The organism is Candidatus Omnitrophota bacterium (genome assembly GCA_028707125.1).
Classification (GTDB): domain Bacteria; phylum Omnitrophota; class Gorgyraeia; order Gygaellales; family JAQTUX01; genus JAQTUX01.
In genome coordinates, this window is the sequence record JAQTUX010000001.1 from 426,478 (window position 1) to 484,148 (window position 57,671).

General features: G+C 51.5%; 48 protein-coding genes (2 of these 48 only partly in view). 45 read left to right on the forward strand and 3 right to left on the reverse strand.

What is annotated here, in order from left to right; genetic code table 11:
* From PHR44_01950 to PHR44_01995, 10 genes are all read left to right on the forward strand, one after another.
* Positions 1-2,388 carry the 3' portion of a type II secretion system protein GspK gene (locus tag PHR44_01950; protein MDD4909434.1) on the forward strand. 657 nt of this gene lie to the left of the window's left edge, so only the last 2,388 of its 3,045 coding nucleotides appear in the window; its start codon lies beyond the left edge, outside the window; it ends in the stop codon at positions 2,386-2,388.
* A 167-nt stretch (positions 2,389-2,555) separates the two neighbouring features.
* Positions 2,556-3,068, forward strand: a complete 513-nt coding sequence (locus PHR44_01955) for a sigma-70 family RNA polymerase sigma factor (protein MDD4909435.1) — start codon at positions 2,556-2,558, stop codon at positions 3,066-3,068.
* Positions 3,069-3,209: 141 nt separating this feature from the next.
* Positions 3,210-4,001, forward strand: a complete 792-nt coding sequence (locus tag PHR44_01960) for a hypothetical protein (protein MDD4909436.1) — start codon at positions 3,210-3,212, stop codon at positions 3,999-4,001.
* 20 nt (positions 4,002-4,021) lie between these two features.
* On the forward strand, positions 4,022-5,263 hold the full coding sequence (locus tag PHR44_01965; GenBank protein MDD4909437.1) for an ammonium transporter: 1,242 nt from the start codon (positions 4,022-4,024) through the stop codon (positions 5,261-5,263).
* A gap of 14 nt (positions 5,264-5,277) precedes the next feature.
* Positions 5,278-5,619, forward strand: a complete 342-nt coding sequence (locus PHR44_01970; protein MDD4909438.1) for a P-II family nitrogen regulator — start codon at positions 5,278-5,280, stop codon at positions 5,617-5,619.
* A gap of 178 nt (positions 5,620-5,797) precedes the next feature.
* Positions 5,798-7,309, forward strand: coding sequence for a type I glutamate--ammonia ligase (gene glnA / locus PHR44_01975; GenBank protein MDD4909439.1), 1,512 nt, complete (start codon positions 5,798-5,800; stop codon positions 7,307-7,309).
* A 69-nt stretch (positions 7,310-7,378) separates the two neighbouring features.
* Positions 7,379-7,612, forward strand: coding sequence for a helix-turn-helix domain-containing protein (locus PHR44_01980; GenBank protein ID MDD4909440.1), 234 nt, complete (start codon positions 7,379-7,381; stop codon positions 7,610-7,612).
* Positions 7,600-12,144, forward strand: a complete 4,545-nt coding sequence (gene gltB / locus PHR44_01985) for a glutamate synthase large subunit (GenBank protein ID MDD4909441.1) — start codon at positions 7,600-7,602, stop codon at positions 12,142-12,144. The genes PHR44_01980 and gltB overlap by 13 nt, the downstream gene beginning before the upstream one ends.
* On the forward strand, positions 12,137-13,564 hold the full coding sequence (locus PHR44_01990; GenBank protein MDD4909442.1) for a glutamate synthase subunit beta: 1,428 nt from the start codon (positions 12,137-12,139) through the stop codon (positions 13,562-13,564). The genes gltB and PHR44_01990 overlap by 8 nt, the downstream gene beginning before the upstream one ends.
* Positions 13,565-13,673: 109 nt before the next feature.
* Entirely contained in the window at positions 13,674-15,275 is a 1,602-nt protein-coding gene (locus PHR44_01995) for a CTP synthase (GenBank protein ID MDD4909443.1), read from the forward strand.
* Here the strand turns inward: PHR44_01995 and PHR44_02000 are convergent.
* Positions 15,250-16,782, reverse strand: coding sequence for a glutamine synthetase beta-grasp domain-containing protein (locus PHR44_02000; protein MDD4909444.1), 1,533 nt, complete (start codon positions 16,780-16,782; stop codon positions 15,250-15,252). The genes PHR44_01995 and PHR44_02000 overlap by 26 nt on opposite strands.
* Before the next feature lie 157 nt (positions 16,783-16,939).
* On the opposite strand from PHR44_02000, the gene PHR44_02005 reads away from it, so the two are divergent.
* Entirely contained in the window at positions 16,940-17,296 is a 357-nt protein-coding gene (locus PHR44_02005) for a hypothetical protein (protein MDD4909445.1), read from the forward strand.
* A 149-nt stretch (positions 17,297-17,445) separates the two neighbouring features.
* The gene (locus PHR44_02010; GenBank protein MDD4909446.1) at positions 17,446-20,244 is read left to right on the forward strand and encodes an OmpA family protein; all 2,799 of its coding nucleotides are present in this window, start codon (positions 17,446-17,448) and stop codon (positions 20,242-20,244) included.
* A gap of 8 nt (positions 20,245-20,252) precedes the next feature.
* On the opposite strand, the gene PHR44_02015 is transcribed toward PHR44_02010, so the two are convergent.
* On the reverse strand, positions 20,253-22,178 hold the full coding sequence (locus PHR44_02015) for a tetratricopeptide repeat protein (protein ID MDD4909447.1): 1,926 nt from the start codon (positions 22,176-22,178) through the stop codon (positions 20,253-20,255).
* Between the two features lie 14 nt (positions 22,179-22,192).
* Complete coding sequence (locus PHR44_02020; protein MDD4909448.1) at positions 22,193-23,515, reverse strand: diguanylate cyclase; 1,323 nt, start codon at positions 23,513-23,515, stop codon at positions 22,193-22,195.
* 154 nt (positions 23,516-23,669) lie between these two features.
* Between PHR44_02020 and PHR44_02025 the strand changes: the two genes are divergently transcribed.
* The 33 genes from PHR44_02025 to PHR44_02185 all read left to right on the forward strand — a co-directional run.
* Positions 23,670-24,152 (forward strand): hypothetical protein, encoded by a 483-nt coding sequence (locus PHR44_02025; GenBank protein MDD4909449.1) that lies wholly within the window; start codon positions 23,670-23,672, stop codon positions 24,150-24,152.
* Positions 24,153-24,277: 125 nt separating this feature from the next.
* Positions 24,278-25,720: a lysine--tRNA ligase gene (gene lysS, locus PHR44_02030; protein ID MDD4909450.1), complete on the forward strand. Its 1,443-nt coding sequence runs from the start codon at positions 24,278-24,280 to the stop codon at positions 25,718-25,720.
* Positions 25,720-26,910: an ABC transporter permease gene (locus PHR44_02035; protein ID MDD4909451.1), complete on the forward strand. Its 1,191-nt coding sequence runs from the start codon at positions 25,720-25,722 to the stop codon at positions 26,908-26,910. Before lysS ends, PHR44_02035 begins: the two co-directional genes overlap by 1 nt.
* The gene (locus PHR44_02040) at positions 26,910-27,569 is read left to right on the forward strand and encodes an ABC transporter ATP-binding protein (protein MDD4909452.1); all 660 of its coding nucleotides are present in this window, start codon (positions 26,910-26,912) and stop codon (positions 27,567-27,569) included. Before PHR44_02035 ends, PHR44_02040 begins: the two co-directional genes overlap by 1 nt.
* Before the next feature lie 9 nt (positions 27,570-27,578).
* On the forward strand, positions 27,579-28,448 hold the full coding sequence (ilvE, locus tag PHR44_02045; protein MDD4909453.1) for a branched-chain-amino-acid transaminase: 870 nt from the start codon (positions 27,579-27,581) through the stop codon (positions 28,446-28,448).
* Positions 28,449-28,459: 11 nt separating this feature from the next.
* Entirely contained in the window at positions 28,460-29,017 is a 558-nt protein-coding gene (locus PHR44_02050) for a UvrB/UvrC motif-containing protein (protein ID MDD4909454.1), read from the forward strand.
* The gene (locus PHR44_02055; GenBank protein MDD4909455.1) at positions 29,017-30,069 is read left to right on the forward strand and encodes a protein arginine kinase; all 1,053 of its coding nucleotides are present in this window, start codon (positions 29,017-29,019) and stop codon (positions 30,067-30,069) included. The genes PHR44_02050 and PHR44_02055 overlap by 1 nt, the downstream gene beginning before the upstream one ends.
* Before the next feature lie 18 nt (positions 30,070-30,087).
* Entirely contained in the window at positions 30,088-32,532 is a 2,445-nt protein-coding gene (locus tag PHR44_02060) for an ATP-dependent Clp protease ATP-binding subunit (GenBank protein MDD4909456.1), read from the forward strand.
* On the forward strand, positions 32,529-33,311 hold the full coding sequence (locus PHR44_02065; GenBank protein MDD4909457.1) for an ABC transporter permease: 783 nt from the start codon (positions 32,529-32,531) through the stop codon (positions 33,309-33,311). Before PHR44_02060 ends, PHR44_02065 begins: the two co-directional genes overlap by 4 nt.
* A gap of 11 nt (positions 33,312-33,322) precedes the next feature.
* Positions 33,323-34,075, forward strand: a complete 753-nt coding sequence (locus PHR44_02070) for an ABC transporter ATP-binding protein (GenBank protein MDD4909458.1) — start codon at positions 33,323-33,325, stop codon at positions 34,073-34,075.
* A 12-nt stretch (positions 34,076-34,087) separates the two neighbouring features.
* A complete protein-coding gene (locus PHR44_02075; protein ID MDD4909459.1) occupies positions 34,088-34,696 on the forward strand; it encodes an MlaD family protein in 609 nt (202 codons plus the stop codon).
* A 1-nt stretch (position 34,697) separates the two neighbouring features.
* Positions 34,698-36,071 carry a DNA repair protein RadA gene (gene radA / locus PHR44_02080; protein ID MDD4909460.1) on the forward strand — a complete coding sequence of 458 codons (1,374 nt, stop codon included), beginning with the start codon at positions 34,698-34,700 and terminating at the stop codon, positions 36,069-36,071.
* Positions 36,072-36,233: 162 nt separating this feature from the next.
* Entirely contained in the window at positions 36,234-37,229 is a 996-nt protein-coding gene (locus PHR44_02085; protein ID MDD4909461.1) for a hypothetical protein, read from the forward strand.
* 6 nt (positions 37,230-37,235) lie between these two features.
* Positions 37,236-37,910, forward strand: a complete 675-nt coding sequence (ispD, locus tag PHR44_02090) for a 2-C-methyl-D-erythritol 4-phosphate cytidylyltransferase (protein ID MDD4909462.1) — start codon at positions 37,236-37,238, stop codon at positions 37,908-37,910.
* A complete protein-coding gene (ispF, locus tag PHR44_02095; protein ID MDD4909463.1) occupies positions 37,901-38,389 on the forward strand; it encodes a 2-C-methyl-D-erythritol 2,4-cyclodiphosphate synthase in 489 nt (162 codons plus the stop codon). Before ispD ends, ispF begins: the two co-directional genes overlap by 10 nt.
* Positions 38,386-39,072 (forward strand): serine O-acetyltransferase, encoded by a 687-nt coding sequence (gene cysE / locus PHR44_02100; protein ID MDD4909464.1) that lies wholly within the window; start codon positions 38,386-38,388, stop codon positions 39,070-39,072. Before ispF ends, cysE begins: the two co-directional genes overlap by 4 nt.
* A 148-nt stretch (positions 39,073-39,220) precedes the next feature.
* Positions 39,221-40,624, forward strand: coding sequence for a cysteine--tRNA ligase (gene cysS, locus PHR44_02105; protein MDD4909465.1), 1,404 nt, complete (start codon positions 39,221-39,223; stop codon positions 40,622-40,624).
* Between the two features lie 647 nt (positions 40,625-41,271).
* The gene (locus tag PHR44_02110) at positions 41,272-41,847 is read left to right on the forward strand and encodes a hypothetical protein (protein MDD4909466.1); all 576 of its coding nucleotides are present in this window, start codon (positions 41,272-41,274) and stop codon (positions 41,845-41,847) included.
* A gap of 118 nt (positions 41,848-41,965) precedes the next feature.
* Positions 41,966-42,187: a hypothetical protein gene (locus PHR44_02115; GenBank protein MDD4909467.1), complete on the forward strand. Its 222-nt coding sequence runs from the start codon at positions 41,966-41,968 to the stop codon at positions 42,185-42,187.
* 128 nt (positions 42,188-42,315) lie between these two features.
* Entirely contained in the window at positions 42,316-42,861 is a 546-nt protein-coding gene (locus PHR44_02120; GenBank protein MDD4909468.1) for a porin family protein, read from the forward strand.
* 4 nt (positions 42,862-42,865) lie between these two features.
* The gene (tmk, locus tag PHR44_02125; GenBank protein ID MDD4909469.1) at positions 42,866-43,498 is read left to right on the forward strand and encodes a dTMP kinase; all 633 of its coding nucleotides are present in this window, start codon (positions 42,866-42,868) and stop codon (positions 43,496-43,498) included.
* Positions 43,480-44,445, forward strand: a complete 966-nt coding sequence (gene holB / locus PHR44_02130; GenBank protein MDD4909470.1) for a DNA polymerase III subunit delta' — start codon at positions 43,480-43,482, stop codon at positions 44,443-44,445. Before tmk ends, holB begins: the two co-directional genes overlap by 19 nt.
* A complete protein-coding gene (locus tag PHR44_02135; GenBank protein MDD4909471.1) occupies positions 44,433-45,221 on the forward strand; it encodes a stage 0 sporulation family protein in 789 nt (262 codons plus the stop codon). The genes holB and PHR44_02135 overlap by 13 nt, the downstream gene beginning before the upstream one ends.
* On the forward strand, positions 45,221-46,699 hold the full coding sequence (gene metG / locus PHR44_02140) for a methionine--tRNA ligase (protein MDD4909472.1): 1,479 nt from the start codon (positions 45,221-45,223) through the stop codon (positions 46,697-46,699). The genes PHR44_02135 and metG overlap by 1 nt, the downstream gene beginning before the upstream one ends.
* Positions 46,700-46,802: 103 nt before the next feature.
* Positions 46,803-47,624, forward strand: a complete 822-nt coding sequence (locus tag PHR44_02145; protein ID MDD4909473.1) for a TatD family hydrolase — start codon at positions 46,803-46,805, stop codon at positions 47,622-47,624.
* Entirely contained in the window at positions 47,621-48,745 is a 1,125-nt protein-coding gene (locus PHR44_02150) for a DUF362 domain-containing protein (GenBank protein MDD4909474.1), read from the forward strand. The genes PHR44_02145 and PHR44_02150 overlap by 4 nt, the downstream gene beginning before the upstream one ends.
* Positions 48,746-48,782: 37 nt before the next feature.
* On the forward strand, positions 48,783-49,586 hold the full coding sequence (locus tag PHR44_02155; GenBank protein MDD4909475.1) for a hypothetical protein: 804 nt from the start codon (positions 48,783-48,785) through the stop codon (positions 49,584-49,586).
* Between the two features lie 12 nt (positions 49,587-49,598).
* Positions 49,599-50,639 (forward strand): S-methyl-5-thioribose-1-phosphate isomerase, encoded by a 1,041-nt coding sequence (gene mtnA / locus PHR44_02160; GenBank protein ID MDD4909476.1) that lies wholly within the window; start codon positions 49,599-49,601, stop codon positions 50,637-50,639.
* The gene (gene thiL, locus PHR44_02165) at positions 50,636-51,535 is read left to right on the forward strand and encodes a thiamine-phosphate kinase (GenBank protein ID MDD4909477.1); all 900 of its coding nucleotides are present in this window, start codon (positions 50,636-50,638) and stop codon (positions 51,533-51,535) included. Before mtnA ends, thiL begins: the two co-directional genes overlap by 4 nt.
* 124 nt (positions 51,536-51,659) lie before the next feature.
* Positions 51,660-52,076 carry a tRNA (adenosine(37)-N6)-threonylcarbamoyltransferase complex ATPase subunit type 1 TsaE gene (gene tsaE, locus PHR44_02170; protein MDD4909478.1) on the forward strand — a complete coding sequence of 139 codons (417 nt, stop codon included), beginning with the start codon at positions 51,660-51,662 and terminating at the stop codon, positions 52,074-52,076.
* The gene (tsaB, locus tag PHR44_02175) at positions 52,057-52,713 is read left to right on the forward strand and encodes a tRNA (adenosine(37)-N6)-threonylcarbamoyltransferase complex dimerization subunit type 1 TsaB (protein MDD4909479.1); all 657 of its coding nucleotides are present in this window, start codon (positions 52,057-52,059) and stop codon (positions 52,711-52,713) included. The genes tsaE and tsaB overlap by 20 nt, the downstream gene beginning before the upstream one ends.
* Complete coding sequence (alr, locus tag PHR44_02180) at positions 52,710-53,825, forward strand: alanine racemase (GenBank protein ID MDD4909480.1); 1,116 nt, start codon at positions 52,710-52,712, stop codon at positions 53,823-53,825. The genes tsaB and alr overlap by 4 nt, the downstream gene beginning before the upstream one ends.
* A gap of 377 nt (positions 53,826-54,202) precedes the next feature.
* Positions 54,203-57,671 carry the 5' portion of a FlgD immunoglobulin-like domain containing protein gene (locus PHR44_02185; GenBank protein MDD4909481.1) on the forward strand. It continues 272 nt past the right edge of the window, so 3,469 of the gene's 3,741 nt are visible here — the first part of the coding sequence; the start codon lies at positions 54,203-54,205; the stop codon falls past the right edge of the window.

Here is a 57,671-nt window from a genome sequence, read left to right on the forward strand (position 1 = left end):
GACGACAGGGTCTGGGGCATACCTGAGGGGGTTTCCCGCATCGAGCTCGATCCTTTGGCATTGGATTTAGATAAGGCATTGCGCTACGTCACATCTTACTCCAGGGATTATGAGGTCGGCTTGAACGGTTCGCGCCGCCTTTCCTTAAGAGGCGCGAGGGCGCAGGATGTGCTTGAGGCGTTCTTAAGCGCGGGGGTCACTAATGCCTATAAAAGCGCGGCCGATTTTGTGGACGCGTTCGATCCCGACCTTTCCCAGGCCTATATTGATAAATATTATTTTAAGATACAGCCTTCGGGCCTGGTCAATCCGGGCGGATGGGTAAGCGCGGGGGGTTCTTACATGGCCCAGGCCGGTTCGGCGGAAGGGGTGTTCCGCTGGCAGAACCTGCCTTTGGCAGACGGTGAATATTACTGCTCTTTGTACGGCAACCCCTCCTCTGTGTATATCGGCGATGTGGTTTATCCCGACGGTAAGGTTGACGCTGACCTGCGCCATATGGCGGTATTGATAAAGAAGGTAACGGTATCCGGAGGCTCTTTTGAGTTAACAATAAGGCCCCATAAGGAAAAGATCTCTTATCTTTCCACCGCTGAGCTTTCTCTCACGCAGTCAAAACAGGGGCTCAGCCGCGCCAAGATCGCTGGCCGCGAGGCGATAGTCATTAATGAGATCATGCCCAATCTTTCCGTTGAGGCGTCTGTTTCCGCGAATGACGCTCCGGGAGGCGATTGGATATTTGAGGGAGATTATTTCAAGAATGCCGTACACGAGGGCGGCAAAGCAGGGGAAGGCAAATGGGTATTTGAAGAGATAAGGCAGGGTTATTATTATCTGCGGCTTTTGGGCCTGGCGAGTTCGCTTGTGGGAGACGTTTCTTGCGGCGGGGAAAATGCCTCCGGCGTTATTTCCGGCGACTATCTTCCTGAGCCCGTCTATGTGGGAGGAGACGGAGAATTAAACGTATATATACAGAATAATTCTACGAATCAGACCGCCTATTTCAAGGGCATCATGCTTACTCAACAGCCGGACGCCGAATACATAGAGCTGCTTAATCTATCCGGCAAGGAGATCGATCTGAGTAATTTTGTGGTCGAGGTGTATGATAACAAGGGGCAGCTTGCCGTGGGGTATCCCGCGGAGATACCTTCTAATACCGCCATCGGCTCTTACGAATATCTGGTCCTGGCTGTTGACGCCAAAGATACAAGCCCGGAAGGCCTGAAGAATAACGGCCTGAGCTTTAAGTCCGTCTGGGGCTCCGAGGCGGCAGGCCTTGAGTTTGATAAGACGGTCAATGCCGGCTACGACCTTATTCCCGACGGGGGCGGCAGCATAATGCTTAAGACGCCGGAGGGATCGGCGGTTGATTCGGTTGAATATGTTTCCGCGGGCAACTTTGTAGCCCTTGAGCGTTCAGACCCTACCGCCGACTACGACAGCGACGCGGACGGAAAATTTGACGGCTGGTTTAACTGCCTGGATAAAAAAGGCGGCACACCGGGCGCGGAGAACGACAACAGCGATATGTATGATACCGACCCGTCTACGGGAAAGCCGTACAAACACAGCATAGACGAAGTGGGCGTATTCAATCGTTACATCTATAATATAGCCGATTTTGTTAATCTGTCTTCCGGCTCCAGATGGCAGAAAAGGGCGGTTTATGATCTGGCAAAAATAGCGGATAAGTTTTCCGTGAATTCTTTGGATCTGGCGCTTGCGGGCAATTTTGTTGAAGGCGATTGGCGGCTTAAGTCGGGTATGTTTATTCCCAATCAAACAGGTTCAAGAGGGCTCTGGCGATGGGATAAGGTCCCCGCGGGGACATTTGATCTGAGGGTGATGGGCGAAGAACAGGGCCACCCTAATTTTATAAAGGTGGGCATCAAGATCGGCGAGGAAGGCGAATTCATATCTTCCTCTTCGTTATTGATAGAGAACGGCCAGGCATATTACGGCAAGATCGCGGTGCCCGCGGCTACTTCTCTGGAGATGGAGATAACGGACAACTCATCGGAGTTGATAGGGTTTAATTACCTTATTATCGAGCCCCTGTATGAGGTCGGCGGCAGGATAAATATAAATACAGCGCCGGTTGAGGTCCTGGGGGCGCTGTCCCTGTCTTCTTCAGCGATAGACAATATTTTGATCAACAGGCCGTTCGGGGAAGAAGACGCGAGGAAATTAGGTACGGGCGAATTGCTTATATCCGATACTTTAGGTGTAAGCGATGAAGAAAAATTAGAGAGTTTTAGACTGATAAGTAATTTGATAACCGTAAAATCGGATATGTATAAGATAGTAAGCGCGGGTGAGGGCATTAAGGAAGGTAAGGCAAGCGGCATAAGCCAGGTAGTAACCGCGGTGGTGCAGAGGCAGTAACATAAGACAACAAAAAACTTGACAGATACATATTAACAGGGTATACTTTATTAGACAGAGCAGTTAAACAGGCAAAGAAGCCCCAAAGCGATTTGGGGTTTTTTGTTTATTGAGGCGAGGGCGCCCTTTTTAAGCGATGTTACGCTTAGAAAGGGTGTTTTATTTTTATGAACTTCAAGGAACTATACGAAAGAATATCGCCTAAGCTAAGGCGGCTGGCAAGGGCTCGCAGCGCGCACCGCGCGTTGTTGGGAGAGGATGACCTTTATCAGGAGGCCTGCCTTCATCTCTGGAATAATTTCAGGGAAGGCATGCCCGAAGGCGTAAACGAGTCCTATATAGTTAAAAGCTGTGAATTCCATATCCTGAACTATCTTAGGAAGAAGAGGGGGCGTTTTAAGGTCCTGAATCTGGATGAGCCGATCAACGAAGGAGGCGACACATTAGGCGATTTGCTTCCCGACAATAAGGCGCGGGGCGAAGAGCACATAGACAGGGCTATAACTATTGACGACATAAGGAACAACGGCTTTAGCGACAGGGAAAAACAGGTCTTCTCGCTTTTGATCAAGGGCTGCACAGTCAGGGAGGCAGGCAGGGCGCTGGGCATATCGCACGTGATGGTGGTAAGGGCCAGGAAGAGCATAATAAGCAAATGGCGGAGAGAAGAAAATAAATGAGTTACCAGGCAGCCCGGTTCCTTACTTATACAGATAGAAGCAGGCAATAGATTATCAAGGTAGATACGTTTTTGGGCAGTGACGTCCAGTTTGATGCTGAGTAAGGCATAAGAGCTGGGCGTTTTTGTTTAAGGAGGGAATATGGGAAGAATGACTGTGGTGTTGCTGGTAGTTTTTACCGCCGCGCTTGCCTGGTTCTCGTCGGCTTCATTCGCGTTCAACGCGGGAAGCCAGGAGGTGGCGGTTACGCTTTCGGAGAGCTACGTGTCCAGCTATATCTGGCGGGGCCAGGATCTTTACGCCGACAACGACGCGGCGCATCAGCCGAGCATTGATATCGCCCTTCCAGGCCTTTTCCACGGCACGGATGTCTCCGTTAATATCTGGGGCTCTTTTCCTTTGAGCGGGGGCCATGAGGACGCGGAAGAGATGGACTATACCATAACCTTTTCAAGGGATATCGGAAAATTGCTTAATCTATCTTCAGGGTATACATATTTCGATTACCCGAATACCGCTAAGACCGCCGATGTGCAGGAGCCATGGCTGTCCGCGACGCTGAATAAGCTGCCGTTACTTCCGCTTGATGTCTGGCTGTCAGTATTTGCCGGTTATGATTTTCAGGTTGCCTCAGGCGGGCCGGATGAGGGATGGTATTATTCCTGGGGTTTTGGCACGGCCCTTCCGCTGCCGCGGTTATCCTTCTTCCAGGAAGAGCAGACGCTGGAGCTGGGGCTGGTTAATTGGGGCAATGACGGCGTGGCGGATTTAAAGTCGGATTCACTTTACGCGACGGAGTTATCGGCGGCAACTTCCTATGCTTTCAAGGGGTTCAGCGTGACCCCCAACGTTCATTACACATTGAGCCATGAGGACAGCATCAACAGGGATGACGAGCTCTGGGGCGGCGTTCAGATTAGTTATGCGTTTTAGCCAATAAAAGGGAGGTAGGTATGTCTGCCGTAGGTCTTGATACGCTGTGGGTTTTAATTACCGCGTTCCTCGTGTTCTTTATGCAGGCGGGATTCGGCATGGTTGAGGCGGGGTTTATCCGAGCCAAGAACACCTGTAATATCCTCACCAAGAATTTCCTGGATTTCTGTATGGCATCGCTGGGCTTCTTTATTTTCGGGTACGCGATCATGTTCGGCGCCGGAAACGGCTTTATGGGTTTAAGCGGCTGGTTTCTTTCCGGAGCGCAGTCGGGCGCCCCCATACCTCTTTACGCGTTCTGGCTGTTTCAGGCCGCGTTCTGCGGGGCGGCGGCAACCATAGTCGCCGGAGGCATGGCGGAGAGGATGAAGTTTCCCGCCTATCTCATATACTCCTTTCTTATCTCCGCGTTTATTTATCCCATAGTCGGCCATTGGATCTGGGGAGGCGGCTGGCTTTCAAAATTAGGTTTCAGCGATTTCGCCGGCTCAACCGTAGTGCACGCGGTAGGCGGGTTTGCCGCGCTCATAGGAACGCTTATGCTGGGCCCGAGAATAGGAAAATATAACCCGGACGGCACGGCAAACGCGATTGCCGGCCATTCCATACCGCTTGCGTCGCTGGGCGTTTTTATCCTCTGGTTTGGCTGGTTCGGATTTAATCCCGGCTCAACCTTAAGCGTGGGGGACGGCAGCCTGATAGCCAGAGTGGCGATTAATACTAATTTAGCCGCTGCGACAGGAGGCATCTGCGCTATGTTCACGGTCTGGCGGATGTTCGGGAAGCCCGACCTTTCCATGGCCATGAACGGAGCCCTGGCAGGCCTTGTGGCCATCACCGCGCCTTGCGCGTTCGTTGAGCCCTGGGCCGCCATCGCGATAGGGGCTGTGGCGGGAGTTATTGTAGTTCTGGGTGTAGTGCTGCTGGATAAGGCCAGGATAGACGACCCTGTAGGCGCGGTCCCGGTCCATGCCCTTAACGGCATCTGGGGAACGTTGTCCATCGGCATCTTCGGACAGAAGGCGCTGGGCCTTGCCAACAACGGCCTGCTTTACGGCGGCGGCTTGAGGCAGTTAGGTATTCAGGCCTTAGGCGCGGCTTCAGCCGTTGCGTTTGTGCTTTTGACCATGGGGTGCGTATTTAAACTTATAGATATGTTTGTGGGCCTGCGGGTTACACGCGAAGAGGAACTGAAGGGGCTGGACATAGGAGAGCACGGTATGGAGTCATATTCCGGATTCCAGATATTTACCACGCAATAATGGGGAGGTAAAAGATGAAACTTGTGATCGCGATGATACAGCCGCATAAATTACCCGACGTAAAGAAGGCCTTATTTGATGCCGATGTCCATAAGATGACCGTTACCAACGCCCTGGGCTGCGGCCAGCAGAAGGGCTATACCGAGACATACAGAGGCGTTATACACGAGGTAAACCTGCTTAAGAAGGTGCGGCTTGAGATAGCCGTAAATGAAGATTTTGTTGAGCCGACCGTTGACGCTATTATTAAAGGCGCGAGAAACGGCAAGATCGGCGATGGAAAGATATTTATACTGGACCTGCGGGAGTGCGTAAGGATAAGGACCGGGGAGCGCGGCCCAAAGGCCGTAGGTTAATTTATCTGAAAATATGGTTACCAAAACATAAGCATTCTTACTTATATATATGAAGGCTAAAATTTAGGCACATTGTAGTGTAGAATTAAGCAGTATAGCGGTAATGAACATAGGCGTTCATAGCCGGCTGGACACAGCCGGGGATGAACGCTTTTTTGTTTGAGAAAGGAGAAATAAAATGCCCAAGAAGAAGAATATCAGGGAAGTAGCTGAAGTGAAGACGCGCAACCCGCTTGTCAACGGCTCTTTTGATGAGAAGGCGGCCAGAGAGGTGTTGAAGCTGGTAAAGGACAAAAACATTCAGATAATTGACCTTAAGTTTAACGACCTGCCGGGCTTATGGCAGCATTTTTCCATACCTGCTTCAGAATTATTGGAAATGAGCGATATTACCCGTTCGATCTGGGTGGACGGGATAGGTTTTGACGGTTCTTCCATCCGCGGCTTCCAGAAGATCCAGGAGTCGGATATGATACTTATACCTGACCCGGCTACGGCTATAGTGGACCCGGTTTGCGAAGTGCCGACCTTAAGCGTCATCTGCGATATCTATGACCCTTTGACCCGCAAGCCATATACGCGCGACCCGCGCTATATAGCCAAAAAGGCCGAGAAGTATATAAGGGATACGGGGATCGCCGACGCGGTTTATTTCGGCCCCGAAGCGGAGTTTTTTATCTTTAACGATGTGCGTTTTGACCAGACAGAGAATTCGGGGTATTATTTTATCGATTCCAACGAAGGCGACTGGAATACCGGAAGGGCGGAGAACCCGAACCTGGGCTATAAGATACGCTTTAAAGAGGGCTATTTCCCTGTCCCGCCGCATGATTCCCTGCAGGACCTGAGAAGCAGGATCATCTTGAAGATGAAGGAGGCCGGGATCAACGCGGAGGTGCACCACCACGAGGTCGCGACCGCCGGCCAGTGCGAGATAGACATGAAGTTTGACAAGCTCACCAAGATGGGCGACAGCCTCCTGCTTTACAAATACATCATCAAAAACATGGTCAAAAAAGAGGGCATGGTGGCGACCTTTATGCCCAAGCCGTTATTCGCGGATAACGGTTCAGGCATGCACTGCCATCAGAGTTTATGGAAGAACGGCGTTAACCTTTTTTATGACAAAAATGGTTACGCGCTTTTGTCCCAGACGGCCAAATATTACATCGGCGGACTGTTAAAGCACGCCAACAGTTTAATGGCCTTCTGCGCGCCCACGACAAATTCCTATAAACGGCTTGTCCCCGGATATGAGGCGCCGGTGAACCTGGTTTATTCGGCGCGCAACCGCTCGGCCGCGGTGAGGATACCGATGTATTCAGACAACCCCAGGTCCAAGAGGATAGAGTTCCGGCCGCCCGACCCCTCCTGCAACGGCTACCTCGCGTTTTCAGCGATGCTCATGGCCGGCCTGGACGGCATACAGCATAAGATAGACCCGGGCCAGCCGATGGATGTTGACCTTTTTGAATTAGGCGAAGAAGAGATGAGCAGGATCGCCACAGTCCCTTCATCGCTTCGCCGCGCGATAGATGCCCTGGAGGCGGACCACGAATATCTCTTAAAAGGCGGGGTCTTCACCAAAGACGTAATCGATGTCTGGCTTGAATTCAAGCGCAAAAGAGAGATAGACCCGGTAAGGATGCGGCCGCATCCGTATGAGTTTTATCTGTACTTTGATATTTAAGTAAACAGCGGGTAGAGAGCGCCTGCCCGCTGTTTTTTAAGCCGGGCGTGATTAAATTTTAGGCAGAATATGGATGGTTTAGACAAGAAGATCATTGAACTGGACGGCTCTCTCTATAAAGAGAAACAAGGCATTGTATACAAATATGTTCTAGAGGCGATTGAGAAGCCGTTGATCGAACACGCTCTGGAACGCACGTATGGCAATCAGCTAAAGGCAGCCAAGATCCTGGGGATCAATCGTAATACTATGCGTACCAAGATCAGGAAATTAGGGATCGACCCGAATAAATGGAAGATATAGCCATGAGATATGATTATTTGCCTCAAAAACAAGGCCTTTATGACCCGGCCTTTGAGCATGATTCCTGCGGGGTGGGCTTTGTCTGCGATGTCAAAGGCAGGCGCTCCAGGGCCATTGTTAAGCAGGCGCTTGAGGTGCTCAGGCGCCTGTCCCACAGAGGGGCGGTTGGCTCAGACCCTAAAACCGGGGACGGCGCGGGCATACTTATTCAGACACCCCATGAATTTCTTAAGAAGGCCTGTGATAACGCCGGGATCGATCTTCCCCGATACGGAGATTACGCGGCGGGCCTGGTATTTTTACCTGCCGACAGTAAAGAGAGGGATCTCTGCAAGGATACATTTTCAAAGATCGCCGGGGAAGAGGGGCAGTCTATTTTGGGCTGGCGCGGGGTTCCGGTTGACGATTCCGATATAGGCAAAGGCGCGCGGCAGGCCCAGCCGATAATTGAACAGGTTTTTATAGAGAGAAATAAAAACATAAAAGAGCAGTTGGCTTTCGAAAGGAACCTCTATGTTATAAGAAAAAGAATAGAGAATGCCGTGAGAGGATCAGGTCTGAAGCAGAAAAGCTTCTTCTATGTTACCAATCTCTCCAGCAGGACCCTGTCTTATAAAGGGCTCCTTATGCCCCAGCAGCTGGACAGTTTTTTCCCCGACTTAAAGGATGATTCTTTAAGCAGCGGTATTGCCGTGGTCCATTCCCGTTACAGCACGAATACATTCCCTACCTGGGACCTGGCGCAGCCGTTCCGTTTCCTGGCGCACAACGGAGAGATAAACACCTTAAGGGGTAATTTCAATTGGATGAAGGCGCGGGAAGGCCTGCTTAAAAGCGGTTTATTCGGCAAGGATATAGAGAAAATCAAGCCCGTCCTTATTTCTGGACAGAGCGATTCCGCCACTATTGACAATGCCTTTGAATTGCTTGTGCTGGCAGGCAGGCCCCTCGCGCAGGCGATGATGATGCTCATACCGGCTGCCTGGGAGAACAACCCTTTGCTTGATGATAAACTAAAGGACTTTTATAAGTATCACGCCTGTATTATGGAGCCCTGGGACGGCCCCGCGGCGATCGCCTTTAGCGACGGGTTAAGGGTGGGCGCGGTGCTGGACAGGAACGGACTCAGGCCTGCCAGATACATCATCACCAGGCATGACAGCGTAGTGATGGCATCAGAGGCAGGGGTCCTGGATATCAAGCCGCAAGACATCCTGGTTTCAGGGCGGCTGGAGCCGGGCAAGATGTTATACATAGATACCCTGGAGGGCCGCATAGTCAGTGACGATGAGCTGAAACGATCCATCGCCGTAAAAAGGCCTTTTGGCGCGTGGCTTAAAGATAACATAGTTGAGCTCAGGCAGGAGCCGCGAGCGAAGCGGGATAAGCGGGAAAAAGAAGGCACGCTTACCTTGATGAAGGCATTCGCGTATACCCGGGAAGACCTGAAGGTTATTATCAAGCCAATGGCGGAAAAGGGGGATGAGCCGACCGGCTCCATGGGTAACGACACGCCTTTGGCAGTGTTGTCAAAAAGGCCGCAGCCGCTTTACAACTATTTCAAGCAGCTTTTCGCGCAGGTCACTAATCCGGCGATAGACCCTATACGGGAGAAATGCGTAATGAGTTTAGAGGGCCTTATCGGGCCTCAGGGGAATCTATTGGATGAGACGCCCGCGCATTGCCGTAAGCTCAAAGTAGATGAACCGATACTGACCAACGAGGAACTGGAAAAGATAAGGCATATAAAAAATAACGGCTTTAAGACAAAGACAATATCGCTGCTATTTAAGACGGATAAGAAGGGGGATTTCTTGAAGACGCTGGACAGGGTCTGTAAGGACGCCTCCTCCGCCATAAAGGAAGGATATTCGTTTATTATCTTAAGCGACAGGGGGGTAAGTAAAGACAGGGCCGCCCTGCCCGCCTTACTGGCTATGGGGGCGGTGCATCATTATCTGGTGCGCGAAGAGATGCGCGCGCAGATAGGCATTATCGTGGAGAGCGGTTCTGCCAGGGAGGTGCATCATTTTGCCCTGCTGTTCGGCTACGGAGCCGACTGCGTTAATCCCTATCTTGCCTACGATGCCGTTAAATATATTATAGCGGAAGGCGAATTGGATTCAGATCATGTATCAGCCATAGGTAATTACAGAAAGGCGGCGCATAAGGGGATACTTAAGATCCTTTCCAAAATGGGCATATCCACTTTGCAGAGTTACAGGGGCGCCCAGATATTTGAGGTCCTCGGGTTGAACGACGAGGTAGTGGACAGGTGTTTTTGCGGCACCGCCTCCCGTATCGGCGGCGCGGGTTTTGACGTTATCGAGAAAGAGGCCCTGATGGCGCATGAGGACGCCTTTTCAAATAAGCCCATAGAGGCGCCTTTTTTGTCCAGCGGAGGGCTCTACCAATGGAAGAGAGACGGGGAGTTTCACCTCTGGAATCCCGACAGCATCGCCGCCTTACAGGACGCGTCCCGCAAAGGCGACTACGGTAAATACAAGGAATTCGCGCGGCTTATTAATGACCAGTCCGCTGATCCCGCTACTCTGAGAGGCCTGCTCAAATTCAAGAAGCAGAAGCCCGTTCCTGTTGATGAGGTTGAGCCGCTTGAGTCAATAGTCAAACGCTTTGCTACCGGCGCCATGAGCTTTGGCTCTATATCAAGGGCCGCCCACGAGACGCTGGCAATAGCGATGAACGGGCTGGGCGCTAAATCAAATACCGGCGAAGGCGGGGAAGACCCCGCCAGATTCTTGCCGCTGCCAAACGGCGGCTCCAGAAGGAGCGCGATAAAACAGGTCGCCTCAGGCCGCTTCGGCGTCACTACGAATTACCTTGTAAACGCGGATGAGCTTCAGATAAAGATAGCGCAGGGGGCAAAACCCGGAGAAGGAGGGCAGCTGCCCGGGCATAAGGTCAGCGTGTCCATCGCGAAGACAAGATACACCACTCCGGGAGTGACATTGATCTCGCCGCCGCCGCACCACGATATCTATTCTATTGAAGACCTGGCGCAGTTGATATTTGATCTGAAAAACGCGAATCCCCGGGCCAGGATAAGCGTCAAACTTGTGTCCGAGGCGGGGGTGGGCACTGTTGCCGCGGGCGTTGCCAAGGGCCATGCCGATATGATCTTGATCTCAGGCGGCGACGGAGGCACGGGGGCCTCCCCCATAAGTTCCATCAGGCACGCGGGCCTTCCCTGGGAGCTGGGATTGTCGGAGGCGCATCAGACCCTCATTTTGAACGGCCTGCGCTCAAGGGTGCGGCTTCAGGCCGACGGCCAGATGCGCACGGGAAAGGACGCGGCAGTCGCGGCATTATTAGGAGCGGAGGAATTCGGATTCTGCACTTCGGCATTGATCGTGCTGGGCTGCGTAATGCTGCGGCATTGCCACCTTAACAATTGTTCGGTGGGGGTGGCTACCCAGGATGAGGTGTTGGAGAAAAGATTCAGCGGCAGGCCGGAATATATAGTCAACTACTTCCGTTTTGTCGCGCAGGAATTAAGAGAGATCATGGCGCAGTTGGGGCTCAGGCGCGTCGACGATATGATAGGCAGGAGCGATCTATTGCAGGTGGACGCGGGCATTATCCCCTGGAAGGCAAAGCAGATAGATTACGCGAAAATTCTTTACAGGCCGAATGTCTCTGAAAGCGCAGGCATGTATTGCGAGGTTAAGCAAGACCATAAAATAGATAAGGTGTTAGACAGGGAGTTGATCAAGCTGGCAGGGCCCGCGTTAGAGCATCGCCAGCCGGTTAAGCAAGAGCTGGCGATCAGCAATGTCAACCGCGCGACAGGGGCTATGCTGAGCGGAGAGGTCTGCAGGGCCTTCGGAGAACAAGGCCTGCCCGGGGATACCATCCATTTTAAATTCAGAGGGGTCGCCGGCCAGAGCTTCGGCGCCTGGCTCGCGGAGGGCCTGACCTTTGAGCTGGAAGGCATGGCCAACGATTATGTGGGGAAGGGTATATCCGGAGGCAGGATAATCATTTATCCTGATAGAAACAGCAATTACGATCCGCGCGATAGTATCGTTATGGGCAATACGACCTTCTATGGAGCGATAAAAGGCGAGGCGTATATCAAAGGGGCCGCGGGCGAAAGGTTTTGCATAAGAAACTCCGGCCTTTACGCCGTGGTTGAAGGAGTGGGCGACCATGGCTGCGAATATATGACAGGGGGCAGGGTTGTGATCTTAGGCGGGACAGGCAGGAACTTTGCCGCGGGAATGAGCGGCGGCATCGCCTACGTCTATGACGAAGAGGGCGCGTTCAGAAACAAGTGCAATATGAATATGGTAGAATTGGAAAGGACAGGCGATGGGGATAAGGAAACGCTCTACAACCTGATCCACAATCATTACAAATATACGCAGAGCAGGGCCGCCAGGGCGATACTTGATGATTTTGAGGCAAGCTTAGGCAGGTTCGTTAAAGTCATGCCTATTGAGTACAAGCGGATATTGGAAGGCGCGAAGGTCGAAGAGAAGCTGGGCTTAGCGGAGGCATCGGATGGGTGATCCCAAAGGTTTTCTGAAATTAAAGCGGGAGGCAGGGCAATACAGGCCGGTCTGTGAGCGCGCGGCTGATTTTAAAGACGTCACCCTGCTTCGTCCCGACGACAGATCGCAGCAGCAGGCCTCGCGCTGTATGGACTGCGGCACGCCTTTCTGCCACTGGGGCTGCCCCGTAGGCAACTACATCCCGGAATGGAACGACCACATGTTCCACGGCCGCTGGGATAAGGCGTTTCAACTCCTTGACGCGACAAACGGCCTTCCCGAGATCACCGGACGGCTCTGCCCTGCCCCATGCGAGTATGCCTGTGTCTTAGGCATTAACGACGAGGCCGTGACCATAAGGGAGAATGAGCTGGCGATCATTGAATACGCCTTTAATAACGGTTTGATCAAGCCCAGGCCGCCGAAAAAACGCAGCGGCAGCGTGGCTGCCGTAGTCGGCTCAGGCCCTGCCGGCTTAAGCTGCGCCGCAGAACTTAACAGACGCGGGCATAAGGTGACGGTATTTGAGAAGGACGATAAGATCGGCGGCATTATGCGCTACGGCATCCCCGACTTCAAGCTGGAAAAGTGGGTGCTTGACCGCCGCGTCGCTTTATTAAAAAGAGAAGGCATAGAATTTGTAACCGGCGTGGATGTCGGCGTGGATTATCCCGTAAAGAAATTAAGACAGGGCTTTGACGCGGTCTGCCTCTGCGGCGGCTCACGCGTCCCGCGCGATCTGAAGATAGAAGGCAGGGCCCTGAAAGGCATTCATTTTGCCATGGATTACCTTATCCAGTCAAACAGGCGTAATGCCGGGGAAATTATCAGTAAAGAATTGCTTATAGACGCCAGGGATAAAAAGGTCGTGATCATCGGCGGCGGCGATACCGGCAGCGACTGCGTAGGCACCGCCCACAGGCAGGGGGCGAAATGCGTTGTCCAGATAGAGCTTTTGTCTCAGCCGCCCGAATGCAGGGGCGCTGACTTCCCCTGGCCGCGCTATCCGATGATCCTCAAGACATCCTCCAGCCATGAAGAAGGCGGAGAGCGCCGGTGGTCCGTATTGACGAAAAGATTCATCGGAGAACAGGGCAGGGTTAAAAAGATACAGTGCCTGCGCGTTGAATTCGCGAAGGGCCCTGAAGCGGCCTGTCCTGTTATGAAGGAGGTCCCAGGTTCAGAGTTTGAGATAGAAGCAGACCTTGTGATGCTTGCCGTCGGCTTTGCGCATCCTCAACACGCGGGATTGCTCGCGGATCTAAAGATAGATGCCGATCCCAGAGGCAACGTTAAGGCAGGCGGAGATTTCATGACCAATATAAATGGCGTCTTTACTGCCGGCGATATGCGCAGGGGCCAGTCCCTTATCGTCTGGGCGATCGCCGAAGGCAGGGCCTGCGCTTATAGCATTGATAGATTCTTGCGTAACGTGTAATGTGGATCCATATTATTCTTGACTGTTCGGCAAAAATATCGGATAATAATACCCGTAAGGACAAAGGCGTCTTTCTATAAAAGGAAAGGCGCCATTTTCATTTTAGAATATGCCTAAATATATATTCATTACCGGAGGGGTGGTCTCAAGCCTGGGCAAGGGTATTGCCTCCGCCTCAATAGGCAAACTCCTTGAGTCGCGCGGCTTAAAGGTCACCCTGATCAAATGCGACCCCTATATCAACGTTGACCCGGGGACGATGAACCCCTATCAGCACGGAGAGGTATATGTCACCGCTGACGGGGCAGAGACCGACCTTGACCTGGGCCACTACGAAAGATTTACCAACGCGGCCCTGGGCAAAGATAACAATATAACTACGGGCAAGATCTATTACTCCGTTATATCCAGGGAACGCAGGGGCGATTACCTGGGCAAGACCGTGCAGATAATCCCCCATATTACCGACGAGATAAAGAACAGCATCAAGAAGGTCGCCGTAGAACAGCGGGTTGACGCCGTTATAGTGGAGATAGGCGGCACGGTCGGCGATATAGAAGGCCTGCCGTTCCTGGAGGCGATAAGGCAGATGAGGCTTGAGACGGGCAGCGGCTACGCGATCAATGTCCATGTCACGCTGGTGCCGTTCATAAAGTCCGCCGGAGAGATCAAGACCAAGCCCACGCAGCACAGCGTCCAGACATTAAGGGAGATAGGCATCATACCCGACATAATGCTATGCAGGACAGAGAGGCAGCTTAGCAAAGAGACCAGGGAAAAGATAGCCCTGTTCTGCAGCGTGGATAAGGAAGCGGTCATTTCCGCCATAGACGCCAAAAGCATATACGAGGTCCCTGTTTTGCTGCAAAGGGAAGGGTTGGACGCGCTGATCGTCCGGCTGCTTAATTTAAAATGCCAGGACGGGGACTTGAGCGATTGGGAAAACAATGTCCTGAAAAAAATAAAATGCCCCGCGAAGGAAGTAGAAATAGCGGTGGTAGGCAAATATATAACCCTGCAGGACGCCTATAAGTCCATATATGAATCGTTGACCCACGGCGGCATAGCCAACGCGGCCAAGCTGGCCATAAGAAGGGTTGATTCGGAAGACATAGAAAAAGACGGGCCTGCCAGATACCTTGACGGCGTCAGGGGCATCCTTGTGCCGGGAGGGTTTGGCTTCCGCGGGATAGAGGGAAAAATAAGGGCGGCTCAATTCGCCAGAGAAAATCAGATACCGTTCTTCGGCATATGTTTAGGCATGCAGACGGCGGTAATAGAATTTGCCAGGAATGTATGCGGGTTAAAGAACGCGAATTCCACGGAATTCAACCCCAATACAAAATATCCTGTTATAGGCCTGATGGAAGGGCAGAAGAAAATAGACGCCAAGGGCGCTACCATGCGCCTTGGTTCATACGAGTGCGCTTTGGCAAAGGGCGGGCTCAGCCGTTCTGCTTACGGTAAAGACCTCGTCTCTGAAAGGCACAGGCACCGCTACGAGTTTAACAACGATTACCGAGGGATACTTGAGAAGAAGGGGATGTTTTTTTCCGGGATCTACCGAAAGGGGAACCTGGTCGAGATAATTGAGCTTAAAGGCCACCCCTGGTTTGTCGCCTGCCAGTTCCACCCCGAGTTCAGGTCAAAGCCCGATAAATGCCATCCGCTATTCAGGGAGTTTATCAGAGCAGCGATAAGTACCTCTTGATCTCATGCTGCGTTATCTGGATACGGTATTCTTCCCATTCTTTTCTTTTGTTGTAAAGGAACCTGCTGAAGATGTGCTCTCCCAGCGCCTCTTTCACAAAGGCGCTTTTTTCCGTTTCCAGTATCGCCTCGAATAGATTGCCTGGTAAAGATGTAAGCCCCCGCCTCTGCCTTTCCTCCATCGCCATATGGTAGATATTGGGCTCAACCGGAGCGCCGACTTCATACTTTTTTTCAATGCCTTCCAGGCCCGCGGCCAGCATTACCGCGAACGCGAGGTACGGGTTGCAGGCGGGATCAGGGCAGCGCAATTCCGCCCGCGTTGCCTTTTCGTTTCCCGGCCGGTACACAGGCACCCTGATCAGGGCGGTGCGGTTTTTCTGCGCCCAGGAAGCGTAAACCGGCGCTTCATAACCGGCAACCAGCCTTTTGTATGAATTGACCCACTGCGCGGTCAAGGAGCAGATCTCTCTGGCGTGTTTTAGTTCTCCGGCAATGAACTGCCTGGCAATATCAGAGAGGTGATGTTTGTCTTTTTTATCAAAGAACGCGTTCTTTTTGCCCGTGAACAGCGACTGGTGCACGTGCATGCCCGAGCCGTTTACGCCGAACAGGGGCTTGGGCATGAACGTGGCATACACGCCGTTTTGCTGGGCGATCTCTTTGATCACGTATTTAGAGGTAATCACGTTGTCCGCCGCCGTAAGCGCGTCGGTATATTGAGGATCGATTTCGTGCTGGCTGGGAGCGACCTCATGGTGAGACGCCTCCATGGTTATGCCCATTTCTTCAAGCATCCTGACGGTCTTGTTCCTCATGGTATTGGCCAGGTCATTGGGTATTAATTCAAAATACGACCCTTCATCTATGATCTCCGGCTTCTTATCGGATTTAAAATAGAAATATTCTATTTCCGGCCCCACGAAGAAGGTGAAACCCAGTTTTTCAGCCCTTGCCAGCACTCTCTTCAGGGCATACCTTGTGTCTCCGGGGTAGGGGGTATGGTCGGGGTTCAATATGTCGCAGAACATCCGCGCGATCACGCCGTTTTCGCTTGTCCAGGGCAGTATCTTAAAGGTGGCCGGGTCCGGCTGCGCGATTATGTCGCTTTCTTCGGCTTCGGCGAAGCCGGTTACGGAAGAGCCGTCAAAGCCCTTGCCGTGCTCAAGCGCGCCCCTGAGTTCCCCTTCGGTGATCGAAACGCATTTTAAGATGCCGAGTATATCCGTAAACCACAGCTGTATGGTTTTTATATCATTTTCTTCCACCCTGTCCAGGATCTTCTCTATCGCCTGTTTTTTGTTGCTTATGACCGGCGCCCGCTCCCGTTTTTGCCTCGCGGCAGATCCGCCCGCGGACTTCGGCCCTATCTCACCTTTTGGTATGATGTACTGCCTGCCCGCTTTCTCCGCGGAGATCGCGCCGTGTTTTATGCGCTCGATCACTGCCTGGCGCGATATGCCTAACAGCTTTGCCGCCTCAGTAGGGCTTAAGTATTCTTTCTTCATTTTGGCCTCCGTTTTATGGTTATCTCCTTGTCAAATGTAAATATACCATATACTTTACGTTTGTCAAGAAGATTTTGCGGGACTTTTTATCAAATTATTTCTTGCAATTCGCGCTATCCGCCTTATAATAACATAGAGTAATTAAACGGAGGTGAAGATGATCGAAGAAATCAAGCAGGAAAAGGCCGCGGCCAAGCCGGCAGCGGCAAAAAAGAAGATTAGTTTCAGCCCGGTCTTTCTGCTGGCATTGCTCCTCTTGGCGGCGGCGGTGGTATTGGGCCTGGCGCTGAATCAGGAGAAGGTAAACACGCAGGCGCTGCAGGAGCGGCTCAATGCCGCTATTTCTGCCAGGACAAAGGCCGAGCAGGAACTGAAGGGGCTGCGCGACGAGAACGCGCTGATCAAACAGGAATTGGAAGAGACGCAGGTCAAGGTTGACGAATTAGCCAGGCAGCTTACGTCGCTGCAGATCACCCGGCCGCCTGAGCCGGAGACGCAGGCCATACAGAACTAAAGGCGTATTTTTTTTCTTGCGAGATACATCTTCATAGGGTATAATTTCAGCAGTTTATAATAAGATACGGAGGATAAAAAAAGGGGGGGGACCAGAGGGTCCCTCTTTCTGTTCGGGGCGCCTTCAGGCGCCTGAATAATAATGGAAAAATGATTAAAAGGATATTATTTATATTATTGGCCGGCGCGCCGCTGTTTTACGCCTGTGTGTATTCTCAGCCATACGATAATGCGTTAGAGTTTCTTAACAGTTACGCTATCAAGCTGTACAATAAAGGAGACATGCCTTCAGCAAGGCATGAGTTCCAAAAGGTCCTTCTGGTCGATCCGCAAAACCAGCTCGCCAGATATTATCTCTCAATAATCATCCAGAAATACGCTCCGAAACCCGCCCCGGCAAAGCCGGCAGTAAAGCCGGCAGTAAAAGTAAAGAAGGTCGATCTCGGTGCGATTGATTTAAAGCTCGCGGAATCCCGGCAGCGCATAGCCCGGCTGGAACAGGGTTTGTTAAAGAGCGCTATGGAGAATGCCCTGCTTAAGGCGCGGCTTAATGCCGCTCAACAACACAGGGAAGATACAGAGGCCTCTTATATGAACAAGCTGGTTGATAACTTAAGGAGGCAGATAGGCGAGGCAGGCAGCAGGATAAGAAAGCTTAAGGATAAACTGGCGCAGAAGCAGATAGAGGGCGGGCAGTATGCCGGATTAGAAAAGAGGGCCGCGGAGATCGAGGCATTGCTTGAAGCCAGGCAGCGGGAGCTTGAGGGCACGCGTAAGGAGCTGCGGGAAGGCCGTATGTCCGCCGCTTTCGACGCCTCCAGGATCGCTTCTCTTGAGGAGGGCCTCAGCCGTAAGGATGAGATCATAGGGAAACTGGAGAAGGATAGAACGGCGTTGCGGGAAGAGATTATAAGTATCAGACAGGAAAACCTTAAACTGTTGGAGGGCCTGAGGAGCAATAACGAAGATACGCTGAAACACCTTGAGGAATTTGAATCCATGATAGCGCTTAAAGAAGGCGAGATGGCAGCGTTGAGGGATGACCTGCAGAAACGGCTGGCTGAGAAGGAATCCAGGATCAGGGAACTGGCCGAGGCAGCCGGCGCGGCTGATTCGGATATGGAGGCGTTTAAGGAAGAATTGCGGAGCCGGGAAAGCAGGATAGACGCCTTGACGCGGGAGTTAGATGAGAAGGACGGACTGATCAGCGACCTGGAAGATGGGCTTAAGGCGCGGCAGGATGAGATCGCCGCGATAAAGAAAGAACTGCGGGAGCGGCTGCTTCAGAAAGAACGCGATGTCGAGGGCCTGGAAAAGGCGCTTGAGGAAGGCCGGCTCAGAACGGATAGATTTAAGGAGGAAACAGAAGGCCAAAAGCAGAGGATATCCGCGCTGCTTGAAGAAATAGGGCGGAAGGATAATTTGCTGGATAGCGCGGAAGAGGCGTCGCGGTCGCGGCAGGAGGAGATCTCGGATATGCGCGCGGAGTTGGAAGCCGCGCTTGCCGGACAGGACATTCAGAGCCAGGAGTTAAGGGGCGGATATGAAGAGCAGATAAGCCGGCTGCTGGGCGCCCTTGAATTAAAAGACAGCGAGATAGAAGACAGAGATTCCTTAATAGAGGGGCTGCGGGCGGATATCAATGCTAAAGAAGAGGAAGCCTCCGTTCTCAGGGAAGAGCTTGCCCAGGCGTCTTACGCAAAGGATAAAGATATTGAATCGGTGATCAAGGACTACGAAGGCCGGATAGAGATGCTTCTGCGCAACATTGACGGCAAGGCGGAGGAGATCGGCGGCCTGAAAAAGTTGAACGAAGACCTGTCCAGCCGCTTAAACAGGCAGCCGGGAGAGGACCTGGTTTCCCTGACAGAGGCCTTAAGATCGGAGGTATCGGAGAAAGAAGGGATAATCGCCGCCTTGAGTGATGACCTGGAAGAGCAGAGCCGTAAAGTGAGCTCTCTGGAAAAAGAGAAAATAGAGCTTCTCGGTAATCTTAACCGGAATAACGAAGAGGCCTTGAAGCGCGTTGAGGCATTTGAAGGCGCGGTTGACAACAGGCAGAAGGAGCTGTTAAGCAGCATTGAGGAAAAAGACAGCCAGATAGCCGCCCTTAAGGAAGAAATGGATTTGAAAGAGACGCAGATAAAGAGTATCCAGGATTCCAATGCCAAGCTTGTTGAAGAATTCAACAGGGAGTCCGACGGCTACAGAGAACAGATAGAGGGCCTGCAGGATGCCCTGGCTGCCGCCAGAAAGGGCAGGTTGTCCGGGGGAGAATATAAAGAGCGGGTATCCGACAGCCTTCGCCTTGAGAACGACGTCCTGAAAGGAAAATTAGACCAGGGCAAGCTGGAGCTCCTGAAGAGGGACAGGGCTTTGCTTGAGAAGGATGACGGCCTTTTTAAGCTGAAGCAGCGCTACGAGAGCCTGGCCGCGCAGAAACAGGAGCAGGAAGACATCGCGCGCGCGAAAGAAGAAGAGAAAAAACGCCTCCAGGAACAGCTTGAGGATTTAAGAGACAAGGTGTCTTTCTATAAGGGTAAAGAGGTCGAGGGTATAGAAGTATACCTGCGTGATAACCAGTTGATCGTCTATCTGCAGGAGGTCCTTCTATTTGAGCCGGGCGAGGCGGAGATCAAGGAAGGGGGGTCCTCCGCGCTGGGAAGGATAGCGATGGTGTTGAACGAAGATTTCCCCGAAGCCAGGATAATTATCATGGGGCATACTGATGACCAGCCGATAAACGTATCGGGTTGGCAGTCCAACTGGGAACTTTCTTCGGCAAGGGCAGTTTCGGTATTACACTATTTTTCCGCCAACTTCGGCGTGGATGAGAGGCGCCTGTCGGCAGCCGGTTTCGGAGAGTTTAACCCTGTGGCGTCAAATGATACCCCTGAAGGAAGGCAGAGGAACAGGAGGGTGGAGATCGCCATAGCGCCGCAGAAATGACTGGATCGCTATTCCAAGTTATTTAATTCTCTTTTTGCCGCGGTTGAATCAGGCTTCAGTCCAACGACGTTGCGCAGGAGCCGTTTTGCCTCCGCGGTTTTTTTCTGCGCCTTATAGGCAAGGGCGAGGTTGTACATCGCGTCGGCGTAATCGGGTTTGAGCTCGATCGCCTTTTTATATTCTTCAATGGCCCTGTAATAATCGCCCTTATTCCAGAGGGCGTAACCTAAATTATTCCTGATCTCCGCGAAGTCGGGTGCGTATTTTTTGCCTTCTTCCAAAAACTCTATCGCCTTGTCATAATCTTCCAGAAGGTTATAATCCACCCCTATGTTATAACAGACATGAGGGTAATTCGGCGTGTACTGCAGCGATTCTTTGTAGTATTCTATCGCCCTTGAGAGTTCCCCTCTTTGTTCGTATATTCTTGCCGTAATGGCATAAGGGTATTCGTCTCCGGGGTCCGCCTCAATGCCTTTTTTGGACCAGTCCAGCGCGGTGTCAAATTTACGATCCATAGCGTAGGCGCGCGCCATTTCTCCGTAGGCCTTGGCATCCTTCGGGTTGACGGATATGGCCTTTTTGAACTGGGCGCGGGCGCCTTCCGTGTCTTCCTTAAGGAGCAGATTAAACCCTTCCAGCCGGTATTTTCTTCCCAGGTCCGTCTTGGCGGTGGTCAATCTTTCCCCCAGAGTGGTCCGCGAGAATTCCTTGCCTGTTTCTTCAAGGGCCTTTATGGCCGGGCCCACCTCGCCGGTCTGATAATACTGGATATATCCGGTCTGGAATTTTGAGAGATTTTTCAGATCGGGGTCGGAGGAGGTCCTGGATAATTCTTCAAGTATTTCCAGCGCCTCTTTGAATTTGCCCTGCTGCTTCAGGTTGTCGGCGACCTGGAATTTGCTGTCGTCAACGAATTCGGACGCGGGATGTTCTTCTAAGAGTTGCCTGAACACCCTGGAACTTTCTTCGTGCTGCGCGTTCAGTTTATACGCCCACCCCAGGTTAAATGCCGCCCTTTGGGCTATCAATGATCCGGGGTCTATATCTATCGCCTTCTTAAAGGCATCCTGCGATAACTGGAAGTTCATTGTCTTCTGGCTGAGCGTTCCGATCTTGAAATAAAGCATTTGTTGTTCTTTTGGCGCGCTTACGGCCGCGGCCTTATCTTGAAGCGACCTTATCTTTTTCTGTATCCCGGTTATCTCATTGATCTTGGCGAGCAAACTTGCGGCTATGTCGATCTCATTGTTATCGGTAGAGCGGCCAAGCACTTTAACGCAGGCGCTTTTTGCCCCCGCGTACTGGCCGGATTTAAGCATGCCCTGCGCCATTTTAAGCCGTATATAGTTTATGTCGGCCGCGTTAGGGTTTGTCTCTATGAATTCCTTATACAAGACCACGGCTTCCAGGAATTTTCCCTGGGATTCAAACTGGGCTGCCGAATCAAGCAACGGAGCCTTTGTTACGGCTTCGGCCGGAGCCCGCGGCAGTAAGAGGCGGTTGAGAAAGGCCCTTATGCCGCGCTTTACTTTGCCGGCGTTTGTAACGACGCCGTCTATAAGCCAGGCAAGCGTATTGCGTTTTGCCTCTTTACCCGTGATCATTTCTTTCAGAAAGAACCTCAGGTCCTCCATCTGCACGGGCCTTGCCTTCTCGCCGGCGATGCCCTTTGAAAGCGTCAGGTAGGCGACGTTACGGGAGGATATCTCTTCTTTTGAGACCTCGTCGATGATGGTAAAATCCAGCAGGCCCGAGATCTTATCCGCCTCTTTTGCCTCTTTGGCTTCCTTGACCTGAGACAGCGACAGTTGCATGTCCTGCAGGGAGCGGTCTATAAGGTATTTATTATATACGGAGAAAAATACGGCGATGGCTGCCAAAGCAGCGAGCGGTTTATAATATTTTTGAAGCGGGATCGCTATGCCTTCCATTTTTCACGTCCTTTTTAGGTTTTTTCGTCTTTTCTCTGGTCCAGCACAAATACGCTTTTTTCCTGCGCCTTTGCCTTTTTCTTTACTTCCGCGGTTATGTTGGTCACCTCTACATAGGAAGAGATCGCCCGATGCGCGTTGGTTGCCCCGGCCATAGATATGCACATCAGAGGGAATTTCTTAACTTCTCCTTCCCTTGATTTTGAGATGATGAACCCTTGAGCCAGGTCCTCGGTAGAATAGAGTTTTCTTACGCGCTTATCAAACTCCTGGGCCACATAGCCGGTTATCGCCGCGGCCTTCTCGGGAGTGGTTATCAGCACGAAGTCATCCCCGCCTTCATGCCCCAGAAGGTCGTCTTTGTTGCCGTTTTTCTCTACCGCCTCTTTCAGCACGTCGGCGTTTATCTTTATCGCCTCATCGCCTTTAGCAAGGCCGTATTTGTCGTTGAACGCCTTGAAGTTATTAAGGTCGGTATGTATGACTACGAATTTTTTGTTTTCTCTGAGCCGCTGCTCCACCCCTTCTCTTATGACTATATTGCCGGGCAGCTTTGTCAGGGGGTTGGCGTTTTCCGCGCGCTCTTTCATCCTTATGAGCGCGACGGTCATTTCGTTGAAGGTCTCCGCCAGTTCCTGCAGTTCGTCATCGGTATCTATGTAGATGCGTCTTTCCAGGTTGCCCTGCGCCACTACCTTTGTGCCTTCGTTTAATATCCTTATCGGGCCGATGATGCCTTTTGACATAAGCAGGCCGACGATCATTGTGGCGATGATCACCAGTATAATGCTGAGCATGGCCGGCTTATACACGTCGATCAGCGCCTCCTGTATATCGCCCAGATAAAATGACAGTTTTGCCAGAAATACCGGCTGCCCCTCCGCGCCGCCCTTTAACGGCAGGTACACATAGAGCATCCTGCCGGCTTGATCCAGACGGGACTCAAACGGCTTGTCATCGCTTTCGTTTAACAGCCTGTACTTGAGCGCCGCCTCCTTCGTGTTTATTATTTCACCGGTCTCCTCCGGGCTGGTAGAGGCGATTATCGTGTCGTTATCGTCTATGACCGAGAGGCCTTCTATTACCTGCATACTTTTCAGGTATTCTATTGTGCGGCTTAGCTCAACGGCCGTCTCATCCGGGCTCGCCCGCAGCGCCGGCTTGAGGTTTTCCCGCACCACTATGGCGCTCATCCGCGCCTTGAGCGTGTTAAGGCGCTTGAGGTTGTCTACCTGATTGTTGAGCTGGATGGCTACGAAGATACTTATGAGCAGGAGCGCGGAGAAGATCATCAGGGTGGTTATTCTGTTTTGAAGGGTAAGCCGTATTTTCGCCATATCTATTCAAGTCTACTTGAAATGTTGGAATGTGTCAATATTAATGTGTTCCCGGCCCGTACCTGATACTGCTTGACATTGTTTTATTTTGTAATATACTGAAAAACAGTTATAAATAAGCGGGATTGACCCTTTTGAAAGGAGGCGGTATTAGATGAATAAGCGTCTAGCAGCAGCAACAGCGGTAGCAGTGGCAGCGGTTTTTTCGTTATATCTTGTGCCTTCTGTATGTTTAGCCCAGGAGGATACCGGAAAGGAATATGCCTACGGCATAGTAAGCAGCGTCTCTTCAACAGAGCTCATAGTCAAGGACTACGATTATGATAAGGATGAAGAGATGGAGGTAGTTTACGCCCTGGATCCAGGCGTAGAGGTTAAGAACGCGGCCTCGTTGCAAGATATCTCCGCGGGCGATGGCGTAGAAATTGACTACGTAGTCACCAACGGCAAAAGGACGGCCAAGGTCATAACTGTTGAGAAGGCCTCTGATATATATGAAGAGCAGCCGGAGGCAATGGGCGTTGAGCCGGAAGAAGCAACAGCAGCCGCGCCGGTAGAAAAAACGCCTGAGATGGCGCCGGCAGCAATGGAACCAGCGCCGGAAGAGGCAGAGACAGCAGTAAAAACCGGGTATTAGGCATAAATAGTATCTCTTACAATAACCCGCTGCAACATATTTAGTTGCAGCGGGTTATTTTATTCTATAGTTTTTGATGCGAAGGTATTGACATAGATTTATTTATACTATATAATTACCCTGCTATGGTCGAGAATGAACTTATAACGCAGAGGAAAGACAAGTTAAAGGCCTTAAAGGATAAGGGGCTGGATCCTTATCTGAACAACAGTTTTTCCCGGGATGAGATCGGCATCTGCCTCTCGCGGTTTGAGGAAGGCAGGAAGGCCGCGGTAGCGGGCAGGCTTATGCAGAAACGCCTGCACGGAAAAGCCGCGTTTGCCGACCTCAGAGATTCAACCGGCACGCTCCAGCTCTATTTTGCCAAGGACGCGCTGGGGGATGAGAAATTTGAAGATTTCAAATGTATTGATATCGCCGATATCCTGGGCGTTAAGGGCGAAATGTTCAAGACGCGCACGGGGCAGGTCACGCTTAAGGTCTTCGATTTCACGCTCTTGTCAAAGGCGGTAAGGCCCCTGCCTGAGAAGTGGCACGGCTTAAAAGACGTTGAAACCAGGTACAGGCAGAGATACCTTGATATCATTGCCAATAGCGAAGCCGGCAGCGTATTCATATTAAGAAGCGGGATAATATCCTGCTTGAGAGAATTTTTAGACGAGAGAGGGTATCTTGAGGTTGAAACGCCCATGATGCACCCCATACCCGGAGGCGCCGCGGGCAGGCCGTTTCAGACCCACCACAACGAATACGACATAGACCTTTACCTGCGCATAGCTCCGGAGCTTTATCTGAAAAAACTGCTCGTGGCAGGGTTTGACAAGGTCTACGAGATAAACCGAAGCTTCAGGAACGAGGGCGTCTCTACCATGCATAATCCCGAATTCACCATGCTTGAGGTCTATGAAGCGTTTACCGATTATCAGGGGATGATGGAATTATGCGAGGAGATGATAGTATACGTCATAAATAAGGTTGCCGGCGGCACAAAAATAGAATACCAGGGCAGGGAGCTGGATTTCCAGAGGCCGTGGAAGAGGGTTTCCTTCGCCGGGCTGGTAAAGGAAAAATTCGGCATCTCGCCGTCTGATCCTCTTGAGGATATGGTGGAAAAACTGCGTAAGAAGGGGAAGATCGAGGCGCGGGCAGTTCTTACGCGCACTCAGGTGACGAAGATCATTGAGGATCTGCTTGAGGAAGATATGCCGGGATACCCCGTAATGGTCACCGACTATTTTACCTCAATGAGCCCGCTGGCAAAGGCCAGGAAGGACGACCCCCTGGTCTGCGAGCGCTTTGAGCTGTTTATCTCCGGCATTGAGGTGGGCAACGCCTATTCGGAGTTGAACGACCCGTTTGAACAGAGGAAGCGTTTTATAGAGGAAATAGAGGCGCTGCCGGGAGAGGAAAAGAAGAACGTTGACGAGGACTTCCTGCTGGCGCTTGAGCAGGGCATGCCTCCGGCGGGCGGGTTGGGCATAGGCATTGACCGGCTGGTCATGCTTTTATCCAACCAGCCGTCCATAAGGGACGTGATATTGTTTCCTTTGCTGAGGCCCGGACAATAATGCGTTTTGAATTTAAGCTCGCGTTTCGCTATTTGACAACCGGAAGAAAAGAGCGGTTTATCTCGCTCATCGGCCTGATATCCATACTGGGCGTGGCAATAGGGGTTATGGCGCTTATAGTGGTGCTGGCGGTGATGAGCGGCTTTGACCGCGAGCTCAAGGACAAGATAGTAGGCAGTTTCGCGCATATCACCGTTGAATCGGAAGCCGGCATAGCCGACTACGGCGCTTTGGCTGAAACGATAAAGAGCGTCCCTATGGTTGAAGCGGTCAGCCCTTACATCCAGGGACAGGTGTTGATCTCCGCCTACGATAAGCTTTTCCCCGTGGCAGTGCGCGGCATAGAGCCGGATACAGAGAAAAATATTTCCAAGCTCCGGGAATATATAACAAAAGGTGATTTTGACGGGCTCAAAGATGATGCCTGCGTTATCGGCAGCGAGCTGGCTTATTCTTTCGGGCTGGGCATAGGCGATACCTTGTCGGTGTATTCACCCCTGTTTTCCAAAGATAAGGCGCATCTGGCCGTGGCCGCCGTCTTTAACTCAGGGATGTATGATTACGACTCAGGCCTGATCTTTGTAAATATAGGCACTGCCCAGCGGCTCTTCGGTATGGGGGGCGCGATCGCCGGAGCCGCCGTGAAGCTGAGCGATCTGGACGCCGCGGACAGCGTCAAGCTGAACATACACAGAAAGCTCGGCTTCAATTATAAGGTGATGTCCTGGATGGACAGGAACAGGAACTTTTTTGCCGCGCTCCAACTTGAAAAGGTGACCATGTTCATCATACTCGCGCTTATTGTCCTGGTCGCCTGTTTTAACATAATCAGCACGCTGATAGTAATGGTCGTGCAGAAGACAAGGGATATAGGCATACTGCGCACCATAGGCGCCACGAGGAAGAGCGTGAGGCGCGCGTTCATGCTGGTGGGTTTGCTTATCGGCGGCTCCGGCATATTGGCCGGCACAGGCCTGGGTGTGCTGCTGTGTTTGCTGCTTAAAAAATACCAGTTCGTGAAGCTTCCGGCGGACATATATTATATCCAAACCCTGCCCGTGTACCTGAAGTTATGGCCGGATATAATCTGTATCGTATCGTCGGCGTTATTGATAATATTCCTTTCTACCATTTACCCGGCAGCCAGGGCAGCCAGGGTCGTGCCTGCCGAGGCATTGAGGTATGAGTAATGATAGAGGCGCGCAAATTAAATAAGGTATACGGCACGGGCAGCCGCTCGCTTCATGTGCTCAAGGACATAGATATCAGGATCCGCAAGGGGGAGTTTGTTTCCATAGCCGGGCCGTCGGGCGCGGGCAAGTCCACGCTGCTGCATCTTCTCGGCGGCATAGACCTTCCCACAAGCGGAGAGGTATTTTTTAACAGCGTTGACCTGTACAGCCGGCCCGAGGAAGAGGCCTCGCGCATCCTCAATAAAAGCGTCGGCTTCGTGTTCCAATTCTATTACCTGCTGCCTGACTTTAACGCGCTGGAGAACGTTTCCTTTCCGGCGCTTATTGCCGGGGCCGCGGACGCCGGGAGCAGGGCAGAGCGGTTGATCGACAGGTTCGGTTTGAGGGAGAGGATGAATAATTTTCCCGCCCAACTTTCAGGCGGGGAACAACAGCGGCTGGCTATAGCCAGGGCGCTGATAAACGGCCCCGAGGTCCTGCTTTGCGATGAGCCCACGGGCAACCTTGATTCCGAGAACGGGGAACGCGTCCTTTCCATCCTGAGCGAGTTAAACAGCGATAACGCGACCACCGTTGTGGTGGTGACCCATGACGAAGCGGTCGCGGCGCGGGCGGACAGAGTGATCCATTTGAAAGATGGAGTTGTGTTGAATTAGGAGGTATCTATGAAGATATGGCTTAATGGTAAATTAGTGGCGAAAGACGAGGCGCGCGTGTCGGTGTTTGACCACGGCCTGCTTTACGGCGACGGCGTGTTTGAAGGCATAAGAAGCTACGGCCGCCGCGTGTTCAAGTTAAGGGAACACGTTGACCGGCTGTATGAGTCCGCCCACTCAATAATGCTTAAGGTCCCTTTAAGCAAGGAGCAGATGATAAGGGCGGTCATCGCCACATTAAAGGCGAATAATCTAAAAGATGCCTACATCCGGCTTGTGGTTACCCGCGGAGAGGGGGACCTCGGGCTTGACCCCAGGAAATGCGCGGGCAGGCCGACGATATTTATCATCGCGGATAAGATCGCGCTCTATCCCGAGCGCCTGTACAGGGACGGCCTGGAGATCATTACCGTTCCGACGATGCGAAACCTGCCTGAGGCGCTTAATCCTCAGATCAAGTCGCTGAATTACCTTAATAATATACTGGCCAAGATCGAGGCGGCCAATTCAGGCTATGACGAGGCGATCATGATGGACCATCTGGGTTATGTCGCCGAATGCACGGGGGACAATATATTCTGCGTGAAGCGCAGCCACCTCTATACCCCGCCTCAGTGTATGGGGACATTGCGCGGCATCACGCGCGATACGGTGCTGGAACTGGCCAGAAAGGAAAGGATCCCCACGCACGAGCACGTATTGACCAGGCATGAGCTGTTTATCTGCGATGAGGTGTTCCTCACCGGCACCGCCGCCGAGATAATCCCCGTGGTAAAGGTGGACGGCAGGCAGATAGGCGACGGAAAGCCCGGCAGGATCACCAACAGGCTTATCAGGGAATTCAGAAAAGCGACCAGGACCGGCGGAGTGAAGTACTAAAGGGAGGGTTTATGCTTTGCGATGTCTGCGGCAAGAATGAAGCGAGTATGCATCTTACCGAGATAGTCAACGGTGAAATGGCGGAGCTGCATCTTTGCGAGAAGTGCGCGGCGGAAAAGAGCATGGAGGTCCAGCAGCAGTTCGGATTGGCGGACCTGCTTGCCGGGCTCTCGCATCTTGGGGAAAAGGCGGCGATAGAAAGGGACGCTTTGGGATTGAAGTGCCCCAACTGCCGCATAACTTATGAGGATTTCAGGAAGGCGGGCCGGCTGGGCTGCAGCGAATGCTACAACGCCTTCAGAAAATACCTGGCGCCTCTTTTAAGGAAGATACACGGCTCAACCAGCCATACGGGAAAGTCACCGCGGTTTAAGGCAAAGGCGGCAGCGGCTTCCCGGGCGCCGAAACTCAAGAAGGCCGATGAGGCCCTTGCCGGGCCACGGGCCAAGCCGGGCGACGACGTCGCTGAGCTGAGGGCAAGGCTGCAGAAGGCGATAGCTTCGGAGGAGTATGAAGAGGCGGCGCGGCTGCGCGATAAGATACGGGAATTGGAAAAAAGGAGCAAATAATGCGGCTGGATGACCTGTTGAATCAGACGAGCGAGTGGCTCAAAGGCACGGGGGCCAATTCCGACATAGTGATATCTTCGCGCGTGCGGCTGGCAAGGAACCTGGAAAAGTACCTGTTTTCCAACTGGGCGGATAAGGCCGGCAGCGAAGAGGTGCTTAAGAAGGTGGAGGCGGCCGTCAAGCAGAGCAACCTGCTTAAGACGATGATGATCATACGCCTGGCAGACCTGGACGTCCTGGATAAGCAGTTCCTCATCGAGCGGCATCTTATGAGCCATGAGCACGTCCAGAAGCCAGACGGCAAGGCGCTGATCGTGGACGACCAGGAGATCGTGGCGATAATGGTCAACGAAGAAGACCACCTTCGCATGCAGGTAATGCAGTCGGGGTTTGATCTGATAGAGGCATGGAATATAATGAGCAAGATAGACGATGAGTTGTCCGCCCGGCTTAATTTCGCCTTTTCCGAAGAGTGGGGGTATTTGACCGCCTGCCCCACTAACACGGGCACGGGCTTAAGGGGCAGCGTAATGCTTCATCTGCCCGCGTTGGTGATCACACGCCAGATAAATAAGGTATTGGCGGCGGTGGGCAAGCTGGGCTTTAATACGAGGGGTTTTTACGGAGAGGGCACGCAGGCGACAGGCAATTTCTTCCAGATCTCCAACCTTGTTTCATTGGGGCACATGGAAGATGAGATCATAGAAAATATGAACGGGCTCGTGCGCCAGATAATCGATCAGGAAAGGCAGGCAAGGAACGTCCTGATAGGCCAGCACAAGGCGATGCTGGAAGACAAGATCGCGCGCTCGCTGGGCGTATTGATGAGCGCGCATATCATATCCAGCCAGGAGACCACCGACCTGCTTTCCATGGTGCGGCTGGGCGTTGATATGGGGCTGATAAAGGATATTGACAGGCGCACGGTGAACGAGCTTTTTATCATCACGCAGCCGGCGCACCTTCAGAAATTTGAAGGCAAGAAACTGAGCGCGCAGGAGCGTGACGAGAAAAGAGCCGAGATCATCAGGGAAAAATTAAAACAGAAATAAATATTAAGGAGGATAGCGATGTTCAACAGATTCACCGAAAGGGCGAGGAAGGTAATAATACTGGCAAAGGAGGAGGCCAGGAGGTTTAACCACGATTACATCGGCACAGAGCACATACTGCTGGGGCTCATACGCGAGGGCGAAGGCGTCGCCGCCGCCGTATTGCAGAAATTGGGCCTGAGCCTTGAGACGATCCGGCTTGAGGTGGAGAAACTGGTCCAGCCCGGGCCGTCGACCCAGATACTGGGCGACATACCGTTTACCCCGCGCGCCAAAAAGGTGCTGGAGCTGGCAGCGGAAGAGGCGCGCTCAATGGGCCATAACTACATCGGCACAGAGCACATACTGCTGGGGCTCATACGCGAGGGCGAAGGCGTTGCCTCGCAGGTCCTGATGAACCTCGGGCTTGATTTTGACCGCGTGCGCAATGAAGTTATATCTCTGCTTGGTTCCGCTATCCCCGGTTTCAGCGGACAGCAGCAGCAGGCAAAGACCAAGACCCCGGCGCTGGATGCCTTTGGCCGCGACCTGACCCAGCTGGCCAAAGACAACAAGCTTGACCCCGTCATAGACAGGACCAGCGAGATAGAGAGGGTCATACAGATATTAAGCCGCCGCACAAAAAATAACCCCGTGCTTTTAGGCGAGGCAGGCGTGGGCAAGACCGCCATAGTTGAAGGCCTGGCGCAGTCCATCATCGCCGGCAACGTGCCTGAGGTATTAAGGGGCAAGCGCATCGTGGTGCTTGACCTGGCGCTTATGGTCGCCGGCACAAAATACCGCGGCCAGTTTGAAGAGAGGATCAAGGCGGTCATGGAAGAGATCAAGCGCTCCAAAGACGTCGTGGTGTTCATTGACGAGCTTCATACGCTTGTGGGCGCGGGGGCGGCAGAGGGGGCGATCGACGCCTCCAATATACTAAAGCCGGCGCTTTCCCGCGGCGAGATACAGTGCATAGGCGCCACCACCCTTGATGAATACAGAAAGTACATTGAGAAGGACGCCGCCCTTGAGAGAAGGTTCCAGACGATCATGGTGGACCCGCCGACGGTTGACCAGACCATCGCTATCTTAAAGGGCCTGAGGGACAGGTATGAGGCGCACCACCGCGTCAAGTTCACGGACGAGGCGCTGGAGGCGGCGGCAAAATTATCCGACAGGTATATCTCGGGCAGGTTCCTGCCGGATAAGGCGATCGACCTGATCGACGAGACCGGCTCGCGCGCGCGGCTCAACGTCCTGGTCGTTCCGTCGGAGATAAAGGAATTAGAGCGTAAGGTGGAGGAGCTGAGGAAGGAAAAGGAAGAGCTGATAAAGAGCCAGAACTTTGAAAAGGCGGCCGGCTTAAGGGACCAGGAAAGGCAGGTAAGGACCGAACTTGACAAGGCGAACAAGGAGTGGAATGCCGCCAAGGATAAGACGATGCCTGAGATCAGCGCCGAAGATATCGCCAAGATCGTGGCGCAGTGGACGGGCATACCCATTTTCCGCCTGGAAGAGAAGGAAAGCGAGAAACTGCTTAAGATAGAAGAAGAACTGCATAAAAGCGTTATAGGGCAGGAGGAGGCGATAAAGACCATCGCCCGCGCGGTCAGGCGTTCGCGCGCCGGTATCAAAGACCCGCGCCGGCCCATCGGCTCATTTATATTCCTGGGGCCGACAGGCGTAGGCAAGACCCTGCTCGCCAGGGCCCTGGCCGACTTTATGTTCGGCGACCAGGACGCCCTTGTCCAGCTGGATATGTCGGAGTATATGGAAAAGTTTAACGTCTCGCGCCTGGTGGGCGCGCCTCCCGGATACGTGGGATACGAAGAGGGCGGGCAGCTGACAGAAAAGATACGCAGAAGGCCCTACGCGGTCATACTGCTGGATGAGATCGAAAAGGCGCATCCCGACGTGTTCAATCTGCTGCTGCAGGTCTTTGAAGACGGGCGCCTCACCGACAGCTTCGGCAGAAAGGTGGATTTCAGGAACACCATCGTGATAATGACCTCAAACGTCGGCGCGGAGATCATCAGGAAGAAAGGCGCGCTGGGCTTTAAGGAGCAGAAAGAGCAGGTGGATTACCTTGATATGAAAGACAAGCTCCTGGAAGAGGTGAAGCACACCTTTAAGCCGGAGTTCCTGAACAGGATAGACGACATAATCGTATTCAGGTCGCTCACCAAAGAAGACCTGCACCGCATAGTGGACCTGGAGCTGGGCTATGTTTCCGAGCGCCTGAAAGAGCAGGGCATCACGCTTCAGATAGAAGAAGAGGCCCGCCAGTTCATTATTGAGAAGGGCTTTGACCCCGTGTTCGGGGCGCGGCCCTTAAAGAGGACCATCCAGAGGTATCTGGAAGACCCGCTGGCCGAGGAGATAATCACGCAGAAGTCCAAGGACGCGAGGACATTCCGCGTCATACGCGACAAGGAAGAATTGAAGTTTGATCTGATATCGGGCGCGATGTCTAAAAAATGATAAACCTGTTCAGGAAATCGACTTCCAATATCACGGCCATGCTGGTCAACCTGGGAGGGCTGGCGCTGCTGGGCGTTCAGTCATTCTTCTGGATGTTCGTGCCTCCTTTCAGCAAAGAGAGGTTTTTCACCCAGAACAGGCGTATCGGTTATGACAGTTTACCCATAGTCCTGATATCCTCCCTTTTTATCGGCATAATACTGGCGCTGCAGACCGCGGTGCAGATGCAGCGGCTGGGCTCGGAGATGTATATCGCCAGTATCGTGGCTCTCTCCATTGTCAGGGAATTGGGCCCGGTGATAACCGCGTTCGTCGTGGCGGGCAGGGTGGGCGCGGCGATCACCGCCGAGCTGGGCACGATGAACGTTACGGAGCAGGTGGACGCGCTTCAGACGCTGGCGGCAAACCCCGTGAAGTACCTGGTAGTGCCGCGGCTGCTCGCCCTTATGTGCATGCTTCCCATCCTCACTCTGTATGCCAACATCATCGGCATTTTCGGCGGCTACATGATATGCGTGTATAAATTAGGCATAAGCTCCAGTCTGTATATGAGCATCACCTGGGACTCGCTGTTATTCAAAGATCTGTTTTCCGGGTTGATGAAAAGCGTGATCTTCGCGGCCATAATCGCGCTGGAGGCCTGTTACGAAGGCCTCAAGGTTAAAGGCGGGGCCGAAGGCGTGGGCAAGGCGACCACGGCCTCGGTCGTAACCACGTTCGTGATGATAATCGCCGCCGACTGCCTGCTTACGGCGTTGTTTTATTTTGTAATGGGATAATCTTGCAGGGTATGATTGAGATAAGAGGCGTATACAGGTCCTTCGGGGACAACCATGTGCTTAACGGGGTCGACCTTACCGTAAAGCGGGGCGAGACCAAGGTGATCATCGGCCGCTCCGGCTGCGGCAAGAGCGTCCTGCTCAAGCACATCGTGGGCATACTCAATCCGGACAAAGGGGAGGTGCTCGTCGGAGGCAAAAACATAGTCGGGCTCTCCGAGAAAGACGTTAACTCGGTGAGGATGAAGATAGGGATGGTCTTCCAGGGAGGGGCGTTGTTCGATTCCATGAGCGTGGGCGATAACGTGGGTTTTTCCCTTAAGGAACATACCGATCTCAGCGGGAAGGAAATACTTGAGCGCGTGGAAGAATCGCTGTGCATGGTGGATCTCTGCGGCATAGAGCATCTTATGCCCGCGGAATTAAGCGGCGGGATGAAAAAGCGCGTGGCGGTGGCGCGGGCGATCTGCAATAAACCCGAGATCATACTTTATGACGAGCCGACCACGGGCGTTGACCCGATCACCGCCGACAGCATAAACGACCTGATAAGGAACATGCACGATAAACTCAAGATAACCACCATTGTCGTCACTCACGATATGAAGAGCGCCTATAAAGTCGCGGACACTATCGCCATGCTTTATAAGGGCAGGATAATAGCGCAGGGCAGGCCCGAAGAGATACAGCATACGGCGCATCCGGTAGTGCACCAGTTCATTAACGGGCTGGCAAAGGGCCCGATCACTGAAACGCTGGAATAATGGAGGAATAATATGGCCAATAACAATTCAAAATTAGAACTGAAGGTGGGGCTATTCGTCTTTATCGGTTTATTGATTCTCAGTGTATTCATTCTTTCCATAAAGAGCATTAAGAGCTTTGCCTCCACCTACAATCTTAATGTCATGTTCGGCTTTGTGAACGGCGTTAAGGTCGGCGCGCCGGTGAGGTTTGCCGGAGTCGATGTGGGCGAGGTCAAGGATATAGACGTTTATTTTGACGAGGGCCAGCATAAGACACGCGTAAATACTTTGATATCCATAGAGAAAGGGGTAAAGGTGCCGGTTGGTTCCGCGGTGTGGATAAACACGCTGGGCCTTTTGGGGGAAAAATACGTTGAGATCATGCCGGCCGCCAATGACAGCGAGTTCTACCGGGCGGGAAGCAGCCTGGCAGGCAAAGACCCTGTGGCCATGCACGAGGTGGGAGAGCTGCTTCAGAGGGTCGCCTACGGGCTTGACGATATCATAGCGCAGATGCATACCGGCGAAGGCACCATAGGAAAGCTGATCTACGACTCCCGTCTTTATCAGGACATAGAAGAGATGTTCTCTGACCTTAAGAAGAACCCCTGGAAGTTATTGCATAAGCCGAAAAAGTAGCATGAAGACCAAAACCATATACGCCTGCCAGAACTGCGGGGCGCAGTCGGCGAAATGGTCGGGCAGGTGCGCCGATTGCGGCAGCTGGAATTCTTTTGTGGAGGAGAATTACAGCGAGCCGACGGCAAAGACCAGAAGCCGCGCCATCACTAATTCCCAGCCGCCGGTCCTGCTCAAGGATGTCAGCGTGGAGAACTTTTCCCGGGCCAAAACCGGCATCTCGGAACTGGACAGGGTATTGGGCGGCGGTATTGTGCCGGGTTCGGTCGTGCTTATCGGAGGCGACCCGGGCATAGGCAAGTCCACCATATGCCTGCAGATATGCGCGGGGCTCTCAGCCGCCGGTAAAAAGGTCCTTTACATCAGCGGCGAAGAATCCGTGTCCCAGACCAAGCTGCGCGCCGAGAGGCTCGCCCCTTTTAAGAACGCCGGCGAACTTTTCATCGTCAACCAGACCGACATAGGCATCATAGAGGAATCCATAAAAAAGCTTTCTCCGGATATGGTGGTGGTGGATTCCATACAGGTGGTGTTCAATCCGGAATTTGATTCCAGCCCCGGCTCTGTCAGCCAGGTGCGCGACTGCGCCGGTTACCTCACGCGCATCGCCAAGACCGAAGACATCGCGATGTTCATCATCGGGCACGTTACCAAGCAGGGCACGCTCGCCGGCCCGCGCGTGCTTGAGCACATAGTTGACACGGTCCTGTATTTTGAGGGCGACAGGTATTCCGCCTACCGCGTATTGAGGGCGCAGAAAAACCGCTTCGGCTCCACCAATGAGATAGGCGTGTTTGAGATGACCTCATCCGGCTTAAAAGAGGTGGATAATCCCTCCTGCATTTTTCTTTCGGAGCGCGCAAAGAATGTATCCGGCTCAGCGGTGTCCTCCGTGCTGGAAGGCACGCGGCCGCTCTTAGTTGAGATCCAGGCGCTGACCAGCAGGGCGAACTTCGGCTATGCCGCGCGCAGGGCGCAGGGGTTTGACCATAACCGCCTCAACCTGCTCATAGCCGTGCTTGAGAAAAGGATAGGCCTGCACCTTGAAACAGAGGACGTATTCCTGAACGTAGCCGGAGGGGTCAAGGTGGCAGACCCTGCCTGCGACCTGGCCGTGGTCGCGGCCATCGCCTCAAGTTTTAAGGACAAGCCGATATTGGAGGAGACGGTCGTATTCGGAGAGGTGGGGCTTACTTCAGAGGTAAGGAGCGCCAATCAGATAGAACTGAGGATCAATGAAGCGGAAAAATTAGGGTTTAAGAGGTGCATACTGCCGCGCAACAACCTTAAGAACGCGAGCGCCGCGGGCAGGAGGAAAATAGAACTTATCGGGGCAGCCAGCGTGAAAGAGGCGCTGGATATATTAGTTGGATAAGAAAAATATTAATGACCAATGACGAAACCCGAATGACGAATGAATGTCTAAATGACCAAATGTCCAATTTTGACATTGGACATTGAAGAATTGGTCATTTATTCGACATTCGTCATTGGAGAATTCGACATTGAATTATTTTTATACTAAACGGAGGTTATAATGGTGATCCTATTTACCAGGTTGTTATTTTTCATCATATTTACGCTTATAGGGTATCAGACCGGAGACACCAGCGACGCCGCCTTGATCGGCGCTCTTATCGGGGCGTTTGCCGGAGCGGTCATAATCCTGTCGGAAATAGGGATGAAGCGTGTTTCCGTGCGCGGCCTGTCCAGCGCCGTGTTCGGGCTTATACTGGGCCTGATAATGGCCAAGCTTGTGGGCGATGTCTTCAGTTTGACGCCCATCAGCCAGCCGGTGCTTGCGCTGATCAAGGTCACCCTCACGCTTGTGTTCTGCTATCTGGGGATGATCATGGGCCTGAGGGGCAGGGACGAGTTTAATATAATCATACCTTACGTGAGATTGCGCCGCGAGGACAGGTCGGCCGAGATAGTCATACTGGACACGTCGGTGATAGTAGACGGCAGGATCACGGACATCTTAAAGACAAAGTTTTTGGACGGCAAATTGGTCATACCGCGCTTTGTGCTTAAGGAGCTGCAGCAGATAGCTGATTCCGCCGACTCCATAAAACGCCAGCGCGGCAGAAGGGGGCTGGAGACCCTTCATAAGATACAGAAGGAAAGCGGCATGGACATAAATATACACGAAGACGATTTTCCGGAATTCCCCGACGTTGACTCAAAGCTGGTAAAGCTCGCCAAGGTGCTTGAGGCCAAGATCATGACCGTTGATTATAACTTAAACCGTGTTGCCGCGCTTCAGGGGATCAAGGTCCTCAATATAAATGAGCTCTCAGGCGCCCTGAAACCGGTGGTGTTCCCCGGAGAGGTAATGAACCTGAAACTGATCAAGGAAGGCAAGGAGCACAATCAGGCGATAGGGTATCTTGACGACGGCACGATGGTCGTGGTGGAGGATTCGCGGCATTATATCGGCCGCGAGATGAAGGTCGTGGTGACGTCGGTTTTCCAGACCCAGGCAGGCCGGATGATCTTTGCCAAGCTCGCTTCAGCGAACGCGAAGCATTAGATAGAAATGAAGGTCGTGGCTATAATTGCCGCCGCGGGAGCAGGCAGGCGGCTGGGCAGGAAAAAGGCGCTTTTAGGTTTTTCAGGCAAACCGCTAATATATTACTGCCTCAATACCCTGAACAGCCACCGGCTCATTGACGGCATCATAATCGCCGCGGCCTCAAGTGATCTAAAGAAGATAGAGCGGCTGGTCGGAAGTTACGGCTTCAAAAAGGTCATCAGCGTAGTTAAAGGCGGGGCCGCGCGCCGGGATTCGGTAAGAAACGCCTTAAAACATCTTCCTTCCGGCTGCGGCCTTGTGCTTATACACGACGCGGCCAGGCCGTTTGTTGATGGCCGGACAATAACAGCCCTGATAAAACAGGCAATGTCAGGCGGGGCGGCGATCGCCGCCGTCAGGGTAAAATCCACCATAAAGCGGGTAAATACCGACAGGACAGTGCGCGCTACTATTGACAGGGATGAGCTTGTTGAGGCGCAGACCCCGCAGGTGTTTGACAGGGAGCTGCTCCTCAGGGCATATAGGGATGGTGCCGGCCTCAAGGCAACAGACGATTCTTTTCTTGTGGAGCGCCTGGGCAGGAAGGTCAAGGTGGTAGAGGGCTCTTATTTTAACATCAAGATAACCACACCTGAGGATTTGGTGTTTGCGAAGGCGATATTGAAGAGATGCGCATAGGAATCGGTTACGACATACATCCTTTGATCGAAGGCAGGAAGTTATTCCTGGGCGGGGTGGAGATACCGTACAATAAGGGCCTGCTGGGGCATTCCGACGCCGACGCGCTGCTGCACGCGCTCTGCGACGCGATGCTGGGAGCGGCGGGCTTAGGCGACATAGGCAAATTCTTCCCTGACAGCGAGGCGGAGTTTCACAACATCTCCAGCATAAAGCTGCTTGAACGCGTAAATGAAATGCTCGCGGATAAGGGTTTGCGCGTTTCCAACGTTGACAGCGTGGTGATCGCCGATGAGCCGCGGCTTGAGCCGTTCAAGGACAGGATGCAGGCGCTTATTGCTGGGGCGCTGAAAATAGAAAAGGGCGATGCCTGCGTCAAGGCCACCTCCCAGGAAGGGCTGGGCCTGATCGGAAGGGGCGAGGCGATCGCCGCCTACGCGGTCGTGCTGCTTGAAGAGAAAAAAGGAGAGAAGAAATGAGCATATTATTTTACGTTCTTCTTGCGTTTATTTTAATAATCATAGCCAAGGCGGCGGTCATCTCGCTGGTTTTTAAAGAGGAGATAAGGTCCGCCAGGGAGCGCGACCCGGCTGCCCGCTCAAATCTTGAGGTGATCCTGCTCTACGAAGGCCTGCATGCCGTGATCGCTTACCGCGCCGCGCGTTTCTTCTATAAAATACGCTTCTTTTTCATCGCGCGGCTGATAAGTGTCGTCGCGCGCCATTTCACCGGCATTGAGATCCATCCCGGGGCAAAAATAGGCAAGGGGCTGTTCATTGACCACGGTATGGGGGTTGTTATCGGCGAGACCTCGATCCTGGGCGATAATATTACTCTTTATCAGGGCGTGACACTGGGCGGCACCGGCAAAGAGAAGGGCAAGCGCCATCCCACTCTGGGCAACAACGTGGTCATCGGCGCGGGCGCAAAGGTATTGGGGAACATTGCCGTCGGCGATAATTCTTATGTGGGGGCGAACGCCGTGGTTATAAAGGATGTGCCGCCTAATTCAACGGTGGTGGGCGTGCCCGGGCGGGTCACCAAACAGGACGGCAAGAGAATGGATTTTGATCTTGACCACATCCATGTCATAGACCCGATCATGCAGAATATCGAGGAGCTGGAGGAGCGGGTCAAGAAGTTAGAACAAGATAAACACTAAACCCTAAACACTAAACTCTAAACAAACTCAAATGTCAAAACACAAAACTCAAAACACGCAATTACAAAACAATAGCGTTTTGGGTTTGTAATTTTGGGTTTTGGGTTTATTTAGGGTTTAGGATTTAGAGTTTAGGGTTTAAATTATTATGTCCATCCAAATCTACAATTCTCTCACAAGAAAGAAGGAAGAATTTAAGCCTCTGAAAGATAAGCAGGTGAAGATGTACGTGTGCGGCCCCACGGTTTACGATGAGCCGCACATAGGCCATGCGCGCAGCGCCTACATATTTGACGTGGTCAGGCGCTACCTGAAATACCGCGGTTACAAGGTGAAGTTCGTGCGCAACGTCACCGATGTCGACGACAAGATCATTGACAAGGCAAGGAAGGAATGCGAGGGCGAAGATTTGAACGCCGCCACAAAGAAGGTTGCCGAAAAATATCTCAAGGCATATCATGACGCACTGGAGAATTTAGGCATAGATAACAATGACATTGTTGAGCCCAAGGCAAGCGAATATATCCCCAAAATGGTTAAGTTTATAGAAGGACTCATAAAGAAGGGCGCTGCCTATCAGTCAGGCGGCGATGTTTATTTTGATATAAAGCTGGCAAAGGATTACGGAAAGCTGTCTAATCAATCCCTGGATAAAATGGAGGCAGGCGCGCGCGTTGCCGTGGGCGAGAGTAAGAAGGACCCGCTTGATTTCGCGCTGTGGAAGGCGGCAAAAGAAGGCGAGCCGTCGTGGAAGTCGCCGTGGGGGCCTGGCAGGCCGGGCTGGCATATAGAATGCTCGGTAATGAGTTCGGATATTCTGGGGGATGAATTTGACATTCACGGCGGAGGGCTGGACCTGATATTCCCTCACCATGAGAACGAGAAGGCGCAGTCCGAAGGCGCGGGCAAGAAATTCGCGAAATACTGGATGCACCACGGATTACTGACGATTAACAGCCAGAAGATGTCCAAGTCGCTGGGGAATTTTGTCACGGTGACTGATTTTCTCGTCAGACACAAGAACGCGGACCTGTTGAAACTGCTGTTTCTCTCGGCGCACTACTCCTCGCCTGTTGATTACACGGATGAGAAGATTGCCGAGGCAAAAGAGGCGCTGGAGCGCATCCTGATATTTATGGATAAGGCAAGGAAGATCAGGGGGAAAATATCTCTTTCAGCAAATGATAAATTCAAAGAGATTGATGAGGTAAAAGATAAATTTACTAAAAGTATGGACGATGATTTTAATACACCCCAAGCATTATCTTATATATTTGAGTTAATATCATTTGGGAATAAAAATACTGATAATTCCAAGATCGTTCTGAGCGTAAGAGATGCAGTTACTACTTTGAAAAATGTATTGGGGCTTACTATTAAGGAACATATTTTCTTACCCGGAGATAAGATTCAACAAATGATAGAAGAAAGAAACGAGGCAAGAAAGAAAAAAGATTTTGCTCTTTCAGACAAAATTAGGCAAGAATTGGAGCAGTTGGGCATTGTGCTTGAGGATACCAAGGACGGCACGACCTGGCGGAGAAAGCTGTAACAATTTCTGCGTCTGGCTTGTCTGTGTTGCGCGGCAGCGGGTCCTGTCTTTGGACAGCCCCACCCCGTGCTCATTACTTAACGCTACAGGCGTGAACTCCGCGCGGGGCGGGGCGCCCCGTCCAAAGCCACCCGCTGAGACAATCACAGCCAAGCCAGACGCAAAGGCGAGCGAGAAAGGCGGCGGGTAGAGATCTACAATTAAAAAAATATGTCAAAAATATCAGATTTTATTCAAGGAGTTAAAAAACATTGGATTTACTATGTTATTGTGCTTATTGTCCTAGTAGTAATTAATATTGGGAACTTTCTTGAGGGCGTAGATAAAATCCGTTCGTTTTTTAACAAAAATCGGCATACCCCGCAAGAACAAAGCAGTGGCAGGCCAGGAGTATCTTCAAAGATATATGTGGGTAGGGATTTAAATGTGCGTGGCGGTATATATATGAATAGCGGGACTGAATAGAGGGGACGGTTCTCTTTGATATTGGTTTCGCTAAGAAAATATTAGAAAGTTACCCCACACTTACGTGTGGGGAATGATACGCTAAGAATAGCCAAATGTAAGTGGGGACGGTTCTCTGGAATATTAGTTGTTAGCGCGTAATAGGTTATGGCACCTCGATTATAAATGCGAAGGGATAACAGATGAGAAGTTTTCTTATTACATTTATTAGTACAATAGCCGCTATCATTACTGTATATGCTAGTTGGAATGCTATTAAGTATAGTTTGATAATTATTCCAAACAATCTCACTATTAATAATAGCGAATGGAATGAGATATACCACTTAATGTTAACCAACAATAAAGATTATCCTTTATTTGCAATACAGATTCATATTACCTGTGAAGATAATACTTTTGATGTTGACAATATTGAACTTATAGGTAAACAAGAAGGTGATGAGGTGCTTAATCTGGGAGATAAAGATAACTATTATACAGTTAACTATAATTTAGTGCAATTTACTGCTGTATCCAAGCCCGATAGAATTAAAACAAGAATCTTAAGAGTAAATAGCTTAGAACCGCATACTACTAAAAGACTCCCCATAAAGATTATTAGTAATCAAACGCAGAAAATGAGCACCATTAGAATTAAAATAGGCGAATTTTTTAAAACTCCCCAGAAAGTCACAGAGAAAAAGAACGAAGTAGCAATACCATTCGTATTAAATAAAGAGAAATTGTGGATGCGTTTGTCACTTGATAAAAAATAGGAAATAGTGATAGGAAATAGCGGGGACGGTTCTCTGGGATATTAGTTAGCGTAATAAGTTATGACACCTCGATTATAAATGCGAGGAGGCATTATCCGATAACAAAGGAGAGAGGGATATGGACAGAGAGACGAAGAACATAGTGGGTTTACTGGTCAATCTGGCTATACCAGGGATTGGAACAATTATTTGGGGTGATAGCAATAAGGGGGTAACGCAGTTAGTCCTGTGGTTGGTAGGGGTATTTTTATCCTTTGTTATTATCGGTATTCCTTTAGTTTTTGGTGTTTGGGTTTGGGCTTTAGCAATGGGAATAAAGAGGATGTCCAAAAATAAATAATGAATACTGGCGGCGGGGCGCTTTTAGGCTGGAGGGTACCCCACACTTACGTGTGGGGAATGATACGATAAGAATAGCCAGATGATTCTACACACGTAAGTGTGTAGAGGAAAAAAGGAGGGGGTGCGATGCGCAAGGTAGTAGTCTTAGGAATTATAGCAATATTCGTGGTATTCTTGGGGACTGCCCTATGCCAGGACATAGCGGGCAGGTGGTACGCGGGCGCGGCGGCAACTTATGTTCAGCCGGAAGACGCGGAATTCAAGGAAAAGCTGACGGGTTTAGGCAGGATATTTGTGGGCAAAGGAATAAATAACAATCTTTCCGCGGAGCTTGAGGCGGATAGTTTCAGGATGAAATCAAAAACCGGCTCTAAGGTAAGGGTGAGCTCGGTCCTGGCCAGCCTGGAATTAAGGAAGAAGTTTGGAGTGATCTACCCTTACGCGCTGGCCGGATTGGGCTGGTCATTCTTCAGTTTTGACGGTATGACGCCCGCGGAGACAAAGGACAAATCAAACTCTTACGCGTATAAACTTGGCGCTGGAGTAGAGTATTTCCTGAATAAGGACTGGGCGCTGAATTATGAAGCGGCGCATTTTTACACCGACACAGGTGACACTCATTCCGATGTTTGGAACTGGCAGCACAGCATAGGCATAAAATACTATTTTTAGTGGTATGAAGGGTATATTCGTCACATTCGAGGGCTCTGAGGGCTCCGGCAAGAGCACGCACTCTAAGATGCTTTGTGATTATTTGAGGCGCGAGGGCCGCGAGGTGTTGTTTGCGCGCGAGCCGGGCTCGACGTTTGTGGGCGAGCAGATAAGGAAGGCCCTGCTCAGCGTGAGAAACAAGTCGATGTCTGCCAACTGTGAACTGATGCTTTATATGGCGGCGAGGGCGCAGATCGTGGATGAGCTGATCATCCCCGCTTTGAAAAAAGGCGCCGCGGTGGTCTGCGACAGGTTCCTTGATTCAACGCTTGCCTATCAGGGCTATGGGCTGGGAATGGATTTATCGGCGATCCGCCACATGGGCAAACTGGTCACGCGCGGGATCAGGCCGGACATAACCTTTTTTCTTGATGTGGAGGTCAACGAAGGCCTTCGGCGCGCCGGCAGCGTAAAGGATAGGATAGAATTAAGGCCGCTTGCTTTTCACAGGAGAGTGAGGGCCGGCTATCTTAAGCTGGCAAAGGCCGAACCCGGCCGCGTCAAGGTGATCAAGGTCGACCACAATAAAGAGCAGACGCAAGAGGCGATAAGAAAACAGATAGACGATCTGATAAAGAAATGTCATTTAAGAACATAATTGGACAGCCGCGGGCAATAGCGCTCATCAAGTCGCAATTAAAAGAGGGCACGCTTAAGGGCTCGTATCTGTTCTGCGGCCCGTCCGGCATAGGCAAGACATTGACCGCGCTGGCCCTGGCAAAGGCGCTTAACTGCCAGGAGCAGGGCGATGATTCTTGCGGCGCCTGCCCTTCCTGCAGGAAGATAGACGGCCTTAATCATCCCGATGTTTTCCTGATAGAGAAGAAGGAAGGCGACTCGCAGATAAAGGTGGATGACATACGCCTGATGCTGGAAAGGATCGCCTTAAGGCCGTTTGAGGCAAAATGGAAGGTGTTTATTATCAGGGACGCGCAATACCTGAGTTTAGAGAGCGCCAACTGTCTGCTCAAGGCGCTGGAGGAGCCGCCGGATAATTCGCTGATCATACTCACCACGTCAAATTCCGCGGCGGTCATCCCCACGATCATCTCCAGGTGCAAGAAGGTTACCTTCGGCAGCCTGCCGCTTAAGGCGGTGGGGGATATCCTCTCGGAGAAGTATTCGCTGGAGGCGGACACGAGCCGATTTCTCGCCCAGTTCAGCGGGGGCTCTCCGGGTGAGGCGGCAAGGTTCAAGGATATGGATATGCTGGTCGTAAAGAACAGCATAATAGACACCTTTTTGTTCGGCCTCTACCCCAAGGTGCCCTCGGCCGTATTTGACGACGAGAGAGAGGACCTGAGATTTACCCTGGCGGTGTTAGCCGCCTACCTTCGCGATCTATGGATGCTGAAGATCGGCCTCAACAGCCGCCTGATAAATGAAGACAGGGCGGACAACCTTGAGTCAATGAGCGGCAGGTACAGTTTTGAGGAGCTGGACGCTGCATTTAACGACCTGAGCCAGTTGTCCTACCTGGCCGAGAGAAACGTAAGCACGAAACTGATATTCAACTTTCTGAGGTTAAGATTATGCAAGAGATAGTGCAGGTTAAATTAAGAGAGGCCGGGCAGTGCACTTATTTCTACAACAACGGCCTTGCCCTGAAACTGGGCGATATAGTCATTGTGGAGCAGGACAGGGGGCTTGATTACGGCCATATCGCCTGCGACGCGCAGGTTGCCGCGGAGCCGGAGAACAAGGACAATATCAAGAAGGTCCTGCGCGTGGCAACGGCTGATGACATAGAGAAGATCGCCGATAACCAGCTTCGGGCGGCCGAGGCGCGCAAGACCTGCGTAATAAAGATCGATCAGCACCGGCTTGATATGAAACTGGTTGACTGCGAATACGCCTTTGACCGCAGCAAGATAATCTTTTACTTCACCGCGGAGGAGAGGATAGATTTCCGGGAACTGGTCAAGGAGCTGGCAGGCATATTCAAGGTAAGGATAGAGTTGAGGCAGATAGGCGTCAGGGATGAGGCGCGGCTTTTAGGGGGGCTGGGCTCCTGCGGCAGGGAGCTTTGCTGCAAGACATTCCTCAAGGACTTTGTGCCGGTCACGATAAGGATGGCAAAGGACGAAGGCCTGCCGCTGAATCCGCCCAAGATCTCCGGGCTATGCGGACGGCTGATGTGCTGCCTGGCCTATGAATATGATACCTACAAGGAATTCAGCCGCGGCATGCCCAGGGAGGGCGATAAGATCAGCACTCCCGAAGGCAAGGGCAAGGTCGTCTCGGTCAACATACTTAAACGCAAGGCGTACGTTGAATTGGAAGAAGGAAAACAAATAATCATAGATTATACGAAGAAATAATGCCTGAAAAATTCTACATAACCACTCCGATCTATTACGTGAATGCCTCTCCGCACATAGGGCATTCCTATACGACGGTTGCCGCTGATACTATCGCGCGTTTTATGAGGGGCAGGATCGGCAAGGAGAACGTGCTCTTTCTTACCGGCACCGACGAGCACGGCCAGAAAGTGCAGCGCGCGGCGGAAGAGGCGGGCGTGGCCGTGCGGGAATTCACCGACAGGACATCCGGGAAATTCAGGGATCTCTGGCAGGCGCTGAACATCCAATACGACGATTTTATACGCACTACGGAACAAAGGCACATTGAGGCGGTGCAGAAGGTTTTAACCATGCTTTATGATAAGGGCGATATCTTTCAGTCAAAGTATGAGGGGCTCTACTGCACGCCCTGCGAGACATTCTGGACAGGGACTCAAGCCGAGGACGGGCTCTGCCCTGACTGTAAGCGCAAGCTGGAAAGCATAAGCGAGACAAACTTCTTCTTTAATCTTTCTAAATATCAGGAAGCGCTTATGAAGCATATCGCCTCGCACCCGGGTTTTATCCGGCCCAGGATACGCGAGAACGAGGTGATGAGCTTTCTTGAGCATAACCGCTTGTCCGACCTGTGCATATCGCGCCCCAAAGAGCGGCTGGGCTGGGGCATCCCGCTGCCGTTCAGCCCGGATCATGTTACCTATGTCTGGTTTGACGCGCTGATAAATTACATCAGCGCGATCGGCTTCGCGCGGGACAGGAAGAAATTTGATAAATTCTGGCCGGCGGACATACACATCATGGCAAAGGACATACTCAGGCAGCACGCCATATACTGGCCGATAATGCTCATGGCCCTCGGCGAGAAGCTTCCCGAGGTAGTGTTCGCCCACGGCTGGTGGAAGATAGACGAGAAAAAGATGTCAAAGTCACTGGGCAACGTGGTTGACCCCTATGCCATGGTTGAGAAATACGGCGTAGAGGCCTACAGGTATTTCCTGCTCAGAGAGGTGCAGTTCGGCTTTGACGGCAACTTTTCCGAAGAGGCGCTGGTCAAGCGCGTCAACAGCGACCTTGCCAACGATCTGGGCAATCTCGCGCACAGGAGCGCCACGATGCTGGAGAAATACTGCGCCGGAAAACTGCCGGAGAAAGGCGGAGCGTTCCCCGCTGATTTTGACAAGGCGCTGAAAGAACTGCCTGAGGCGGTAGAGGCGTTCATGCTGGAATACAATTTCAGCGCCGCCCTTGAGAAGATATGGGGACTTATAAACAAGGCGAACAAATACATAGAAGACACAAAGCCCTGGGCCCTGGCAAAAGAAAAGAAGGACAAGGAGCTGTATCTGTTCTTGAACCTTCTGGTTGAGGTGATAAAGACAGTGGCCGCGGCCCTTGCCGCGCTTATGCCTCAGGCCTCGCAGAAGCTGTTGAAGCAGTTCTCGGCTCCAGAGATCAAAAAGGGCGAGCCCTTGTTTCCGAGAATAGAGACCAATTGAAAGCGAAAAGCGCAAAGCGAAAAACGCAAAACTAAAACGTAAAGTTCAAAACGTTTTAAACTTTAAACTTTGGTTTTACGCTTTGCGCTTTACATTTTACGCTATGTTAACTGATACTCATTGCCACCTTGATTTCCCGGAATACGGCGAGGATCTGGAGCGGGTAATAGAGAACGCCAGGCAGGCGGGGATCGCCTTTATCGTGAATATCGGCTCCAGCTTGAAGTCCAGCCGGGAGGCAGTATCTCTGTCCGCGAAATACGATTTTATTTATGCCGCGGTTGGCCTGCATCCTCACGAATGGAAAGGTTTCTCCGCCGCGGACATATCGGAGGTCAAGTCGTTAGCGGCAAATAAAAAGGTTGTGGCAATAGGCGAATGCGGGCTGGATTATCACAGGGCCCACGATAAGGAAAGGCAAAAACAGCTCTTTTCGGCGCATATAGATATAGCCAAAGAGAAGGGCCTGCCGCTGGTCATACACACCAGGGACGCGCACAATGATACGCTTGATATCTTAAGGCGCGCTTTCCCGGAGGGCGGTATCAGGGGGGTGGTGCATTGTTTTTCCGGCGACGAAAAGGTGCTTTCTGAGTGCCTTGAGCTGGGGCTGGACATATCCTTCACCTGCAATATAACATATCCCGCTAAGGGCTTTAATACCCGGCGGGATCCCGCCGATAATATACTTCAGCGGGACAAGAAGGCGGAGGATTTAAGAAAACTGGTCGGCATGATTCCGCTTGAACGGCTCTTGCTTGAAACCGACGCGCCGTTCCTGCCGCCGCAGGAGTTAAGGGGCAGGCGTAATGAGCCGGCGTATGTGAAATACCTGGCTGACGCGATAGCGGAGATCAAGGGAATAAGTTTTGACGAGGTATCGCGCCAGACCGAAGCCAACGCCAGAAGGTTGTTTGGAATATGAGATCCAGAGTGTCCATAGTCAGGTGCGGCAGTTACGACAGGGAAGCGGTGCGGCAGGCGGTAGATGACGCCGTCGGCCTGCTCGGCGGCATAACCGCCTTTGTCAAGCCCGGCCGCAAAGTGCTGGTCAAGCCAAACCTGCTTATGGCGCAGGGCCCGGAAATACCGGTATGCACGCATCCGGAATTCATAAGGGCGGTGGTAAGGATGTTGAAGGCGATCAATGCAGAGGTGCTTATCGGCGACGGCCCCAGCGTCTGGGGAGGCCGCTCGGAAAATGTGGATGAGGTCTATGATGTCTGCGGCATCAGAGAGATAGCGCGGGATGAGGGCTGCGGTATCGTCTATTTTGACAAGCATTCCTGGTTTGGCAAGATACCCCTGGCCGCGGTCCTTAATGAGGTGGACTGCGTGGTGTCTTTGCCCAAACTTAAGACGCACAATTTTACGGTGCTTACCGCCGGGGTAAAAAATCTTTTCGGCCTGGTCAGCAGCAGTTTTAAACTCAAGTTCCATAGAGACTTTTTTGACGCGGAGCATTTTTCCTCCGTGCTGGTTGACATCTACGAAAAGGTAAGGCCGGCGCTGACTATAATTGACGCGGTAACCGCTATGCAGGGAGATGGTCCTGGCCCCAGCGGCACCGCGAAGCAGCTAGGTTTAGCGCTGGCTTCGCGTGATGCCGTGGCGCTTGACAGCGTGGCCTCTACGATCATGGGACTGCACCCGGAAAATGTGCCTACGAACAGGATCGCAGAAAAAAGGCAGTTGGGTAATATAAAAAAAGACAGCATAGAATTATTAGGCGAAGATTTAAGCGAGATAAATGTAGGGCATTTCCAGCAGGCAGGCGCCTCTATCATATTGAGGATCCCCGCCCCCTTAGCCGCGGTCATCAAAAGGTTCCTTAAGGCCTGGCCGCTTGTGCTGAGCAGGGAATGCAGGAGATGCCGCAAATGCGCAGCTGCCTGCCCTGAAGGGGCGATATCATTCAACGAAAATAAAGACAGAATAGAGATAGATTACGGCAAATGCATCAGTTGTTTCTGCTGCCAGGAGACCTGTCCGTATGCCGCGATCGCCACGAGGAAGAGTTTGCTGGCCAGATTGATCGGCTTGTAAGTACGCTCGCGCGTCTTTGAGCAAAGGGAAGCGTAGAATGAAGAAAATATTTATAATCCTGGTAATAGCATCATTGATATTATCAGGGTGGACAATAAAAAGAGATACAATAAGCAGGGGCATGTTGTCCCATAGAATAGGGCTTATTTATCACGCTATACCTAGAGTAATACAGAGCGAAACGGGATCTCTCGGTTTAGATAATATTAAGCAATATATTTATAGAAATGTCCACCGTTACGGGAATATCCGTGATGACGGCCCTGGATGGATGCTGATCTACGGAGAGGCCTGGTGCGACTCGGTGGCGAATATATATATTCGGTTGGCGGAGGCGCTTGATATAAGAGGATATTTGATTTTTTTAGGAAACGGCAGCCATTCAGTCGCGTATGTTACTCCGGGGCATACGGCCTTGGAGAATATAGATTATCTTCAAGAAAATGCCATTGTTGTCGATCTGGAGGCAGGCATTATATATAAATGTAAACCAAGGGATATCTGCGGTGTTGATAAGAGATATTGTAAGAAGCCCGCGATTTTTTTGATCAATCAGCCGATTTCGGAATATCGGCCTTTCAAAACATGGTTCTATAAAAAAGTATTCCCTCGCATTCCGGTAACCTGGCTTAAGAAATATATCCAGATCGCCTTGATCTGCAGAAGGTTTGAACGGGGCGAAAGAGAATACTATCTTGCCAGGGTCCACCAGTTGTTTTTTGACTATGATGCGGCCGCTAGAGGTTATCAGGGGGTAATTAAGAGGCATCCCGCCACGCGTTGGGCTGACCTGGCGGGATATTGGGCGGAACAGATATCCCTGCGATCGGACCAGAGTTGATTTGGAGATAATATGCCTTTGGCTACTATTGCCTGGAGTAAAGGAAATATAAAGATAATTGACCAGACCAAACTGCCGCTAAAACTGGAATATATCTATTGCCGCGATATAAATGCGTTGTGGAAGGCGATAAAGTTATTGAAAGTGAGGGGCGCGCCGGCGCTGGGAGCGGCAGCAGGGTTGGGCGTGTATCTGGGGATCAAGGGTTTTAAGGGCAAGGATATAAACGTATTCAGGCAGCGTCTTAATAAGGTCATTTCCTATCTTGGCTCAAGCCGGCCTACCGCGGTGAACCTTTTCTGGGGCTTAAACCGCATGCGCTCCGCGTTTGAGGCGAACAAACGCCTTGCCGCGGGAGAAATAAAAAAGGCGCTGTTCCGCGAGGCAATGGACATAATGGAAGAAGACAGGCGGATATGCAGAAAGATGGGCGCCTACGGAGCGCGCTTGATAAAAAACGGCGACTCTGTGCTTACGGTCTGCAACGCCGGAAGCTTAGCCACGGTTGATTACGGCACAGCCCTCGGCGTGCTTTACAGCGCCAAAGAGCGGGGCAGGCGCTTTAAGGTCTATTCCTGCGAGACGCGGCCGCTGCTTCAGGGCGCGCGGCTTACTGCCTGGGAACTGAAGAAGAACAGGGTTGACGTTACGCTTATCTGCGATAATACGGCTGCAAGTTTGATGGATCAGGGAAAAATAAACAAAATCATTGCCGGAGCAGACAGGATCGCGGCAAATGGCGACGCCGCGAATAAAATAGGCACCTATATGCTGGCAGTGCTGGCCAAATTTCACAATATACCTTTCTATATAGCGGCGCCTGCCTCTACGTTTGACTTGAAGATCAAAAGCGGCAGGCAGATCCCCATTGAGCAGAGGGATGCCCGTGAGGTAACAGAGTTATTGCGTAAACGCGGCACAGCGCCGAGGGGCGTCAAGGTGTATAATCCGGCGTTTGACGTGACGCCCGCGGGGCTGATCACCGCGATAATCACGGAGAAGGGGATCATAAATAAACCGAATACGGTGAAGATCAAGAGTTTGATCGGATGAAGACGCTAAAAGACATCGGAGAATTCGCTCTGATAGACCGGCTCAGCCGCGGCATTAAAGCGCGCAGTCCCGTGGTAAAGGGCATTGGAGACGACTGCGCGGTGCTGGAGTATAGCGGAAGGGATTATTTGCTTGCGGGCTCTGATATGATCGTGGAGGGGGTGCATTTTAAGCGTTCTGCCCCGCCGTTCTATATCGGCAGGAAGGCGCTCGCCGCCGCCTTAAGCGACATCGCGGCAATGGGGGGGGAACCGATAGCCGCGCTTATTTCCATAGGGCTGCCTGAAGGCCTGCCGCTTAGTTTTATGGACGGGATATACAGGGGCATCAGGGCGTTGGCGCGCGAATATAATGTCAACCTGATCGGCGGAGATACATCCGCCTCTTCAAAGATAGTCATTGATGCCGTTGTTTTAGGCAGGGTGGAGAAAAACCGCCTGGTTTTAAGGAGCGGGGCAAAGAAGGGGGATATTATTTTTGTCACGGGCGGATTGGGGGGTTCTATCAAGGGCAGGCATTTTACATTTGAGCCAAAGATAAAAGAGGCGCGCTTTCTGGTGAAGAATTTCAGGGTCAACGCGATGATAGATATATCCGACGGCCTGCTTGGCGATCTGGGGCATATTTTAAAACAGAGCAAGGCAGGCGCCGTGATCTTTGAGGAACTGATCCCCCTACGCAAGGCGGCCTCAGGCTTCAGGGAGGCGCTGATAATGGGAGAGGACTACGAATTGCTTTTTACCACCCCTGTTTCCCAGGCGAGGAAGATAATAAAAATGACAGGCGGCAGATATCGGGAGATCGGGGAGGTCCTGGACAGGGAACGCGGCTTTACGCTGGTCACCAAAGATTGCAGGCAGGTGAGATTGAAAGCAGAGGGATTTAGGCATTTTTAAAGCGTAGAGCGTAAAACGAAAAGCGCAAAACTAAAGTGCAAAACTTAAAACTTTAAAACAAGAAAACTTTAAACTTTAAGTTTTGGTTTTACGCTTTGCGCTTTACATTTTACGCTAACATCTTATGCAAGTAATCACTAATTCTGAGAAAGAGACGTTTGATCTGGGCAGGAAATTGGCGGCGCGCTTAAAAAAAGGGGACATAGTCGCGCTTGAGGGAGAACTCGGCGCGGGCAAGACCATATTCGTCAAGGGCGTTGCCGCCGGCCTGGGGTTTGACAGGGACAAGGTCGTGAGCTCGTCCTTTGTCTTGATCAGGGAATATAAGGCGAAGCTCCCCCTGCATCACTTTGACCTTTACCGGCTGAAGAATAAATGCGAATTCGCCGACTTAGGATACGAGGAATATTTTTTTGGCGATGGTGTCTGCCTTGTGGAGTGGGCTGATAAAGCAAGGGAGTTCATCCCGCCGCGGGCGATCCGCATATCGTTTAAGGTCGCGGGCAAGGATAAGAGGAAGATTGAATATTCTGGGCTTTGATACATCCAGCAGGATGCTGGCTATAGTTGTGGGCAATGATAAAGGCGTGCTTGCCGCCCGCAACATCAACGCGCGCGTTAAGCATTCGGTTATGATAATGCCCGCGATAGAGGCGCTGCTTAAAAAGGCGGGGCTTAAGAAGGGGCGCATCGATGCTGTGGCAGCGGGCCTTGGCCCGGGTTCTTTAACAGGTATAAGGATCGGCGTATCCACGGCAAAAGGGCTCTGCCTTGGCCTGGACAGGCCGGCCATAGGCATATGCAGTTTGGATATCATTGCCCGTAACGCGGATAGCGGCGACAGCGATGTATGTGTGCTAGTAGACGCGAAGCGCTCATTGGTATATTCCGCCGTATATAGAGGCGTAAAGCGCGCGAGGCCGCCGAGATTATCTTCTCTGGAGGATGCCTTGCGAGGGCTCAAACCAGGCACCCTGTTCCTGGGCGACGCCATAGGCATATACGGAGATCGGATAAAAGAAAAGGTTAGCCAGGCGCGCTTTGCCGCGCAAAGACAGTGGTATCCGCGCGCGGAAAATATCCTGGAGATCGCGTTATCGCCTAAGAACAGGAAGGCCGCGGCAGAGAAGCTGGTGCCGTTGTATCTTTATCCCAAAGAATGCCAGATCAGGAAATGAAGAAAGAATTCTTCCGTCCCACAATAGCCGAGATAGACCTGGGCGCGCTGGAATATAATTTCCGGCAGATAAAGCGCAGGGTCTCGTCGCATACAAAGATACTGGTGACGGTCAAGGCAGACGCCTACGGACACGGCATACTGCGGGTTTCCAAGCGGCTGGTACGCTGCGGCGTGGATTATTTAGGCGTTGCTTCTCTTGATGAGGCCGTATGTTTGAGAAGGGCAGGGGTGAAATGCCCAATACTTGTCCTGGGCGTGATCTTCCCCGAACAGGCCGGGACGGTCATCGATCACGATCTGACGCAGACCGTCTGCACCCTTGATGTCTGCCGCGCCCTGGACCGGCTGGCGGCGCGCAGGCACAAACGGGTCTCTGTCCACGTAAAGATAGACACAGGTATGGGCCGGCTGGGTGTCAGCTGGGGCGACGCCGAAGAATTCATCAGCGCCCTGTATAAGCAGATGAAGCACGTTTCCATAGAGGGCATCTTTACCCATTTTCCCCGCGCCGATGATAATAAAGCCCTTACCGGACGGCAGATAAGCATGTTCAGCGCCCTGGTGCGCCGGCTTGAGAAGAAGGGCATATTCATCCTGTTCAAGCACTGCGCCAACAGTATGGCTGTGCTGGATTATCCCGGAAGCCATTTTAATCTTATAAGGCCGGGACTGATCATTTACGGCCTGTATCCCAAAGACGGCTTAGACATACGGCTGAAACCGGCGATGGGACTGAAGTCAAAGATAGTTTTTATGAAATCAGTGAAAAAAGGCACGCCGTTAAGCTACGGCCATACCTATATAACCTCTAAAGATACCTCAGTAGCAGTTGTCCCCATTGGTTACGGCGACGGCTATTCCCGCGGCCTATCCAATAAGGCCCAGGTTTTGATCAAGGGCAGGCGTTTTCCTGTTGTGGGCACTATCTGCATGGACCAGATCCTGGTTGATACAGGCAGGTTAAAGGCAAAGGTGGGAGATGAAGTTGTCTTGATCGGCCGTCAGGGAAAACAGGCAATTACCGCTGAAGAGATCGCCCGCCTCACGCGCACCATCCCTTATGAAGTCGTCTGCCAGGTAGGCAGGCGCGTCCCGCGGATATACAGGTAATATTTACTTGACAAGATGTATTCTATGTAGTATTGTGATTTTGTAATAACTATAAGTAAATCAAATAGTTACATTCCAGATAAGTGTCGTTCACGAACAAATTACCTATCCTGATTTTAAAGAAAATAACCCAAACAGGGATACTCTGCGTATCCCTGTTTTTGTTTTATCTGCCATTTGCATTTGCAGACATATCTGCATCAGCCAATGTCGGTCTGACGTTAAACAGCGTTAGAGGCCGCACTATCATGGCAGGCGCCCGGCCGATTTCATTCACGTTGCGAGTTCAATACAACGGCACAAATCAACTGACTTTTGGCGCAGAAGGATTGCGGGGAAATGCCACTTTAGACGCCCAGACAGGCAGGTTCTACTGGATGCCAGAGGAAACTGATGTAGGAACACACCCTATCACTTTCCGGGTAACAGATGGTGTAGAAACCGACCAAAAGACAGTCACATACACTATTCTGCATAACTCTACTCCTTACACGGGCTCAGTCAGTCCCGATGATGAGATAGTCCGCTCCAATGAACAGTTGGAGTTTATTGCTACTTATTTTGACAACGCCGGCTGGCAGGACATACAGGATGTGTATATGTCTATCGGAGGGGCTTACTTCAGGTATAACCTACCTGAAAATAAGCTATATGCCTCAAGTAACTTTTCCCAATGGAATGGCGGTTATACCCCAGGCACAGCACAGATCATACAGGTAGACTTGGACGAATGGCAGGCAAGACTGGATTGTTCCAAAGTTAATATAAATGGTTCAGGTAAGGCATTAGAAATTAAATGGCCCATTCTATTTATAAATAAGACGAGGCACAATATAAGAAAGAACGTCTCTTTGTATGCTAAAGATAGAAACAACCTTGATTCCGGCTGGAGGGAGTCAGGGGAGATTAAAATTAGAGGATTAAAAGGCCGCATCCTTACCTTTGGTCAGACCATAATAGATACTATTTCTAAAGAAAACTTTACTGTGACCTACACCTTTAGCGCCTCTAAAGACGACTACATCTACATGGCATTTGCCAAGACAGAAGGAAGTGACTTCCAGCCCTACCTTCAGTTATTTGATCCAAGCGGCAGCCATATTGCTTACGTATACGATACCACAGCCAACGCGCTCGGCACGACACTAACCGCAACAGGCAGATATGTGTTAACCGTCTCAGACCACAACGGCGAAAATACCGGCAGCTACGCTTTGACCCTTCAGCGCTTTAATAACCCGGGCCAGGCATCTGCCCTAACTGCAGGCCAGACCCAATCCGCCTCCATATCAGCCCCCTCTGAAATAGACGCCTACAGCTTTACAGCGGCCTCAGCCGACACCTTGATCATAAACCTGGTCAAGACATCAGGAGAGTTTAGGCCCTACATAGGAGTATATGACGATAAGGGCAAGCTGCTTAAAAAAGTTGATACCTCTTCTTCAGTCACCTTAAGTATGCCGCTTGCTCGGGCAGGGGTTTACTACATCTATGTGAGGGACTCCTATAACTATGAGACAGGAAGCTACAGTATAGCCCTGCAGGGCGCCAGCAATCCTGAACTTATCCAGCTCTCCTTCGGCCCTACAGTAACAGGCGCTATCTCTGCTGCAAGCCCGACAGTCACCTACACCTTTAGCGCCTCTAAAGACGACTACATCTACATGGCATTTGCCAAGACAGAAGGAAGTGACTTCCAGCCCTACCTTCAGTTATTTGATCCAAGCGGCAGCCATATTGCTTACGTATACGATACCACAGCCAACGCGCTCGGCACGACACTAACCGCAACAGGCAGATATGTGTTAACCGTCTCAGACCACAACGGCGAAAATACCGGCAGCTACGCTTTGACCCTTCAGCGCTTTAATAACCCGGGCCAGGCATCTGCCCTAACTGCAGGCCAGACCCAATCCGCCTCCATATCAGCCCCCTCTGAAATAGACGCCTACAGCTTTACAGCGGCCTCAGCCGACACCTTGATCATAAACCTGGTCAAGACATCAGGCCAGTTTACGCCTCGTCTGACAGTATATGACAGTAAGGGCAAGCGGCTTGAGAGCGCTAATATCTTTTCAGATACCTTAAGCGCCTCACTTCCTCAGGCAGGCGTCTACCACATCTATGTAGTGGACTCCTATAACTATGAGACAGGAAGTTATGACATAAGCCTGCAGAGCGCCAGTAATCCCGATGGCGCTGTAGACATTGCTTTCGGTGAGACAGTAACGGGTGAGATTTCTTCTCCTATGGATACGGATGTATATGGCTTTACCGTAAATGAAGGTGATAATTTATACGCGGATATACGTTTTCCCAAAGTCAGCGGCAATAGTTATTTCTCTCCATATGTGCGGCTGTATGATAGGTCAGGCAATATGATTGCCGATTCTACCTCGGGTATGCTTCTTCACTCTTTGCCTTCCGCAGGAACTTATTATATTTTTGTCTCCGACAATTATATGGATGCCACAGGCAGCTATCAACTTACTCTGTCCAATGAGACCCCTGATATAGATAATCTTTCAGTTACGCCCAATCCTTTTTCTCCGGACGAAAGCGGCACCTGGGTAGATCTGGATACAGGGGAAATATTCAACGACCCGGGGCCTAACCGCGTTCTGGACGATGTAGCCAATATTTCTTTTACCGCCTCTATGCAGGGATTTTTTGATATCAAGATTATTGATAGTAACAGCCAGCTGGTCAGGCAGCTTGTTTATGACGTATTAACTCCGGATCACCGGACTAATTTGATACGAGTGCAGTGGAATGGCCGCAGCCAGAATAGTGATTTAGTTCCAAACGGCGCGTATACGCTGATAGTAAACTCCGGAAATGTTGACAGGTGTCTGACCGCGACAATTAATGTAAACAAAATTGTTTTTATCACTATTGCCAGAATAACGCCAAATCCTTTTTCTCCTGACCGTGACGGTGTAGACGAAACAACCACCCTTTCTTACAGTTTATCTGAGAATTCCTATGTCAGCGTAGAGATTTATAACCAGCAAAATACTCTATTAAGAAAGTTAGCAGACAATCAACTCCTTAGCTACGGCAGCCATAGCCATATCTGGGACGGTAAAGATAGTCAGGGTGCATACCTTCCTGAAGGCAGATACACTGTGAAGATAAGCGCTAAGGCAGAGGATGGAAAAGACGCAGCTCCTGTTTACCTGAATGTTGCCATACTGTTTATTTCTGATATCCGTATTTCTACGGACGAGATTAATCCTTACGCAGGAGAGGCCGTAACCATATCTTATAGAATGTCACATGAAGGCGTTTTAAATATTAAAATTTATAATAATAAAAATGCATTGGTAAGGAATCTTATTCTAAACCAGCCCCGCCAGTCAGGCACATACTCAGAGGTTTGGGATGGCAAAGATAATGCCGGCAGGATTGTGCTTGACGGCGCCTACTATTTTATCATAGAGGACAGCAAGGGTGGCGCTGTCTATGATCCTCGCGGCACAGGCGGGAAAGATATCTCCGGCAGCATCCGCCTGTCGGCATCTGATTTTAATCTGCTTCTTAATCAATTCTGTGTTATAGATTATACTCTGCCCCAGGCAGCAAAGATTAATCTTAAGGTCCGCTATGATAGATATTCAGGCCCGGCTGTCAGGGTGTTGAAATATCAAGAGCCGGTTTCTTCAGGCGCGCACCAGACGCTCTGGGACGGCAGGGATGAGACAGGAGATTTTGTTGACCGTACTGATTTTACCTTTGCCATCTGGGGATATACATTGGATGAGAATTCCATTTTGGTTGTGGGAGATAGACCTGTAATTAGCAATCCGGCTATTATCCCGGTCCGTTTTAGCCCTTATGATAATC

Excerpts from the sequence above, each read along its gene's own strand:
- PHR44_02025 (MDD4909449.1), top strand. The coding sequence starts at position 23,670 with ATGAATAAGCGTCTAGCAGCAGCAACAGCGGTAGCAGTGGCAGCGGTT.
- gltB (MDD4909441.1), top strand. The coding sequence starts at position 7,600 with ATGGAAGATATAGCCATGAGATATGATTATTTGCCTCAAAAACAAGGC.
- ispD (MDD4909462.1), top strand. The coding sequence starts at position 37,236 with ATGAAGGTCGTGGCTATAATTGCCGCCGCGGGAGCAGGCAGGCGGCTG.
- PHR44_02020 (MDD4909448.1), bottom strand. The coding sequence starts at position 23,515 with ATGGCGAAAATACGGCTTACCCTTCAAAACAGAATAACCACCCTGATG.
- ispF (MDD4909463.1), top strand. The coding sequence starts at position 37,901 with ATGCGCATAGGAATCGGTTACGACATACATCCTTTGATCGAAGGCAGG.
- cysS (MDD4909465.1), top strand. The coding sequence starts at position 39,221 with ATGTCCATCCAAATCTACAATTCTCTCACAAGAAAGAAGGAAGAATTT.
- ilvE (MDD4909453.1), top strand. The coding sequence starts at position 27,579 with ATGAAGATATGGCTTAATGGTAAATTAGTGGCGAAAGACGAGGCGCGC.
- PHR44_02155 (MDD4909475.1), top strand. The coding sequence starts at position 48,783 with ATGAAGAAAATATTTATAATCCTGGTAATAGCATCATTGATATTATCA.
- PHR44_02035 (MDD4909451.1), top strand. The coding sequence starts at position 25,720 with ATGCGTTTTGAATTTAAGCTCGCGTTTCGCTATTTGACAACCGGAAGA.
- PHR44_02005 (MDD4909445.1), top strand. The coding sequence starts at position 16,940 with ATGATCGAAGAAATCAAGCAGGAAAAGGCCGCGGCCAAGCCGGCAGCG.
- radA (MDD4909460.1), top strand. The coding sequence starts at position 34,698 with ATGAAGACCAAAACCATATACGCCTGCCAGAACTGCGGGGCGCAGTCG.
- PHR44_01990 (MDD4909442.1), top strand. The coding sequence starts at position 12,137 with ATGGGTGATCCCAAAGGTTTTCTGAAATTAAAGCGGGAGGCAGGGCAA.
- PHR44_02010 (MDD4909446.1), top strand. The coding sequence starts at position 17,446 with ATGATTAAAAGGATATTATTTATATTATTGGCCGGCGCGCCGCTGTTT.
- PHR44_02040 (MDD4909452.1), top strand. The coding sequence starts at position 26,910 with ATGATAGAGGCGCGCAAATTAAATAAGGTATACGGCACGGGCAGCCGC.
- PHR44_01995 (MDD4909443.1), top strand. The coding sequence starts at position 13,674 with ATGCCTAAATATATATTCATTACCGGAGGGGTGGTCTCAAGCCTGGGC.
- PHR44_02065 (MDD4909457.1), top strand. The coding sequence starts at position 32,529 with ATGATAAACCTGTTCAGGAAATCGACTTCCAATATCACGGCCATGCTG.
- PHR44_02015 (MDD4909447.1), bottom strand. The coding sequence starts at position 22,178 with ATGGAAGGCATAGCGATCCCGCTTCAAAAATATTATAAACCGCTCGCT.
- thiL (MDD4909477.1), top strand. The coding sequence starts at position 50,636 with ATGAAGACGCTAAAAGACATCGGAGAATTCGCTCTGATAGACCGGCTC.
- PHR44_01980 (MDD4909440.1), top strand. The coding sequence starts at position 7,379 with ATGGATGGTTTAGACAAGAAGATCATTGAACTGGACGGCTCTCTCTAT.
- lysS (MDD4909450.1), top strand. The coding sequence starts at position 24,278 with ATGGTCGAGAATGAACTTATAACGCAGAGGAAAGACAAGTTAAAGGCC.
- PHR44_01970 (MDD4909438.1), top strand. The coding sequence starts at position 5,278 with ATGAAACTTGTGATCGCGATGATACAGCCGCATAAATTACCCGACGTA.
- PHR44_02060 (MDD4909456.1), top strand. The coding sequence starts at position 30,088 with ATGTTCAACAGATTCACCGAAAGGGCGAGGAAGGTAATAATACTGGCA.
- tmk (MDD4909469.1), top strand. The coding sequence starts at position 42,866 with ATGAAGGGTATATTCGTCACATTCGAGGGCTCTGAGGGCTCCGGCAAG.
- metG (MDD4909472.1), top strand. The coding sequence starts at position 45,221 with ATGCCTGAAAAATTCTACATAACCACTCCGATCTATTACGTGAATGCC.
- holB (MDD4909470.1), top strand. The coding sequence starts at position 43,480 with ATGTCATTTAAGAACATAATTGGACAGCCGCGGGCAATAGCGCTCATC.
- PHR44_02055 (MDD4909455.1), top strand. The coding sequence starts at position 29,017 with ATGCGGCTGGATGACCTGTTGAATCAGACGAGCGAGTGGCTCAAAGGC.
- PHR44_02115 (MDD4909467.1), top strand. The coding sequence starts at position 41,966 with ATGGACAGAGAGACGAAGAACATAGTGGGTTTACTGGTCAATCTGGCT.
- PHR44_01955 (MDD4909435.1), top strand. The coding sequence starts at position 2,556 with ATGAACTTCAAGGAACTATACGAAAGAATATCGCCTAAGCTAAGGCGG.
- tsaE (MDD4909478.1), top strand. The coding sequence starts at position 51,660 with ATGCAAGTAATCACTAATTCTGAGAAAGAGACGTTTGATCTGGGCAGG.
- PHR44_02120 (MDD4909468.1), top strand. The coding sequence starts at position 42,316 with ATGCGCAAGGTAGTAGTCTTAGGAATTATAGCAATATTCGTGGTATTC.
- alr (MDD4909480.1), top strand. The coding sequence starts at position 52,710 with ATGAAGAAAGAATTCTTCCGTCCCACAATAGCCGAGATAGACCTGGGC.
- cysE (MDD4909464.1), top strand. The coding sequence starts at position 38,386 with ATGAGCATATTATTTTACGTTCTTCTTGCGTTTATTTTAATAATCATA.
- glnA (MDD4909439.1), top strand. The coding sequence starts at position 5,798 with ATGCCCAAGAAGAAGAATATCAGGGAAGTAGCTGAAGTGAAGACGCGC.
- mtnA (MDD4909476.1), top strand. The coding sequence starts at position 49,599 with ATGCCTTTGGCTACTATTGCCTGGAGTAAAGGAAATATAAAGATAATT.
- PHR44_02135 (MDD4909471.1), top strand. The coding sequence starts at position 44,433 with ATGCAAGAGATAGTGCAGGTTAAATTAAGAGAGGCCGGGCAGTGCACT.
- PHR44_02145 (MDD4909473.1), top strand. The coding sequence starts at position 46,803 with ATGTTAACTGATACTCATTGCCACCTTGATTTCCCGGAATACGGCGAG.
- PHR44_02085 (MDD4909461.1), top strand. The coding sequence starts at position 36,234 with ATGGTGATCCTATTTACCAGGTTGTTATTTTTCATCATATTTACGCTT.
- PHR44_02075 (MDD4909459.1), top strand. The coding sequence starts at position 34,088 with ATGGCCAATAACAATTCAAAATTAGAACTGAAGGTGGGGCTATTCGTC.
- PHR44_02070 (MDD4909458.1), top strand. The coding sequence starts at position 33,323 with ATGATTGAGATAAGAGGCGTATACAGGTCCTTCGGGGACAACCATGTG.
- PHR44_02000 (MDD4909444.1), bottom strand. The coding sequence starts at position 16,782 with ATGAAGAAAGAATACTTAAGCCCTACTGAGGCGGCAAAGCTGTTAGGC.
- PHR44_02110 (MDD4909466.1), top strand. The coding sequence starts at position 41,272 with ATGAGAAGTTTTCTTATTACATTTATTAGTACAATAGCCGCTATCATT.
- PHR44_02050 (MDD4909454.1), top strand. The coding sequence starts at position 28,460 with ATGCTTTGCGATGTCTGCGGCAAGAATGAAGCGAGTATGCATCTTACC.
- PHR44_01965 (MDD4909437.1), top strand. The coding sequence starts at position 4,022 with ATGTCTGCCGTAGGTCTTGATACGCTGTGGGTTTTAATTACCGCGTTC.
- PHR44_02150 (MDD4909474.1), top strand. The coding sequence starts at position 47,621 with ATGAGATCCAGAGTGTCCATAGTCAGGTGCGGCAGTTACGACAGGGAA.
- PHR44_01960 (MDD4909436.1), top strand. The coding sequence starts at position 3,210 with ATGGGAAGAATGACTGTGGTGTTGCTGGTAGTTTTTACCGCCGCGCTT.